The organism is Leeuwenhoekiella marinoflava DSM 3653 (genome assembly GCF_900129005.1).
In the GTDB taxonomy this organism is placed as follows: domain Bacteria; phylum Bacteroidota; class Bacteroidia; order Flavobacteriales; family Flavobacteriaceae; genus Leeuwenhoekiella; species Leeuwenhoekiella marinoflava.
Genome location: NZ_FQUN01000013.1, coordinates 115,344 through 164,648, shown reverse-complemented (window position 1 = coordinate 164,648; position 49,305 = coordinate 115,344). Strand labels below are relative to the sequence as shown.

The following is a 49,305-nucleotide window of genomic DNA, read 5'->3' as shown; positions in this document are numbered from 1 at the left end:
GGAATATTAACCTGATCTGCAGGAATGTCTACGTGATTGAATAAATGCTCGTGCATAAAGTAATGGTAACTCTGCACATCAGACTTATCCATTGGCCAGTATTCATCAAGATTAAAGGTGATCACGTTTTTAAAGCTCAATCCTTCTTGGTTGTGCATACGCACCAATTCTGCATATACATTGATAGGGGAAGAACCTGTAGCAAGACCCAGTACACACTTCTCGCCAGCAGCTTCTTTACTCCTGATTAAATCTGCGATCTCCTGAGCTACAATCGCTGAAGCTTCTGTAGACTTTTCAAAACTGATGTTGTGAATCTTCTCAAAACGGGTCTCCTCAAACTTACCTGCCGGCTCGTAAATGATTTGAGATTTTCCTCCTGAATTTATTTCCATATCAATAAAAACTTAGATTATTTTTTTGTTGTTATTTGGTAGGTTTCTCCAGCTTTTGTTTCAAAACGGGTTAGGTAATGAACTCCTTCTTTTTGGCTTTCAGCCGAAACACCTTTGACTCGAATAGGCAGGACTGTTCGTAAGATGAGATTTCCACCAGATTCTGAGCGTATGTTTGCAGTCTGAAGCTTGTAATCTTTCCATACCAAATCCACTTCAAAGTTTCCCCGGGCTTTTAAACCTGATACCGAACCGCTTTCCCAAGCTTCGGGAAGGGCTGGTAATAGGTGCAATTCGCCCAGGTGACTTTGCAAAAGCATTTCGGCTATGCCGGCAGTCGCCCCAAAATTTCCATCTATCTGAAACGGCGGGTGCGCATCAAACAAATTGGGATACGTACCGCCTTTATGTTCTTTAGAATACGGATCTACATAGTGCATCAATTCCCGAATCATCTTATAGGCGTGATCCCCTTCAAGTAAACGGGCTGCAAAATTGATCTTCCAGGCTTTGCTCCAGCCGGTACCTTCATCACCACGCAGTTCAAAAGTCTTTTCTGCGGCTTCTGCGAGCTTTGGAGTAGTAAGCGGAGAGATTGAAGTACCCGGATGTAGGCCAAATAAGTGCGAAACATGACGATGATGCGGATCTTCTTCTTCAAAGTCCAGATTCCATTCCTGCAATTGGCCTTTAACGCCTATTTGATACGGAATGAGACGGTCTCTAGCAGACATAAGTTTTTTTCTAAAGTCTGCGTCCTTACCTAAAACTTCTGAGGCTTTAATGGTATTGCTAAAGAGTTCGCGAATGATGGCGATGTCCATAGTTGCACCTTCGGTAACTGCATAGCCTTTGCCGTCTACCAGAAACAAATTTTCAGGAGAGGTAGAAGGAGCGGTCGTTAATTTTCCATCGTGTTCTACCAGCCAATCCAGGGTAAATACGGCAGCTTCTTTCATCACCGGGTATACCTTGGCGAGATAGTCTTTATCCTGAGTAAAGGCATAATGCTCCCACAAGTGCAGCGTAAGCCAGTTACCGCCCATATACCAGTTGGCCCAAAGTGGGTCGCCGTCACCGCGATCTCCTACTGGGTTTGCCGTTGCCCAGATGTCTGAGTTGTGATGCAGTACCCAGCCGGGAGCATCGTAAAACTCTTTAGCGACATGGCTTCCTGTAACCGAAGCATTCTGTATATAGGCTAAAAAGGGCTGGTGCATTTCACTCAGATTGGTGGTCTCAGCAGGCCAGTAATTCATTTCGGCATTGATGTTTGTGGTGTAATTTGAACTCCACGGTGGACGCATTTCTTTATTCCAAATGCCTTGCAGGTTGGCCGCGATTCCGCCGGGTCTGGAAGAAGACACGAGCAAGTACCTACCGTACTGAAAATATAAAGCTTCCAGCTGGGGATCGTTTGCACTTTCTGAATAGGCTTTTAAACGGCTGTCTATAGGCTGATTCAATTTATCCTCTGAAGTTTTGCCTAAATCGAGTGCGACTCGTTGCATATATGCAGAAAAATCTGCGATATGATCTGATTTTAACTGCTCAAAGGATTTGGCCGAAGCCGCCTGCATAGATTCGCTAGCCAATTTCGCTTCGTCAAGTCCGTCTTTGTCCGGACATTTATCAAAACCGTTGAAACTGGTCGCAGCGGTAAGTAAAATAACCACTTCCGAAGCATCAGCGATCGCGAGACTATTATCCTGAGTAGTCAGATTTCCGTCCGTTTTCAGCACTTTGATGCGGTATTGAAAACGCATTCCGTCGCATTCTTCGGGATCCTCATAAGTAATGGGTTTTACACCTTCAGGATTGTAGTAATTGGGATTTACGTTTGCCGGCGCCTTGCCGCTTACCACCAATTCCTGATTTTCAGTCACCGAAACTTCAGCGCGCAATTGGCTTTCTGAGGAAAGATTCAGGTTTAAGGCTTGAGCTGCATCTGCAGTTAGTTTCATCACCAAAACATTATCAGGCGCAGCGGTGAAAAATTCCCGGGTATAGTTCACGCCATCAGACTCAAATTTAGTAGTGGTGATCGCCTGTTCAATATTCAATGTACGTTTATAAGCCTGTACCGAATCGTTTTTAAGTTCCTGATGGAGGAGCAAATCGCCCATCGGCATATAGGACTGGGTGTAATAGCCCTGCATTTTTTTGGTCAAAAGTGTTGCTTGTTCATAGTCTTTGGCAAAAATAGCTTCGCGTAAGGGTTGCAAATACGAAGCCGCATCGGGGTTGATGCTTTGCGGTACGGGGCCGCCGCTGTATAGCGAACTTTCGTTAAGTTGAATCAATTCGTCAGTTACGCGTCCAAAAACCATCGCACCAATTTTACCATTACCCAGCGGCAGGGCCTCGACCCATTCACGTGCCGGGGCATCGTACCAGAGCTCGGGCAATTCAGCTTGAGCGGTTTCAGTATCTAAATTTTCTTCATTTTTACAGGAAATCAGTCCTAAAAGCAACAGAAGAAACAACGAAGAATTACGGAAGAACATTTTTTTCATCAATTGGTTTTTATAGCAAAGGGGCCATCCTTTTCAAATTAAAGTTCAGATTTTATAAGTTTCAATACATAACTGTATGTATAGCTGTCTTTAGTCAAACGATATTCGGGATGCGGATAGGCACCCCAGCTGGTATCACCGCCCAGACCACGTTGTGCCAAATCGATATGCAAGGTGGTTTCATCACGGTAGCGCAGGTTTGTAGGATGCTGATTCTTTTTGGTTTCACCGGGATCCAAGGCTTCGGTTTTTATGGGAAGCGCACTAAACGAGACCGGTTGTAACCCGCTAACAGCAATGCCGTTTCCACTGGTGTCTGTAAGTTTTAACCAGCGCGTATCGGTATGGTAACCGTACTCTTGCGGACGGATGTAAGGCATCTTTAGACTGTCTACCTGCGCCTTGTAAATTCCGATAAAGGCAGCTGAATTACGGTCTGCATAATTCTCTTCCGGCCCGCGGCCGTAATATTCTAAATTATCAAAACCAGCCGGTAGCTGCATACGCATCCCAAAACGGGGAAGCTCAGGCAGTTTTTTAGCCTTAAGATCAAGCTTAGCGGTAACACGAATGCTGCCGTCAGCTTGTATCAGATATGCAAGTGTGTAGGGTAGATCAATATCATTGAGTTGGTAGCTTACCTGAATGGGAAGACCTTCTTCGGTTTGTTTTTCAACAGTTACATCTTTAAGTGTCACATTGTGGTGTGCACTGCGCCAAATATTCAGTTCTTCGTGCATCCCGTTACCAAAATCATTGTCGGTTGGCGCACGCCAAAAATAGGGCTGTGGTAAAGCGTCTAGGGCTACTGTTCCATTGCTGTAGGACGTGAAACTTCCGGTTTTAAGGTTGAACGTTCCACTTGTTGAACCCGAATTGAATTTGAGCTGATCGCCTTCGGTTTTAACTTCGAGCTTTTCGTTGTTTTGTGAAGACGTAAAAACGGGTTTACTCAGAGCGAACTGAGCTTTTGCAATCTCGTGATCGGCGGGGACCAAATCTGTAGCGGTTTTAGTATAGGTGTAAATATTCAGTAAATATTCAGAATTTGTGTTCAGATTGGGCAATTTGATTTTTGCTTTTTCTGAAGTATGTGGAGCTGCAGTTATCGAAAAATCTTCGGTTTTAATCACTTTTCCGTCCTGAAGTAATTCCCAGCTAAATCGGTAGTCTTTCAGATTGGTAAAGTCAAATTCATTAGATGCCGAAAGCTTCTGACTTTCTTTATCAAAGTCAAACTGAATATTTTGGTACACTATTTTAACTTCTTCCAAGGCCGGGTGCGGTGTTCGGGTTGAAGAAACCAAGCCATTTGCACAAAAGTTTTCATCATTCTGAAAGTTGAGCCCACCCAGATCGCCACCATAAGCCCAGAAGGTTCCCATATCATCTTGGGTTTTGATGCCCTGATCTACCCAATCCCAGATAAAACCGCCCTGCATGTGATCGCTGCTTCTGATAATATCCCAGTATTCGGTAAAATTACCGGTGCTGTTGCCCATCGCGTGTGCATATTCGCACATAATGTAGGGCCGGTATTTATCGGTTGCGGCCGCGTACTCGCGCATATAATCGATTGTTGGATACATGGGGCAAACTACATCGGTGTTGCGCTCCTCATTGGCCTGCTCAAACTGAACCAGTCTCGTGGTATCGCGCTCTTTGACCCAATCGTAGGCCTGCGGAAAGAAAATTCCGTTACCACATTCGTTGCCCAGTGACCAGATGATTACTGAAGGGTGGTTTTTATCGCGCTCTACGAGTCGCTGAATACGGTCCATTTGTGACGGAAACCATTCCGGTTGATAGGCCGGGTGCCGGTCTTTATTTTTAAACGCGTGGACGTTGGCACCCATTCCGTGAGACTCTAGGTTGGCCTCATCTACCAGATACATCCCATATTGATCACAGAGTTTGTACCAAAGCGGATTCTGCGGATAATGACTTGTGCGCACGGCATTGATGTTGTTTTGCTTCATCAGCTTCAGATCTTTGAGCATCACCTCGCGTGAAGGCACGTGGCCTTTTACATCATCGTGAATATGTAAATTCACACCTTTTAGAAAAATAGGTTTACCATTCACAAGCAGTTGTGCATTTTTTAATTCAACAGAGCGAAAACCCACTTGCTCGCTGGTGATCATTGTGACCTTTCCCTTAGCGTCTTTTAGGGTAAATACAACATCATACAGATTAGGGTTTTCTGCATTCCAGGCCTGCACATTTTTAATTTTAGTGCTGAAAGTTAGTGGAGTAGTAGTGTTACTGAATTTATTTTCTTCTGAAAAAATAGCTTTTCTATCTTTTGAATAGATCAATTCAAGTTTGAGAGATCCTTCTTGAGTATTTTGTTCAAAATTTTTCAGATCTATTGAAGCTTCAAAGACACCGTCTTTATAGTTATTTTTTAAACCTGCTTTTAGAAAGAAATCCCAAATACTCGTTTTGGGTAATGCGTATAAAAACACGTCTTGTTCAAGCCCGCTTAAGCGCCAGAAATCCTGATCTTCCAAATAACTGCCGTCGTGCCATCTAAAGACTTGTATGGCCAGCTCATTGCTTCCTTTTACGAGAAAGGACGTGATATCAAATTCAGAAGGGGATTTGGCGACTTTAGTCATCCCGGCTTCTTTTCCATTTACAAAAACGCGCGCATAGCCCGATACCGAAGAAAGATTCAGTATCACTTCTTTATCATTCCAGGTTTCCGGGATTGTAAAGTTGCGGCGATACGTCCCCACCGGGTTATAGCTGTTGTCTACAAAAGGCGGATTCTTAGGAAATGGATAATCGATATTGGTATAAATAGGCGTACCAAAACCTTCTAACTCCCAGTTAGCAGGTACGGTAATATTTTCCCAGCCCGAATCATCAAAACCGGTTTTATAGAAATCGCGCGGCCGGTCTTGCGGTTTTTTGACAAAGTTGAACTTCCAGGTGCCATTGAGCGATTGATAGTAAGGGGAATTTCCAAATACATCTGCGCGGGCATCGGTTTCTGTTATATAAGCGATAAAATCGGTATGCGGTTCCAGTTTGTTGCGCTCATACACCAGCGGGTTCTCCCATTCGTTAACCTGTTGCGCAAGACTTGCAAAGCAGGTAAATAAGATTAAATAGAGGAATGCAGTAACTTTCATGAATTCAATGTTCAATACTTATATTTTGACGTAGATTTTCTTTTTGTCCATCCAGTAGCCCAGCGCCCAGCACAGGAGCATAAACACAATAGCGGTAATCAAGGCTCCAAAGGACCCCGGGAATATGCGTTGAAAAATGTCTTCACTTACCCATTCAAAAGCATCCTGATTTTCATTTACGGGAATCAGACGCAGGCTGATGTAAAAGAGTTCAGAAAAGAGATAAATCACCAGCGGATTTTTGCCAAAGACGTTGAAGAAGTTTGTTCCGAATTTGATGTTTTTCAGTTCTACCGCAAAGATGAGTGCTGCCAGCATAGACAGATTAAGGCCTATTGTTAACATCGCAAACGGACTCGTCCATAATTTTTTAGAAAGCGGAAAAATCAAAGCCCACCATTCGGCAAGGGCAAAAATCAGGAAGCCGGCCAGCATCAGCTTGGCAATGGTTTCGTAGGATTTACCTTTCCGTCTGATAAACACACCGGCGAGGTAACCGGCAAGTACGTTGACAATACTGGGCAGCGTGCTCAGAATGCCTTCAGGATCAAAGGGGATGGCATCTTTTTTATAGATGTGACCTTCGCCTAAAATCGCAAAGTCAAATTTTGCCGCTGCATTGGTCGCCATCTCGAGTTCGTGACCGGGTTCTCCAAAACCGTACAGAATTCCCCAATAGGCAAGTAAAATTCCGGAGCAGATAAATACAATGGTTTTGACCGAAAAATATCGTACCATCACCGCACCAAAAAAGTAGCATAGGGCAATACGTTGTAAAACGCCCATAACACGGGTTTCTGAGAATGGAGATAATTGCAGCTGCCCGTCATTAAATTCAAAAAAAGGAAACCAGTACATCAGGAATCCCAGCAGGAAGATGATGGCAGTGCGTTTAAGCACTTTCTTCCAAAAGTCTGCAGGTGTAGCTTCTTGAAAACGACGCATAGAGAAGCTCATAGCGTTACCTACCGCAAACAGAAAAGACGGAAAAACCAAATCTGCCAGCGTAAATCCAAACCACTGTACGTGCACCAGGTACGGATACATGGCTGCACCGGTGCCCGGAGTGTTTACCAGGATCATCAGGGCGATGGTAAGCCCTCTAAATACGTCAAGCGATAAAAAGCGTTCTGAAGTTTTTACAGTCATAGGCTGGTTTTAATAGTTATAGTCAATAGGCGGCATAATCTTAGTGATCGGATCAATTTTGCTTCGGTATTTAGCGTGAAGCTCTTTTGCGACTTCATAGGCATTGCCGCTGGGCTGAGTAGGGTAGGATTCTTCTTTGTTGACCCAGTTCCATTCCCATTGTTTGATTTTTTCGTCAAAAGCTTCCTGATTAAAATCACCCCAAGCGGCTTCAACATCGGTGATGAATTGTTGCCAGCGCGGTTTGTAAAAATCGTTAAGCACCCCGCTCCACTGGCGGCACGAGTATTCGTGCAGGGGGTTATCAGGACCGCCCCAAAGCGTGATGAGGTTGCGGGCATTTCGCTCGTAAAGGGCTTTTTCTTCAGGGGTGGTGCCCCAGCTTCTCGCATCGGCGATCCAGGGTCCCAGCAGGAAGTCTTTTCGCGTAGCGAGCAATCTATCCAGATCACTGATAAGCATTAGCAGCTCTTGGCTGTGCTTTTTAAAGGCTTCTTTATCATTGTTGCGGTAAGTGATAGCCATTTGCTGTTGCACGGGTAGCGCATAGTTGGCAAGTACCTGACGGGTAAGGTCTACGAGGTCGTATTCAAAACCATCTGAATTTTTAAAGGTGTTACTTGTACCAATAAATAAATCCCAGGCAGGCAATAGATCAAGTGGATCGTAATTCATTTTGGTACGTGCCCAGCGGCGGTAGCCTTCAAAAGTAGGCCGTGCTGCGATGATCGATTCGGCGCCATCGCGAATGGTGGTGCCGTTATAAGCGGTTTCTACTAAAACATCCCAGGCTTTTAGGATGCTGTCATTTACCGCACCATAACGGTTGCGGGTGTACTGCTTCAGCCAGGGCTTGAGTTCAATAGGGGTATCGCGCCAAGTATTATCGGTCATCAACTCGTAAAGTACCGGGTTTTGCTCTATGGCTTCCATTGTAAGGCCAATTCCTTTTAAATTTCCTGAAGTGCTGTCGTTTAACGCCAGCGCCGGTTGTTCGGCAACGGTCTCGATACGGCCAAACATACTGATGTTTCCGCCAAAATTGTGTAGCATATTCCAGATCCACTGTTTGCCGTAGAAGGCTTCGGTTTGTTTCCAGACGGGTTCGATTTCGGTAGCCAGATCGAGAATGATCATGCGATCGTCAGGCACTGTGCTGAGCAAGCCTTTGATTTGTGGTGTCTTCCAAAAGTCCTTATGACTGTAAAACAACCAACCCTGCATTACCCAGGTGGCTTCGGGATCTGCAGCTTTCATTCCTTCAAAAATCTTTTCGCTCAATTCACCTAAATATTTAGGGTCATCTGAAGGCGGCTCATTCTCGTTAAAGGTATCTGCAGTATAGAGGTGGTCTGTACCAAAAACTTCCTCCTGCTTTTCTAAAAAGCGTTTACCAATTTCTGCAAAAAGCGGATCTCCGGCATCAAGAATGTAGGTGTCGCCAAAATCATTACCCCAGTTGGTTTTTTTAAGATTTGCATCGGGGAAGAACTTTTTGAAGGACGCAGGCACGTGACCCGTAAATGCCGGAAGTACCGGTTTCATCCCCAATTCTCGTGAGCGCTTTAAGATTTTTTTCTGCAGGTCACGATGGCTTTCTTTCCAGCTTTGCGGAAGCGGGCCGCCCCAGCCGTCCAGGTTTCCCATCCAAAACCAGGAGAAATACGAAGGACCGCTGAAGAAATCGTTAAGATCTTCATCTGTAAAGCCATAGGATTTATAAACCTCGTCCCAAATGTATTCTTCCCCTGTGATGGCCAGGGGCATATTGATGCCGTGAAGTGCCATCCAGTCAATCTCCTTTTCCCAGCGCTTCCAGTCCCACCAGCTCATCGAGTAGTTGAAGGTGCAGTAGTTGAGGTAATAACGGTATTCGTAAGGTGATTCTTTACGTACCGGTTTCTCGGGCAGGGGCAGGGATTTGGGGAAATTAAGGTTTGTGCCATTCCAGGTAATTTGCCCGTGAGCATACTCCTTGATGTAATAGTACAGCGCCGAAGCGATAGCCACCCCATTATTCCCTCTCAAACTAATTTTACCATCCTGAGCTGCAATTTCAAAAGCCTGATCGCCGGCTCCGGGCAACGAATCGATGGTAAACTCATTTGCATATTCGGGAACAACCCGATTAAGCAGACCTTGGTAGGGAGTTTCTGCTGCAGGCTTAGCCTCTACTTCTTTTTGACAGGAGTTCAGGCCTAAAATAACGAGCAGGCAGCAGGCAAGCTGTATGGCTGATGCGTATTTGGTTTTGAGAATCATAACAGGTACTATTTATAAAAATGTAATCTAAAACTTTAGCGTGTCCGGTAAAAATTTAGCAGCCAAATTCTCGTAATAGGGACGCAATTCTTTTACGTTTGGCGGGGTTGGAGCCTTGGAATAGAGATCGTAGGGATTGAATTTTTCAACCCATTTAAACATCTCGTGATCATGAGGACTCATTAGGTGATCATAAGCCCGTTCGCGGTGTTGCGAATAAAACGAGTGATAACGTATCATATATAAAGCAGGCTCAGGAAGATAGTCTTTCATAATGTGATAGAGGTACTCATCGTGACCCCAAGACATATGCACATTTTCCAGTCCGCAATTGGGCTCGTACACGCCATATTTGGTGTTTAGACGCTCGTTGGAGTAATCTGGATTTTGTTTGAAAAACTCCGTATATACAATCTTGTCTGAATACGCACATCCAACCGGGAAGGTATCACCTACCACTGCCCATTGCGGTTCGCCAAAAAGACAAAGCACTTTGCCCAAATCGTGCAGAAAACCAGTAAGTACAAACCAATCTGGGTGCCCGTCTGCACGTATTGCTTCAGAAGTTTGCAGTAAGTGTTGCGTTTGATCCAGGTCAATATCCGGGTCAGAATCGTCAACGAGCGTATTTAAAAATTCTACAGCATCCCAAAGCGACATCTCGCGCCGGTTGAACTTGAGGTAATCGTTTTTCTTTTCAAGTACAAAATCATAGGTTTGGTTGATATGATTAATGCGGTAAAATTCTTTTACCGTGTCACGAGCAGGAGCTTCATAATTACGAAAGTCCTCTTTGGCTTTTGCAGCCGGCTCAGGATAGCGACGTACAACGTCATCTTCCCATTCGTCCAGACTTTGTAGCGGTTGTATGTTTTGGTTTGTATTTTTCATAAGTCATAGCGTTTTAAGACCCGAGGGAAACCATCAGGTAAAGTAATCCAATAATGAGTATAACAATGAGACAGGCCAGAAGGAAGCCGTTACGGTCTTTTTTATTCCAGGTATAAATTTCCCAATTGCTGTTTGGGAATAAGAGTGTTTCAGTAATGGGTTGATTTTTCAGCGAACTGTTATCGGTTGCGCGGGTGCGCATCTTTTGATAGAACAAGCGTAAATGTTCTTCAGAATCGGGTTTTGTGGTCAAAGCGATAAGAATCAGCACCAGAAACGGAAACAACAGGCGTATGCCCAGCCTTATGGTTTCGTTTAAAGCATACGGATTTTTAGAAAGATCCCATCCCAGACGGTCCAGCAGGTACAATTCGAGATACATATAACCGCGGCCGTAGGAGGTTCCGTCTTTAGCACTAGAAACACTTTTAGACCAAAAAATAGCCTGACGGGGCATAGCATAATCAACAGCATAGCGATCACCCAGACTAAGTTGTTTCGGTTTTTTGATCTGCTCTTTTTCGCTTTTCGGAAGCTCTTCCCATTTTGCGATATCGTGTTTGCGGTTTTCCAAATCAACCTCCTTCACTTCATAATTTCGCGTTACAATGCGGGAGTCGGTAAGTTTGGTAAGATTTTCATCAGTACGCATCGCTGGAAAAACCGTAGGCAAAATCATCGGAATCATGTAAAACAGCATAAAAGTGAGCAAAATCGAACTCCATGCTGCAATTCGGTTTGCACGTCGCCATTTTAAGCCCAGCCAGAAGGCTGCTACAAAGACTACAAAAAACTCCCAGATAAACTTTAAAATCTGTAAAATCGTATCAAACTGGGTGGTAATGATTGCCGCCCCAATAAGGAAAATAGCTCCCGAGATACGTGCTGCCCAGATGTAATGTTTGGCAGACCTATCTGGAAAGAAGTATTTGTAAAAATTGTTGACCACCAAACCGGATACGGTAATCATCAGGCAGTCTGCCGTAGACATTAAAGCCGCCATTAAACTGGCCAGCATCAGACCAACAAGACCCAATCCCAGAGGAGCCAGCAATTGTGTGGTGGCGTGACCCCAAACAAAATCGGAGTTCATGATTTTACCTCCATAAAGCAATATGGCGCAAAGCCCCACCATTCCCCATAAAATGGTCACAATACGTTTCATAAACGTACCGGTCACAAAGCCGGTACGCGCAGCATCCTCATTCTTTGCAGCACCTGCGGTTACCAGTTGATTCGGCTGTGCGACTACCGTCATTCCCGATACTAAAGCAGCCATAACTATAAAATACCAAGTAAAGTCTATGGTCGCAGGTGAACCAAAAATCTCAAAAGTACTTTCGGGTAGTTGCTCGTGCAGATGCGAAAGGGCCTGCATCATACCGCTGCCGCCAAATTGCTCGTTAATCGCTGACCAGGCGAAGGGTATAAGAATAATTGAAAGCAGAATGATAAAAATACCCTGAAGTAAATCGGTATAAAAAGCAGCTTCAAGTCCTCCTAATGCTGTGTAAAACAGAACGATAAAGCAGATGGTCCAGATAAGCATGTCTTCAGAAAAATAACTGAATAATGCCCGCGGATTTTCCTGTCTTAGTTCGGTTAATTCCTGTTTCTCGGCCTGCGAGAGGTAGGTAAAGTTTTCATTAGACAGTTCAAATAAGCGATCTGCTTTCTCTTTTTCGATCTTTTCAGTCGCAGTCAGTGCGGTTTCGGATTTTCCAGTCATTGCTAAAGCTGTTGTGGTAACCGCTTTATAACCTACCGAAAGTAAGCCCATCATCCCTATGGTTCCTACTAAGGCGTAGGTGACGGCCATTTTTCGCGAAGCGTAACGCTCCTCATAAAAATCGCCCATTGTAGTGATCTGCAGCCTTCGCAGCCAGGGCGCCGTAATCCAAAACAGAGGAGTGGCAAAAAGCATCAAAAGTGAACTCCAGATCCCGCTTGCGCCATTTTTAAATGTGGTGGTTGCGACACCTGCAGGTCCATCTGCAGAGGTGGCCTGGCCAAAACTGGCAAAGGTTGAAAATAGTTTTCCAAACTTTCTGCCACCTAAAAAGTAATCTTCTTCCTTCTTGATCTTTAGGCTAGATCGTATACCGATATATACAATGACGCCAAAGTATAGCGCCAATACTACAATATCCAGATATGATAAGCCTAAAACCATAATCAGTTTGCGATTTTTTCGAGTTGAGTGTTTCCTTTCTTAACGATGCTTTCGAGATGATCAAAAGCCGCAGCTCCATTAAAATTATCGAGAACCAAAGAGGTTATGTTTTCGGCATAAAGCGCGTTACCGTAATAGTCTGGTCTTTGAGTTCCCCAGTTTACGGTGGTATTTGAAATGTACACGTTTTGGGCATTTATCATATAAAAACCTGCGGTCTGCTCGCCAATAAAATCAGCATTTTTACAAGGTCTGCAGTCGTAATAACCTCCGGGATATTCGGTAGTTTTTGAAATCTCGAGGTCAATATCGTTAAAGCGGATATTATCCAGAAGACCTGGTGATGCTGCACCCAAGAAAATACCGTTTTCGCTCTTGCACCTAATGTTGGCAAAGGTGATGTTTGAAACCTTGCCAATACCGGCTTCAGCAGCTCCCGGCTTCAACCTCCAGCCTGCATCTTTATGATTGTGTGAGGCGCGTGGATAAGCGGTGATGTAAATAGGCTCAGCCATTCCCCACCATACGTCAGAAAACTGTTTGCATTCTACCATAATATTCGAGAAAATAATGTCTGAAACCGTGCCTTCATCGCGGTTTTGAATACCAATACCCCGGCAACTTCCCGTGATGATGCAGTTATTAAAAGTAACGTGGCTGATGGCGTCCATATTTTCGGAGCCAATTTTGATAGCGCACGAAGTACTAATCAGGGTACAGTTTGAAATGACGATATTCCTGCAAGGACCTAACTCTTCATATTCCCTCCGATTTTTTAAGCAAATGCAGTCGTCACCCGATTCGATATGGCAATTGCTGATGCGTACGTTTTGGCAATGATCAAGATCAATACCGTCGCTGTTCCGCACTTTAAGATCGTTATAGATCGAAATATTTGCGATAGAAACATCGTAGCAACCTATAAAATGTAGGGCCCAGTAGGCAGCATTACTTACCGTAATGCCATGTATCTTTACATTTTTACACGATACCAGTGTGAGTATGTGCGGTCTGGGATCTATAGTTTCAAAAGGTTTGAGCTCATACGAATCGTGCAGTTCATCACCCATGAAGAAGATGCCATTGCCGTCTAGTTTACCCCCGCCCGTAATAGCAATCTGGCTGAGATTTTCTCCACCTATCCAGATTGTGCCTTCACCCAGATTTTGTCTGAAAGCACTTTTTGTGTAAGTACTTTCGTCAGGGAAGGCTTTCAGTACAGCGCCTTGTTCTAAGTGTAATTCAATATTTGATTTAAGGTCAAAGGGGCCTGACAAAAAAGGGGTACCGGCAGGAATAATTACTTTTCCGCCACCCAGATCGGAGCAATGATCAATTGCTTTCTGAATGGAAACCGAATTATTCGTAAAATCATCATTTACGGCACCAAAATCGTGTATATTCGTAATGTTCATTAATTTTATATGTAGGACATATTTTAAATAGCAATATATTTAAAATATGTGTTAAAATTACTTTTTTGAATGTCTTAATTTTCAGTTGATTTACCAGAAATTTGCAATTAACCATCAATTCATTATGTCTTCCAAAATTAAACCCATCAAATCTGTTTCACTTGTTGAGCAGGTAGAACAGCGCATTCTCGAATTTTTAAAAGAGAACCGCTTTAAATCTGGAGACTCTTTACCGGGTGAAATTGAACTTGCAGAAAACCTGGGTGTTAGCCGAAACATCGTGCGCGAGTCGCTTAGCCGCCTGCGAATGCTGGGCGTTGTCGAGTCTAAAAAGCGTAAGGGGATGTTTATTGCAGAGCCTGATATTTTAAGCGGAATTGAGCGCATTATGGATCCTGACCTTCTTGGGGAAGAAGCCATGCAACACATATTTGAGTTGCGACTGGTGCTTGAAGTCGGTATGAGTGAATTGCTGTTCATTAGAAAAAAAGATTCTGATGTAAATAGTTTACAAGAAATAGTAGACCGGGAAGCTAATGATCCGCTTTGTAAAACGGAGCTTCAGACCCGTTTGGCTTATGAGATTGAGTTTCATTCCTATCTCTATAAAATGTCAGGTAACGGAACTTTAAACCGTTTTCAATCTATGCTTTTACCCGTTTTTCATTATATGATGCAACAGGAATCTAAGTCTGCCGCTGAACCTGTAAGGGGTACTGTCTCACATAATGATCTGGTAGAAACCTTGCGTAACGGGACTGCTTATGAGTTTAGAGAGCACATGCGCAATCATCTTACACCACATTTTAGTAAACTGAGCTGATTTTTTAAACTGAATTTAAAAAAATCCGTTAATCTTAAGGCCAGGTCGAGATTAACGGATTTTCGGGTTTTAATAATCGGGGTTTTGGCTAATTGTCTTACCGGAAGCATCAATCTCAGCCTGTGGTATAGGTCTTAGATGATGTTTTTCGGCTATTGCACTGTTAAGTGCTGCGTGTGGGTTGTATTCTAAAACGCGCGATAACAGAGTACCGGTACGTTTCAGATCCATCCAGCGGTTTATTTCTCCTATGAGTTCGCGGGCACGTTCATCCAATATGAGCGCAAGATCTACATCTCCTGCAGTAAGCGGCGTAGTGATCCCGGCACGTGAGCGCACGGCGTTAAGGTAATTAGCTGCTGCGCCTGCATTGTTGTTCTGCAAAGCGGCTTCTGCTGCAATTAGATAAGCTTCAGCCCCGCGCATCATTATCATATCACGATCACCTAAAGCACGCTCATTGGCGTATACAAACGGAGCACCCGGGTCTTCAAACTTCTTAAACATAGGCCAGTGCACATTGGTAACCCCGTCGTTAACCAAGTACTGGTCAGGATTAATTACTGCATAAGGCTTGCTGTCTATACGTTCCTGGCTCCATGCTGTTTTAGGAAAATAAATAGCAGTGTCTCCCACTTCAAGTCCTTCTTCAGCCACATCAGCATACATAACATATCGTAATGTTTCTTCATTACGGGTGTCTTCGTCCTCAAACATATTGAAGAAGTATGGAGTAGGCATTCTGCCGATACCATTTTGATACAGTGTTCCACGAGCTAGTCCGGGATAGTTGAAGTATTCAAATTTGTAAAGTAAATGTTTGGTGTTACCCCAGCCGACACTTGAACTCTCGCTTCCAAAAAGGAATGAAAAAATCACCTCGTCATTGCGCTGGTTTTCCATATCAACCACATCTGCAAACGTAGGTTCAAGCGGGTGATTTGCAATTACAGTTTCTGCTAAAGAAATTGCACCGGTGTAATCATCAGATGCCGCAAAAGACTTGTAACCACGGGTTAGCAATACTTTAGACAGTAAGTGGCGTGCGGCATCTTTAGATACGCGGCCAAATTCTTCCGGATTTTCATCAACGGCATTTATGGCATCGTTGAGGTCGCTTACGATTAGCTCATAAACTTCATGCTCTTCGGCACGGGTAAAATCAGATTGTGCTGTGGTTATAGGTTCGGTAACAACCGGAACACCTCCAAAGTTTTCAACGAGATTGAAGTACGACCAGGCTCTAAAAAATTTGGCTTCGCCTACTCCTCTGGTTTTTAAGTTTTCTTCTACATCATCAATTAAATCAGCGTTTGCAAGCAGCGTATTTGCAGCAGCGATCTGCTTATATTGATTAGCCCAATACACTTGCATCACATAGTTTGATGCGTTCATATCCACATAATCGTTTATTGCATCAACACCGGTAAGAGGGGAGGCTCGGGTTACTATATCAGTACCTAGATCTTCCAGTACATAAAGCATATCTGGTGCATAACGGGTGGTGTTGTCACGTGTTATTTCGTAGATATAATTAACGAGTTGTAGAAAGCTTTCTTCGTTTTCTCTTGAAGAAGGAATACTTATAGCCTGTCTGTTTGTTTCCTCAAGAAAATCATCGCAACTCGTTACCAGCGTACTGGTAAGCAGTAGTGCGAGAGCTGAGGTATAAATTGATTTTTTCATAATACTAGTTAATTTTTTTAGAAAGTAAAGTTTATACCGGCCATATACGTACGTGCCATAAATGAGGCGCCATAGGTATTTCTACCGGCGTTTTCAGGATCCCAACCATCATAGTCACTAAATGTAAACGGGTTCTGAACTGTAGTGTAGAGGCGTAGTTTTTTAATACCCAATTTTTGAATGGTCTCTTGAGGAAGGGAATAACCCAGGGTCATAAAACCAACTTTTACGAAAGACACATCCATATTTTTGATAGCTCCCTGATACGGTCCACCGTTACCAGGCTGAAACCAGTTATTGGTAGGGTTATCAGGTGTCCAGTAGTTGGTGTCATATCCATTCCACAAGCGGGCGGGTTCACCATCGTATGAGAATGCTCGGGCATTGTGAAAATTACTGGAGATCGTTACGCCTTGACTCGTATATACAAAGAATGAGAAATCAAAGTTTTTATAATTCATCGTGCTGGTAAAGCCACCGGTCCATTTAGGGAGGGGATTTCCTAAAACTACCCGATCACCTTGTTCAGTAATTTGTCCGTCACCATTGACGTCAACTACACGTACCTGCCCGGGTTTCTGACCGTAAGATGCAGCTTCTGCAGCCTCATCCAGTTGCCAGATTCCGTCATTCTTAAAGCCATAAAGTGATCCAGTTGGTTCTCCTACACGGTGAATAAAAGTTCCACCCTGTGCTCCAAAAATGATTTCATCACTATTACCATATAGATTTACGATCTCATTACGATTGCTGGCAAAATTGAGGTTGGTACTCCAGGTAAAATCTTCATTGTCTATAATTTTGGCATTAAGGCCTACTTCGATACCGCGGTTACGGGATTCTCCAATGTTGTCAAAGGTTCCTCCAAAACCGGTTACTGTGGGCAATGGTCTAAAGAAGATGATGTCTTTAATATTACGGTTGTAAACATCTACACTACCAGTTAGCCTGTTGTTTAGAAAACCAAAATCAACACCCAGGTTTACTTCTGAAGTGCGTTCCCAACTCAATTCCTGATTCGCAAGACCGTTAACATAAAGTGTGGGGACACTGGCATCGCCAATATTGGTATAACTGGACTCTAGTAACGAAAGGGTTCCCAGCGGGTTTAATCCTCCACCTATACCGTTGTTACCAGTTTGCCCGTAGCTTAAACGTAACTTAAGATCTGAAAATACCTTTTGGTTACGCATGAAATCTTCGCGTATCACGCGATAAGCAAATGATGCTGAGGGAAAAAATGCCCATTTGTTATCATCAGATAATACTGATGCACCATCGTATCTACCGGTAAGGGTAAGAATATAACGGTCCATTAAATTATAATTTAAACGAGCGGTATAAGATTCTAAAGTCTGTCTGCTAAACCCGCTTCCATATGAGTTCACATTTGAACCGGCTCCCAGGTTATAAAATAAGAAATTGTCTGATGTGAAGTTTCTTACTTGAATCCCATAAGATTCATTGTCCTGTAAAAATCTTGAATATACAAGTGTCGCTGACAAGCTGTTATCATTATCGATATCTAAGCTATAATCAACAATGTTATCCCAGGTGTACGAGTAGTCCAGAAAGTTGTTTACCTCTGCACGCGTATTACTCTGGTTACCAATTGCACTTTTGGTGTACAAACCGCGGTATTCGCCCACACGAGTGTATTTTACATTAGGAGCAAATTTTGTGGTAATGCTTAAGCCTTCAACCGGTTTTACACTAAGTGAAATATTACCTATAAAATTGATGTATTTATTCTCTAATTTCCAGTTTTGGGTATCAAAAATAGGATTGCTAAGCTGGGTTTCCTTTTGAGTTGGTAAGAAAAGTAAATCCCCGTTGTCATCATAGGGTCTTCCTATAGGCTTTAAACGGTATGCACTTCTAAAAGCTTCTAAACTACCTTCGTTTGTTTTAGCTAAGGTGATGTAGTTATCATAGCCAAAAGTTAACCAATCTGTAAGATCACTTTGAATATTTCCTTTTAAAGTATAGCGATTGAAATCCTCACCGTAAACTGTTCCCTGATCTTGTGTGTAGCCCAATCCGGCAGCATAAACTGTGTTTTCATTCCCTCCACTTATGTCTAGTGTATGGTTTTGTTGAAATCCGTTACGCGTAATGAGGTCTACCCAATCTGTACTTACACCGTTTGCAATGTTTTGAAGTTCTTCTTCACTAAGATAATCTTCAATATTAACAGCTGCTGCAGAGTACTGGCCATAGTTGCCATCATTATTAGAAGCAAACTGGTTGCCTACTACTACATCTCTAAGGAAGGGAACATAGCTCTTACCATTAAAAACAGGTGGCAGGTTATAGATTTCTTTAAAACCTACATAGTTGTTGTAACGCACAGTCATTTTTCCTTCTTTTCCTTTTTTCGTCTGAATGATTACTACCCCATTTGTACCTCGTGAACCATAAATCGCAGCAGATGCTGCATCTTTAAGCACGTCCATACGCTCGATGTCAGCGGGGTTAAGGAAAGAGATATCATCAACAAAAATTCCATCTACTACAAATAAGGGGTTTTGACCCGGGCTGTATCCGCCATTTCCGGAACCTGTATTGATAGTATTAGCACCTCTTACACGAATATTAAAGCCTCCTCCGCCGGGTTTGTTATCTGTACGTTGTACAGTAACACCAGCTACCTGGCCCTGTATAGAAGAAACCGCGTCTACCTTATTGGTTTTTTCAAGCGTTTCTGAGCTAACGGTAGATACTGATCCGGTTAGATTAGAGCGCTTTACTTTACCGTAGCCAATAATCGCAACCTCTTCAAGCGATTGTACATCGGTTTCCATATTAACGGTTAGCGAAGTTTGATCGCCTACAGGTACTTCCTGCTTCATATAACCTACATAACTGAACACCAAAACGGCGCCCGGTTCAACCTGTAATTGAAATGAACCGTCTAAATCTGTAATGGTACCGGTGCTGGTACCTTTAATGCTAACGCTCACTCCGGGTAAAGTCTCTCCAGAATCTGTGTCATAAACCACTCCCGAAATCGTTTTCTGCTCATAGATGTAAAATACTTCTACAAGGTTTGGAGCAGCCATAACCTTGGTTGTGCCCAGCAATGCCAGCGCCAGTAACGTGACCTGTTTAAGCATCCTGAGTTGTAAAAATGTTCTCATAAATGTTGTTTTAGATGTTATTGATCTTTGTTTAAATGTTGTTATGTACTACATATCAATATTATAAAAAAAATTAACTGTAAAGTGATATAGTTAAAAATTTAACATTTAATTTTTTCACTATATGCTCATTATTGTATTAAAAAAGTGAATATTAACTAATATGGATGGTTTTTTTATTTTTTATTCTGAGTTTTATAGAAGAGTTGCTTTTAAAAACTATTTCCCATTTCCTAACTAATATAGGGTTGTACTCCTTTTCTATAAAAGAAAGAATGTAACAAAGCGCTCAAAAACGAATGAGTATAGAGGGTTAGGAAGAATTACTTTCAATCGTAAAACTTACTACAAAATGATTGAGTTGAGTTGTTTAGAACGGTATTACTAAAACTAGTGTAAAGCTTTTACCGATCCGGATTTTAAATCAATTAAAAAGTGATCTGAAGGTTCTCCATTTCTAAATTTTTTCAATATTTTAAAAAACAGACTGAGTTGCATTTCTAATTTAGAAGCAGGTACGTTTAATTGTTTTAGCAAAAAGGTATCTGTCAGATAGGAATACGCCTGAAGTCTCTTCCTGCCAATTTCTTTAAAGGCCAATTGGTCTCCTCCCCGAATTTTGTAAAAATCACAAATTAGATCCATCCCATTAAAATTTTTAAACTGGTTTAGGTTCAGATTTATTTTTTTGAGGCTTTTATTCACTTTTTCCAGTTCCGTTTGTCTAAAATCTAAATCAGCCTGCAGGCGATGCAAATATTCTTCGGTATCAGCTGCGGCATTATTTGCTAAAAGCACGAGTGTTGTTCCTGATAATTCAGGTAGGTATTTTCGCAATGTTTCCGGAAAATCATTTGGTATAAAACGCAACCGAACGAGTTCTTTTAGGTGAAAGGCTGTAAAATCCTTATAATTTTTAGTTTCGAGAATAGTTGAATCCCAAAGCGCCTGTTCCGAAGATTTTTGCATACGATTCCATTCAGTTTTGTAAAGTGAGAATAGTTGATTATAGTGCTTTACTTGATTGAGAACGACAGTTTCTACTTCTATTGATGACTCCTGTATTGTTAATATTTTGTATCCCGGTAAGTATGCCGCCAGAGAAGGGGCTTGAATATTTATTAAGGTATTATCTTCAGCTGTAGTTCGAATTCCGGTATCATTAATGTGCATATGGCCCGCAACATGAATTTTGAGTCCGGCATTAGCAAATAGCTGTGCAACTTTTTCGTTAGGGACTCTGTTTAATTGAAATTTTTCTTCACCCATTAAAGCCTCAATTTCAGCAGAAGCATCATCATTAAAATCAATCATTGGGAAATGACTGAAAGCAATTAGTGTTTTTCCTCTCTTATTAGCCTCTTCTACTATTTTTTTTACCCATTCAACTAAGTGTGGTTTGTGTATTAAAACATTATTATAGCCTATACTTGAACCGGTATAACTACCGTTTTTTTGAGGTACAAAAGTATCTCCATCTACTGCTAATAACCACACATTTTTTGAAACTTCAACAACATAACTCATGTCATACATTTGTTGTTTTGGTGTGATTTTATATACGCGTTTCTCTAAAGAAGATGCTTTTAGAGCCTTTTTGTAGCTGTAGTTTTCTGAAGTATAATCAGAAAAAGGTGTTGCCCAATATGCATACTTGGGTTGTGCTGTAAAACCAAAGTTACTTAAGTTTTTAGTAATTCCTGAGTATCCCAATTTTGCCAAATCAGAACTAACAACAACAGGTAGTTCATTTGATTTAGATTTATAGATATATGGAGTACTAAATATAGGCTGAGTTTTTCCTTCCTTACCTAAAAAGTCTGATTTTCCGGATTCTTGTTTAAAAGGTGATGCAGGATCATGATTACCTGTGGTTATAAAAAACTGGAGATCATATTTTTTAGAGTATTTATTTAAAATATTTTGCAAGCCTCTTATATGTAGTGGTTGACCGTCATCAGAATAGTCTCCTGGTAGTGCTACTATATGAATATCTCTTGAGACTATGTCTTCTAAAGCGCTAATAAAAGCAAAATAATTTTCATTAAAAATACGGGTAGAATGTAGTTGAGCTTCCATAGATCTCATCAACACAGTTTTATCTGTAGAAGGAATTAGAATGCCTTTGTATTCAGAATCACTGAGCTCACCAAATAAGTCCTGTAAATGTACGTCAGCTAGAAAGGCAATTTTTGTTTTGCTTTTTTGAGCATTAGTATGGTAGGTTGTTAACTGAAATAAAATTAGTAAGGACAGTAAAATTTTCATAAAATATGAGTGTGACACAAAGTTTCTGCGATAATAATTAATTTACCTATAGAAACTCATCAGGTTATGGTTAAAATATCATCTGTTTATTTTATCCAATAGTTTTATTTGAGAATGTTCTGAGAGGTTTTGGGAAATAACCTAAAAAAATCAAGCCTTATAAAAATTATGTTTACGAGGCTTTTTAAGAGGGAAAGGAACTATCTGAATTCTTATTTTCATAGCGTTTTCAGAGCTTGAAAACGTCAACGATTTTTATATGCACCGATTTTGTCTTTTAAAAAACTAAGTTCATTTGTTTTATACTTGTTTAATACCCACTTTCTGTAATGCTTGCTATCACTAACCTGTCAAATATTTTGTATCTAAAAAACCTTCTATTTAAATTATAAACGAACTCATTAAGGTATAAGTATAGATATTTTTTCTTGATTTTATGTTAGGTTCAGGCGAAGTTCCGTTTTGTATTACTAATGGTAATGTGTGCCCATTTAAGTGTTTCTTTGGTAGTTGTCTCATTTGATTTTCAGTTCTATATAGTCTGGGATATCTAGATAGGAAGTACTTTTGCCTTAAAATACTTGCATTGTCTATCTATTTAACTGCTATGGATGTCTTCCAAAACGGTGTTTTCGACCATTAGCATAACATTGGATGTTGTCTTGCTGCCACGACCGACTTTTCTAAGTTTATGAACCATCGTTCAGACCGGCTCATAAGGCTTAAGACCAATTTGTTGCTGGATCTTCTTACTGGAAAATCCCTTTTTAGTAGAGGCTAAAAGAAAAATGATTTTGTACCAGATCATAAACAAGAACTTGGAACTCTCCAAAATAGTACCACTACGAAAAAAATCCTTGTCTCACAAGGCTTACACTGATAACTCTATTTATTTTCAAGCCAATAATGCTGGGTAGATCTGCATCGATTGCATAGTAAACCCTCTTTGTCTTACTGCTCTTTAAAATGTAAGCGACAGCTCTTTTCGTCAATAATAGTTAACCCCAAATGAAAATATCCATTTAAGCTAATTCATTTATCTAAATACAGGAAATCTTCCACTATATAGGAGTATTTATGGATATACAATTATATTTTAAACGTAATACCGTCTTCTACGTTTCGGTCATATTTTTCTTTATCAAACTGGTAGAGGTAGGAACCTTTTCTAGAAGAGGTCATATCTTTTTCTTCAAGTTTTACAAGAATATCCAGAGCATTTATTTTATTAATAAAATTACGCTTGTCTAATTCTTCGTCTAAAATAGACTCATAAAGTTTTTGTAATTGACGCATAGTAAACTTTTCAGGAAGTAACTCAAAACCTATAGGTTTTGAAATAGCTCTACGACGTAATCTTAAGATGGCCTTTTGAACCATCTGGTTGTGGTCAAATATTAGTGAAGGCGCTTCATCTATGCTAAACCATTTTGCAGAATACTGTTCTATAAGTTTCTCGTCGTGATCTTCAATATTAATCAAAGCATAGTAAGCAACCGATAGTGTACGTTCTGCAGGATCTCTATCTATTTTACTGAAATTGTAAAGCTGCTCCATGTAAATCTTATCAAAACCCGTAAGATGATAAAGAATACGATTTGCAGCGTCGTCTAAAGTTTCAGTCATTTTTAAAAACCCACCTATAAGAGACCATTTGCCCTTTTCAGGTTCAAAATCTCGCTTAATTAAAAGAATTTTGAGGTCTTCTTGATCAAATCCAAAAATGATACAATCTACCGCAAGAAGCACTTTGTCTTCGGCATTGTAATTATTAAGCATAATAGTATAATTAGTAAAGAGCTAAAATATAGAATATAGCTAAGGAACTCACCAAAAATAAAATAAATGTTATTGATACAGTCATTAATATCGGTATCGAATTGCGAATTATTGATAAATGAGCTATAAAAATTAAAATTTTCTTAAAATATATTTTTTTAATTCTGAAATGTTTGCATACATTTGGAAATGTAAAATACACACTTATAATTAATGTTTAAATAATTACAACATGAAGCAAAACAAACTATTCGATTGTATTTGCGTTCTTGAAAATGTCTTTAAAAAAGGACTGTTTCTTCTCGCATTTATGTTAGTACCTTTTTTGAGTTCAGAGGCTCAAGAAATTAAAACCATTACCGGAACCGTTGTTTCATCAGATGGTAATATGCCCATTCCTGGTGTAAACGTTCTTGTAAAAGGAACAAATACTGGAGCTGTTACTGATTTTGATGGAAACTTTTCAATTGAAGCTAACGCAAACGATATATTAATCTTTACCTACTTAGGTTTTCAAGAGCAAGAGGTTGTTGTGGGTCCACAAAACATTTTGTCTGTTACTTTAGAAGAGGCAACAGCGGCTTTAGATGAGATCGTCGTTGTAGGTTATGGAACCCAGAAAAAATCTGACTTAACAGGATCTATTGCTATAATAGACGCTAGCGAGGCTCAGAAAGTCTCAAATAGTGATGTTTCTCAGCTGCTTCAAGGCCGTTCAGCTGGTGTGACTGTTACTTCGGGAGGTCAACCAGGAGCTGCGCCTAATGTTAGAATTAGAGGGGTAGCTACTTTTGGAGATAACCAACCTCTGTATATAGTAGATGGGGTGCCAGTAGGTACATCAATTCGTGATTTCAATCCAAATGATATACAGAGTATACAAGTATTAAAAGATGCCTCTGCAGGTGCTATTTATGGTTCTCGAGCGGCAAATGGGGTGGTGATCATCACAACCAAAAAGGGTAAGAAAAGCAGTCCTCTTAAAATTGAATATAGCGGTTATTATGGTATAGATGAGGTTGCTCAAAATATCCCTGTTTTAGGTAGAGAAGATTATCAAATGATTGTAAATGAGAAGCGCACAAATGCAGGTCTTCCATTAATTCTAGGTAACGATCCCAATTCAGATTTATTTGTAGATAATATTAATACAGATTGGCAAGACGTAGGTTTAAAAAGTGGAACTCGTCAGAATCATAATTTTAATTTTTCTGGAGGTGGCGAAAATATAACATACAATGCATCTGTAGATTACTTTAAGAATGAAGGCGTGTTTGTGGGTAATGGTCCGTCTTATGAGCGCTATTCTGGTAGAATAAATACAGTAATGGAAAAAGGAATTTTTAAAATTTCTCCATCTATATATTACTCACATTCATTTGAAAATTCGCTTACATTTAGAGGAGATATCTTGTCAGGAGGAAGACCACCTTTAATAAATGACTTGATAATATCCATACCTACTTTAGGAGTTTTTGATGAGAATAATGAAGGAGGATACGCAGGAACCAGTTCTCAAATTCATCAAGCTATAGTTCTGAACGTTCCAGGTATTAATAGTTTGTTTACAAATACAGTAGAAGTAGATAGAACTTTTGCGATAATTAATCCAGAAGTAAAGCTTATTGATACAGATAATCATAAGCTTACCTATAAGCTAAATATGAGTTATGATAAAACTGTTGCTCGTGATTTTTCTTTTGTTCCAGAATTTGAAATGGGATATTTTTTCAATTCAGGGAGGTCATTATTAGATGATAATTCGCGTCAATATACAGTGAGTCTTATAGAAAATACTTTAAACTATAATGGTACATTTGGTAAACACACATTTGATGTTCTTCTAGGTCAGACATATCAAAAAAACTCAGCTATTATTCGTACTGCTCATTCAGAAAATCTTCCGAAACCTTATTATCCTATATTGGCAAATGGTAATAATCAGACTGTAGGAGGTAATGAAGTTTACAGTTCCCTAGCATCATTATTCGGAAGGTTAAACTACAATTTTGATGATCGTTATTTAATTACTGCGACTGTACGTAGAGATGGTTCTTCTCGTTTTGCTCCTGCAAATAAGTATGGGACATTTCCTTCTTTAGCGCTGGGTTGGAGAGTTTCCAATGAAGATTTCTTTGATAGAGCTAAAGATGTTGTTAGTAATTTTAAACTTAGAGCAAGTTACGGTCAGTTAGGTAATCAGAACATTGGTGATTATTTGTATCAGCCAACAATTAACCGTAATATTCCATATAATTTTGGAGGAAATAAAGTGACTGGTGGTCTTCAAACCAGTATTGTTTCTGAAGATATAAAGTGGGAGACCACAACATCTTTGAACATAGGAGCTGATTTAAGTTTTTTTAAGGGAGCATTAGATTTTACTGCAGAATATTATAATAAGGAAACAACAGATGTCCTTGTAGGAGTGCCTATCCCGGCTTCTGTAGGCTCTATAAATACAGCTCCTGTAGTTAATGCAGGTAGTCTTAGAAATTCTGGTTTTGATTTTGAAGTGACATATCATTCAGACCCTACGCGAGCTTTTACTTTTGATGTTTCAGCAAATGCAAGTACAGTTAAAAACAAGGTGTTGGCTCTAGGTGGAAACAATGAGCCTATATACGGAGTGGGTTCTAAAACTCAAGTAGGTAGTGAGATAGGACAACATTTTGGTTATGTTTATGAAGGTATTTTTCAATCTCAAGATGAGATAGCAGACCACGCATTTCAAAGTGCTCTTACAGCTCCTGGAGATGTGAAATTTCAAGATTTAAATGGAGATGGAGTAATAGGTCAGGAAGATCGTAAATTTTTAGGTAGTGCTATACCTAGTTTGACTTACGGTCTAAACTTTACTGCACAATATAAAAACTTTGATTTTACAGTTTTTGCTTCTGGAGCGGCAGGATATTATATCAATAGTAGCTTGTATAGAAGCTTAATGTGGTCTACAGATTATATAAATTCTCATGAAGATATATTAAACAGGTGGACACCAACAAATACTGATACAAATATCCCTAGGGTAGTAGCAAATGATCCTAATGGAAATGCTAGAGACTCTAACAGACCGGGTTGGTTACAAAAGGGAGATTATTTAAGAATCAATACGGTTTCTATAGGATATACTATTCCTGTTCAGAATTTCTCTGATTTCTTTGATTCGACACGTATTTATGGTACGGTTCAAAACCTGCATACTTTTCAAGCTTACAAAGGTTTTAATCCTGATTTTGCTTCAGGAGTATTTGAACCAGGCTTTGATAATGGTACTTATCCAAGACCAAGAACTTTCTTATTAGGAGTTGAATTATCATTTTAAAAATTAAAACACATGAAATTTAAATATTTATATATAGGAATTATTCTTCTGGGATTATCTAGTTGTGATGATGAACTTAATCTTGAAAACCCAAATAGTCAAACTACAGATGCTTTTTGGTTAACACCAGAACAAGCTATAGAAGGTGTGAATGCTACTTATAATAGTTTGTTGATAGATGGCTATTATATGCGTATGACTCCAGCATTAACAGATGGTCGCGGAGATGATTTTACAGGGGATAGTCCTTGGTTAGATTTAATTCAGGTTGCAAATTTTACGATTTTACCAACTTCAGGTCCAGTAAATTGGATGTGGACTGCATATTATCAACAAATATTTAGAGCAAATCAGGTTTTAACCCGTGTCCCAGATATCGATATGGATGAAGGATTAAGACAACGTAGCTTAGGGCAAGCGCACTTTCTGAGAGGATTGGCTTATTTTAACTTGGTGACAAACTTTCAAACAGCTCCATTAGTAACAACTGTGCCAGAAAATGAAGAGGAATATTATCCGGCTTCAGCAAGTGAAGAGGAGTTATGGGCTCAAGTGATTTCAGACTTTAAGATGGCTCAAAGTATGTTGCCTATCACATTTGCTAATGTTTCTGGTTTAGACCAAGGTCAAATAGGAAGAGCAACAAAAGGAGCTGCTACAGGTTTCTTAGGTAAATCATATTTATATACAGAGCAGTGGGGACTTGCTGCTACTGAATTTGAAAAACTGATTTTAGGACCAGAACTAAATATTTATAGTCTTACAGATAATTATCAAGATAATTTTGGGCCATTTACAGAGAATAATTCAGAGTCTTTATTTGAAGTTCAATTTGCAACTCCAGATCAGGTAGGTGGTACAGTTAAAAATTATGGAGGTGAGCCTACATCTGCTTGGATGCAGGTTTCTTCTATAGGACATACATATGCTATGGATGGATATGGATATTCTGATTTTTTACCAACACGGTGGATTTATAATGAATATAAAGAAGAAGAAACTGTTGATGGAGGTATAGATCCTAGACTATTAGTTTCTTTAGCCTCATTGGAACCAGAAGCAAACTCAACGACCGTTTATGATAGCATCCCTTGGCCGCATGCTGAAGATGCAATTTACCCTAGAAAGTACACCCATGATGGTTTCGGATTTGCAACGGAAAGTCAAGGTAGTGTTGAGTTGTCAGATATTAATTACCGTTTAATGCGTTACGCAGACGTACTTTTAATGTATGCTGAAGCTTTAAATGAAACGGGACGTACACAAGATTCATATGATTATATTCAAGAAGTACGTGATCGTGCTAACTTGCCTGATCTTGCAGTAACTAAGCCCGGGATGTCTCAACAAGAAATGCGTGATCAAATCGCTCATGAACGTGCATTAGAATTAGCAATTGAAGGTATACGTATACACGATATCATAAGATGGGGTTGGTTGTATGATTCAGCAAAACTTTCTGAATTACAATCTCATGATGTAGATTTTAACTCGTGGACTGCCGGTAAAGAATATTTACCTATTCCTCAGACAGAATTAGACGTCAATCCAAACTTATTGCCAAATTCAGCAAATTAAATGTTTAAATCAAAAAATATAAGTACACGGATTTTTAATAAAGAATTAGATTCTTTAACAAATCATATTTGTACTTATATTCTTTATAACTAACTATTTTTAAAATAAGAGAATTGGGGAGCTTTTTAAAATGTTCCCCAATCTCATTTTCAATAATAATCTAAACACCAAATAATTTACAGATGACAAACAAACTACAAATTATAGGTGCATTCATAGTGGCATTTTGCTGTGTCTCCATATTGAATGCTCAAGATGCAACAATCAAGGTTAAACCTTCTGAAGATGCCCCCACAATTAGCCGCCATATTTATGGTCATTTTGCAGAACATTTAGGCCGTTCAATTTATGACGGATTCTATGTAGGTGAAGACAGCGATATTCCTAATACAGACGGAGTTCGTAATGATTTGATCGAAGCTTTAAAAGCGCTTAAGATTCCTAATCTTCGCTGGCCGGGAGGCTGCTTTGCAGATACCTATCATTGGAAAGATGGTATAGGTCCACAAGAAGACAGACCTACTATTGTTAATACTTGGTGGGGTGGTGTTACTGAAGATAACAGTTTTGGGACACACAACTTTTTGAACTTATGTGAGGCTTTAGGTACAGAGCCTTACTTGGCAGGAAATGTAGGTAGTGGTACTGTTAAAGAATTGTCTGACTGGGTTCAATATGTGAATCACGACGGTACAAGTCCTATGGCTGATTTGCGTAAAGAGAATGGGCGTGAAAAATCTTGGGGAGTAACCTATTGGGGTGTGGGTAATGAAATGTGGGGCTGCGGTGGAAATATGACGCCCGAATTTTACGCTAATCTATACCGCCAATATGCAACATTTATGGGATCTTGGAACAATGAAGCAGGTTTATACCGAATTGCTTCAGGAGCTAATAGCGCAGATTATAACTGGACAGAAGTGTTGATGAAAAACATTCCAAAAAGCTTGTTAGATGGTGTGGCTTTACACCACTATTCGGTAATTGATTGGAATAAGAAAGGGCCTGATGTTAATTTTACTGAGGATCATTATTTTACTACTATGAAGTCATCGTTGTTTATGGATGAGTTGATCACTAAACACGTTGCAATTATGGATAAATACGACAAGAATAAAGAAGTAGATCTTGTTGTTGACGAGTGGGGCGGATGGTATGAAGTACAAGAAGGTACCAATCCCGGATTTTTGTACCAGCAAAACACCATGCGTGATGCCATGATCGCTGGTACGACATTGAACATTTTTCACAATCACAGTGATCGTGTTAAAATGGCAAACCTTGCCCAGACTGTAAACGTTTTGCAAGCAGTAGCGCTTACAAAAGGGAAACAAATGATTTTGACTCCTACCTATCACATTCTTAAAATGTACACCGTGCATCAGGACGCACAGTTGATACCAATAGAATTAGATACTCCAGATTATGAGTACAACGGTGATAAGTTACCTGCAATATCAGCTTCGGCTTCTAAAGATGCAGAAGGTAATATTCATATTTCTTTAGTGAACATTGATGCACATAAAGAAAACACAGTAAGTATCGATTTGAATGAATTGAAACTGAAAGACTTTAAAGCGACCATTTTAGCTTCAGACAAGTTACAAGACCACAATTCTTTTGATGAGCCAGAAGCCATTCAGCCTTCAATCTTCAAGGATTTCAAATTTAAAAAAGGAACCCTAGAGATTACTTTACCAGCATTTTCAGTTGTGGTATTAGAAGGCAACTAAAACCTTAGCTGCTATGAAAAATGAAAAACTAAATATACTTTTTAGAGCATTTGCTGTTTTTGTAATGCTAACTCTGGCAGCTTGTTCTTCAGATTCACCTACAGAAGAGACCAGAGAGGAAACAGAAACTCCAGAAACTCCAGAAACACCTGAAGAGCCTGAAATTCCGGTAGCTTCTAAGTTCTATACAGTAGATAATATTAATGATACCTACGCAGATGTTGCAGGTATCGCTAATGTTGCAAACTGGGGGCCTTATAATGTGCATGACCCGTCGGTTATAAAAGTAGGAGCGACCTATTATTGCTACAATACCGATGTTTCTTTTGGTTCAGAGGTACGTCCCGGTATTCAAATGCGTAAGTCTGAAGATCTTATAAATTGGGAATGGATAGGCTGGGCTTTTGATGGTCTTCCGGCAAAGGGAGCAGCTTTTATAAAGAACAAAGGAGCACAACCTTTTCAGTCACTTTGGGCTCCTTATGTGATGCAAGTGGATAATGAATTTCGCTTATACTATTCGCTATCTTCTCCTACGGGAAGATTGAGTGTTATGGGTTTAGCGACTTCAGATAGTCCCGAAGGTCCATGGATAGAGAAGGATCTGGTAGTTACATCAGAGCCCGGTGGTCCTTTGCAAACTAATGCTATAGACCCTTCAGTTGTGGTGACACCTGCTGGTGAGCATTGGTTTTATTACGGTTCTGCTTATGACGGTATTTATCAGTTGAAGTTAGATCCTTCCACAGGGCTTGCTGCAAACTCTGGAGATAAAGGAACCCGAGTAGCGCAAAGAGCGTTTACAAATGGTATAGTAAACGGAAATATTGAAGGTCCAGAAGTTATTTATAACGAGCAGCAAGGAAAGTATTATATGTTTATTGCTTATGATTGGTTACAAACTAAATACAATGTACGCGTAGGTCGTAGCGATAATCCTAACGGACCGTATTACGATTATAACGGACTTGACATTAATACCGAAGTTGATAATGGGCCAATGATTCTAGCGCCATATCGCTTTGATGGGCATTCTGGCTGGCAAGGAGTTTCACATCCCGGCATTTTTAAAGATGATAGTGGGCAATATTTTATGGCGCATCAAGGGAGACCGGGTGAGAATAGTTTTTATATGGTTCTACATATAAGAAAAATTCATTGGACGCAAGATGGTTGGCCTATTGTTTCTCCGGAACGTTATGCTGCTGTTGACAAGACCGAAATTACTTCCGCTGATTTAGTCGGAAATTATGAGCAAATTATTTTGGGATATTCCGTGACACCGGGATATGCTGATGAACAAAGGTTTCCAGATTTTCAAAATTCAATAGATTTAGAATTGAAGACAGACGGAAGCATAAATGATAATGCAAACGATGTATGGTTCTATGATTCCCCTTGGCTCACGCTTAATTTTGGTGATGGAGCATTTATAGATAAGCTTCACGTAGAACGTGGTAGAGACTGGGAGAATAAAATAGAATCAACAATTCTTTTTTCAGGATTAAATAATGAAGGAACTGCTATCTGGGGCAAAAAAATAAATTAAGATGAAAAAACATTTTTATACAATTATAGCTACAGCTATACTTATGGCGAGTTGCAAAACAAATGCACAACAAGTTGAAGTAGATGTAGAACGTGGTCAAACGCTTTTTGAAAATCTTGAAGCCTCTTATAATAACCCAATTGTAAAAGACAAATATACTGCAGATCCTGCAGCGCTTGTACACGACGGTCGCGTTTATATTTATGCCGGTCACGATCAGGCTCCAGATAATGAGGAGCGTTATATTATGAATGAGTGGTTGCTCTATTCATCTGATGACATGGTAAACTGGAAAGAACATCCAGTACCCTTAAAACCTACTGATTTTGACTGGGCAATTCATTCTGCCTGGGCTGCAGAGGTAGTAGAAAAAGATGGAAAATTCTATTGGTTTGTAACGGTTGAGCATAACGAAGCAAAGCCCGGTAAGGCTATTGGAGTTGCAGTAGCAGAGAGTCCTGAAGGTCCTTGGAAAGACGCTATAGGTAAAGCGCTTATCACAAACGATATGACCACACAGACTAAGATTAGCTGGGATGATATTGACCCTACTGTTTTTATAGATGATGATGGAACACCTTATTTATACTGGGGAAATCAGGTTTGTAAGTACGTGAAGTTAAAAGATAATATGATTGAGATGGATGGTCCTATTCAGACTGTTGACCTTCCTAAATTTACGGAAGCGCCTTATATTCACAAGCGTGGCGATTGGTATTATTTATCATACGCCTATGATTTTCCGGAGAAAACGGCTTATGCTATGTCAAAGTCGATAACTGGTCCTTGGGAATACAAAGGCTTGCTGAATGAAGTTGCAGGAAACTCTAATACTAACCATCAATCTATTATAGAATTTGAAGATAAATGGTATTTCGTGTATCATAACGGAAGCATACCAACACACGGGAGCAGCTTTCACCGTTCGGTTTGTGTAGACCGTTTGTATTATAATGAAGATGGAACCATCAAACGAATTGTGATGACTTCAGAAGGAATTCAACCTGAGAAATAAATAGTTATGAAATATATATTCATTTTTATATTATGCTTGCTTACGGGGACTCTTGCAGCACAAGATATTATGGTTCACGATCCGGTGGCTATTAAGCAGGGAGATACCTATTATCTTTTTTGTACCGGTAGAGGAATTTCGGTATTCAGTTCACCGGACTTAAAAAACTGGGAGCGAAAGCCACAGGTTTTTACAGAAGAACCGGTTTGGGCAGATGATGTAGCAGCAGATTTCAATAATCATATTTGGGCTCCGGATATAACTTTTCATGACGGAAAATACTACCTGTATTATTCAGTTTCCGCATTTGCAAAAAATACTTCGGCAATTGGTTTAACTGTAAATACAACTCTAGATGCTGATGATCCTAATTATAAATGGGAAGATCAGGGAATCGTGATTCAGTCTGTTCCTAACCGCGATTTATGGAATGCAATCGATCCTAATTTAGTTTTTGACGATAACAATGCACCCTATTTATCATTCGGTTCTTTTTGGGGAGGTTTGAAAATGGTTAAACTTTCAGAAGATTTAAAAACTATTGCAGAGCCGCAAGAATGGCACACTATCGCAAGAAGAGAACGTTCTTTTGATTTGGCAGATTCTAATCCGGGAGATGCTGCTTTAGAAGCTCCTTTTATCTTTAAAAAGAACGGGTGGTATTATCAGTTTTTATCTTGGGATCTATGTTGTCGTGGAGAAAACAGCACTTATAAAGTTGTTGTGGGACGTTCTAAAAATGCTGTTGGTCCTTATGTAGATAAAGATGGTGTTGCTTTGAACAATGGTGGTGGAACCTTGATTATTGAAGGAAATGAAAATTGGTATGGTGCGGGACATAATAGTACATATACTTTTGATGATAAGGATTATATCATTTTTCACGCATATGATGCTAATCAAAATGGAGCTCCAAAACTTAAGATTTCTGAGTTGACATGGGATGAAGAGGGCTGGCCAAGTTTAAAAAATAACATACTAGAATAATATGAGAAATTTAATTGTTTTTTTGTTTGCTTTCAGTTCTTGTGCTGTAGCTCAAGAGCAGGTGAATTTATTTCCTTTGAATGAGGTTTCGGTGAATTCCGGAGTTTTCAAGGAAGCTGCTTTAACCGATTTTAAATATATATCGCAGCTAGAACCAGATCGTCTATTGTCTCCTTTTTTACGAGAGGCTGGTTTAGAGCCTAAAGCAGAATCTTATACCAATTGGGAAAATACAGGGCTTGATGGGCATACTGCGGGGCATTATCTTTCCGCGTTATCGATGTATTATGCTTCAACCGGTGATTTAAAGGCAAAAGAACTTTTAGATTATACTTTATCTGAACTTGATAAAGTTCAAAAAGCAAATGGAAATGGTTACATAGGAGGTGTACCGGGAAGCGATGCGCTGTGGGCTGAAATTAAAGCCGGAACAATACATGCCGGAAGCTTCAGTTTAAACGATAAATGGGTGCCGTTGTACAACATTCATAAGACTTTTGCCGGACTCAAAGATGCTTGGGTTCACGCTGAAATTCCACTAGCAAAGGAAATGCTGATTGAGTTAACCGACTGGTTTCTGGATATCACGTCCGGGTTGAGTCAGGAGCAAATTCAGGATATGTTGCGCTCAGAACACGGCGGACTGAACGAGACTTTTGCAGATGTTTACGCGATTACCGGTGACAAGAAATACTTAAAATTAGCTGAAGACTTTTCGCAGCTTAGCGTATTAGAACCTTTAGCTGCAAATCAGGATATTTTGACCGGAATGCATGCCAATACGCAAATACCAAAATTTATAGGTTTTGAACGCATCAGTCAGTTGGAAGAAGCAAAAGACTATAAAAAGGCTGCTGTTAACTTTTTTGAGAATGTGACCACAAAGCGCTCAATAAGCATTGGCGGTAATAGCGTTCGGGAGCATTTTAATCCCATAGCTGATTTTTCTGCTGTATTGAATAGTGAGCAAGGTCCTGAGAGTTGTAATACTTACAATATGCTCAAATTGAGTAAAATGCTTTTTGAAGATTCTGCGAATGAAGCTTATGTTGATTTTTACGAGCGTGGACTTTTCAACCACATTTTGTCTTCTCAAAATCCTGATGGTGGCTTTGTATATTTTACACCAATCAGACCCGGTCATTACCGTGTTTATTCGCAGCCGGAGACCAGTTTTTGGTGTTGCGTAGGCTCTGGGATGGAAAACCATACGAAGTACAACGAACTTATTTATGCGAAAAAAGATGATAAACTTTATGTGAATCTCTTTATTCCTTCAGAAGTGAACTGGGAAACGCAAAATGCAACTTTGACTCAGGACACCAATTTTCCGGAAGAAGCTGCAACCGAACTGATCTGGAACAGTAAAAAGAAAACAAAGGCAACTTTGATGTTGCGTTACCCGCAATGGGTCAAAGCTGGTACGTTGAAACTTTACGTTAACGGAAAGCTTCAGCAAATTGCAGCAACTCCCGGTTCTTATATTCCGCTTTCGCGAAAATGGAAAAACGGAGATCGCGTAAAGCTGGAAGTGCCTATGCATTTAAGTCTGGAAGAAATTCCGGATGAATCGGGTTATATTTCTATCAAATACGGTCCTATAGTTCTGGCAGCAGTTACAGGCGATGAAGATCAGGATGGTCTTTTTGCAGACGACAGTCGTGGAGGACATATTGCAGACGGTCCGTTTTTACCGCTTAATGAAGCGCCTATGTTTGTTTCAGAAGAGGGAGAATCAGTTTTAGATAAGATAAAGTCTGTTCCCGGGAAAGCATTAGAATTTACTGCTTCAGAGTTATTTTATCCTTCAGAATATAAAGATTTGGTACTTCAGCCTTTTTACAAAATTCACGAGAAGCGTTACTCTATTTATTTCGAAAAAGAAACCCCTGAAGGTTTAGCCGAAATGCAACGCGAATTGAAAGAGAAACAAGAAGCAGAAGCGTATTTACGTTCAATAACTTTAGATTTTGTTGCTCCCGGTGAGCAACAACCTGAATCGGATCACGGTATCCAATCTGAAAAATCAAACAGCGGTCTGAATCAAAACAGACATTGGCGCGATGCAACGGGTTGGTTTAGTTATGATCTCAAAAATAAAGAAGCAAAAGCTCAAGCTTTGCGGGTGACCTATTTTGGTAAAGACGCCAATCGTAATTTTAAGATTTTAGTAAATGGGGAAGTCATCGCAAACCCTAAATTAATGGGAGCTGAAGGCGCTAAGTTCTTTGAAGTAGATTATCAATTACCGAAGAAATTGGTTGTAGATAACGAGATATTAACAGTACGTTTTGAGGCTGAAGAAGGTTCTTCAACTGCCGGTGTTTATGGCGTTCGCTTGATTAATACAACTAAGACAAAAAAATAAGAGACAACAAACACACTTACATAATGATATCACAAACACTAAAAAAGACAGGCTTAATGGCAGTCTTGGCTTCCGCGTTATTCGGAAGTCCTACTGCGTTTAGCCAGCAAGAGCTAATGGTAGATATGAGCAAGACCATCGCGCCCATTCAGCCCACGATGTATGGTATTTTCTTTGAAGATATTAACTTTGCTGCAGACGGTGGTTTGTATGCTGAACTGATCAAAAACCGCTCTTTTGAATTTACAATCCCTATGATGGGTTGGTCGCAACCTAATAGTGATCGACATTCCTATAATAATGAATCTGGCTTTGCGATGCCGGTTAAATATTTTGAAGGGGAAGGTAATTTAAACTTCATTCGTGTTCAGGTTAAAAATGCAGGAGGTTATGAGTTGCATAATGAAGGTTTCCGTGGGATGGGAATCAAAGAAGGGAATACGTACCGTTTTACCTTTGATGCTAAACAGATGGAAGGTGCTATTTCCGCAGTAAATGCATTTTTATTAGACGAAGAAGGCAATACCATCGCTGAGGTTTCGGTGCCGGTTTCTGGTTCAGAATGGAAAAACTATACGGTTGAAATTGTTCCGAATAAAACCGTGATGAAAGGTTCTTTAAAATTGACTTTTGATGGAACAGGAGAATTAGGTTTGGATATGGTTTCTCTTTTCCCAACCGATACCTGGAATGGTCGTGAAAATGGTTTACGTAAAGATTTAGTACAACTTTTAAACGATTTAGATCCCGGATTTTTAAGGTTTCCTGGTGGTTGTATTGTTGAAGGTCGTACACTGGCACGACGCTATCAATGGAAAAAAACAGTAGGTCCTGTAGAAGAGCGCCCGAGTTTGGTAAACCGTTGGAATACGGAGTTTGATCATCGCTTAACTCCTGATTATTATCAATCTTTTGGTTTAGGGTTCTTTGAGTATTTTCAATTATCTGAAGATATGGGAGCAGAGCCATTGCCTATTTTAAGTTGTGGTATTGCGTGTCAGTTCAATACAGGAGAATTAGTGCCTATGGATGAATTGGAGCCGTATGTACAGGATGCGTTAGATCTTATCGAGTTTGCAAATGGAAGCACAGATACACCTTGGGGTAAAGTGCGTGCAGATATGGGACATCCGGAGCCTTTTAATATGAAATATATTGGAGTGGGTAACGAGCAGTGGGGACCAGAATATATAGAGCGCTACAAAGTATTTAATCAAGCGATTTCTGAAAAGTATCCTGATATCATTATTGTTTCGGGTAGTGGACCATTCCCTGACGGAGATTATTTTGAATACGGTATGAAAGAATTGAAAGAAATAGGCGCAGAGATTATAGATGAGCATTATTACAGAAGTCCGGAGTGGTTTAAGGAAAATGCTACACGTTACGATAGTTATGACCGTAACGGACCTAAGATTTTTGCAGGTGAATATGCAGCGCAGAGTGTAGCAATCGCGAGTCCTGATAACAAAAATAATTGGGATACGGCTTTAGCCGAAGCTGCTTTTATGACCGGTTTAGAGCGTAATGCAGAGGTGGTTCAGCTTACTTCTTATGCCCCCTTGATGGCACATGCCGAAGGATGGCAGTGGACGCCAGATATGATATGGTTTAACAATCTGGAGTCATATGGAACACCTAACTATTATGTTCAGAAACTATATTCAACTAATAAAGGAACCGACTTGATCTCGGTAACTCAAGATGGAAAAAATTTAGTAGGTCAGGACGAACTTTATGCTTCAGCAACTTTAGATTCTAAAGCCGGTGAAGTAATTGTAAAAGTGGTGAATACTTCAAGCGATGCTCAGGAGGTATCTTTAAATTTTAAAGGAAAAAAACTAAAAGGAAAAGGGAAGGTCTTGGTCTTAAAAGAAGAGAATTTATCGCAAGAAAATTCTTTTGAATCACAAAAAGAAATAAGTCCGGTTACTGAAGAAATCAAGGTAAAAGGTACTACAGCAATGTATGAAGCTTCTCCGTATTCATTAAATGTCATAAGAATACCGATTAAATAAATTATCTAAAATTTCACTAAAAATATTAAGTGTCGTTTGTACATTTTTTAAAATAGATTATAGTAGCTTTGTTAGATAGTAAGATTTTAGTTTATGAAAGAATATGTAATAGGGCTGGATTACGGTTCAGATTCTGTAAGAGCAGTTCTCATTGATGCTTCAAACGGCCAAGAAATAGAGGCAGAAGTAAGTTATTACAGACGCTGGAAAGAACGTCTGTTTTGTGATGCTTCAGAAAATCGTTTTCGTCAACATCCTTTAGATCATTTAGAAGGATTAGAGAATACCATAAAAGCTGTTGTTTCTAGAAGTGGCGTTCCTGCTGCATCTGTAAAAGGAATTTGCATAGATACAACAGGTTCTTCACCAATTCCGGTAAATGCAGCCGGAATTCCACTTTCACTTACTGAAGGTTTTGAAGAAAACCCAAATGCAATGATGGTGCTCTGGAAAGATCATACCGCCATTGCAGAAGCTAATGAAATCAATGAACTGTCTCGCAACTGGGGTGGAGAAGATTTTACCAAATATGAAGGTGGAATTTATTCTTCAGAATGGTTTTGGGCAAAAATCTTACACGTTGTTCGTGAAGATCAAAAAGTAAAGGAAGCTGCACATTCTTGGATGGAGCATTGCGACTGGATGACTTATGCGTTGCTTGAAGGAATTTCTTTAGAAAACTTCAAACGCAGTCGTTGTGCTGCCGGCCATAAAGCGATGTGGCATGAAAGCTGGGACGGACTACCACCAGAAGAATTCCTTGGAAAATTAGATCCGTATTTAGCTAAACTTAGAGACAACTTATATACAGAAACCTATACATCAGACGAAATAGCAGGAAATTTGAGTGCTGCCTGGGCTGAGAAGCTAGGGCTTACCACAGATACCGTTATCGCTGTTGGAACATTTGATGCACACGCTGGAGCAGTAGGAGCAAAGGTTGAAGAACATACCTTAGTTCGCGTAATGGGAACTTCTACGTGTGATATCAGCGTGTCTTCACCAGAAGTTACTACAGATAGAACCGTGCGGGGTATTTGTGGTCAGGTTGATGGTTCGGTTATTCCAGGGTTAGTAGGTCTTGAAGCTGGTCAATCTGCTTTCGGAGATTTATTGGCTTGGTTTAAAGATGTATTGAGTTGGCCAATTGATAACTTAGTGCTTACTTCAGATATTCTTTCCAAAGAACAAAAAGAAAAACTTAAAGCAGAAATCGAATCAGATTTCATTAGAAAATTATCTGATGCTGCTGAAGCGATTCCACATAACGAAGCCATCCCGGTAGCACTAGATTGGATTAACGGTAGAAGAACGCCGGATGCTAATCAAGAATTAGAAGCTGCGGTAACAAACCTCAATATGGGTACTCGTGCACCACATATTTTTAAGGCTTTGGTCAATGCGATTTGCTTCGGCTCTAAAAAGATCTTAGACCGTTTTGAAGATGAAGGTATCGAAATTAAATCTGTAGTAGGTATCGGCGGTGTTGCACGTAAATCTAAATTTATTATGCAATCACTGGCTAATACGCTCAACGTTCCTATTAAAGTTGCAGCTTCAGATCAAGCACCAGCTCTTGGTGCAGCTGTTTATGCAGCTGTAGCAGCAGGAATTTATCCTGACGTAATTGAGGCGAGTAAGACTTTAGGAAGTGATTATGAAGCAGAATATCATCCACAACCAGAGCATCTTGAAGAGTTTGCCGGTTTGATGGAGCGCTATGAAGTTTTAAGTCAATTTGTAGAAAAAAATATTAGTAAATCCAAAAAGAACATAGAAGCGCATGTATAAATCTTTAAAGGAAGAATGTTACGAAGCGAATATGGAGCTAGACGCTTTAGGTCTGGTTATTTATACCTTCGGAAATGTGAGTGCAGTAGATCGTAAAAACGGAGTATTTGCTATCAAGCCTAGTGGTGTTCCTTACGAAAGTTTAAAACCTGAAGATATTGTTATTGTAGATTATGATAACAATATTGTTGAGGGAGATAAGCGTCCTTCTTCAGATACGAAAACCCACGCTTATTTGTATAAGCATTGGGAAGGAGTAGGAGGAATCGCGCATACGCACGCTACGTATTCTGTTGCTTGGGCTCAGGCACAGATGGATATTCCTGTCTTTGGTACGACTCACGCAGATCATTTAACTGCAGATATCCCGTGTGCACCGCCTATGCATGACGATCTAATCACCGGAAACTACGAGCACAATACAGGAATTCAGATTTTAGACTGTTTTAAAGACAAAGGCTTAGATTATAAAGAAGTAAATATGGTACTTTTGGGTAATCACGGTCCGTTTGCCTGGGGAGAAACAGCTGCTAAAGCGGTTTATAACAGTAAGGTTTTAGAAGAAGTAGCCCGCATGGCACAATTAACGCTTCAGATAAATCCTAATGCTCCGAGGCTCAAAGACTCGCTTATCAAAAAACATTACGAGCGTAAGCACGGTAAGGATGCTTACTACGGTCAGGGCTGTTAATTTTTAAACTAATCAATTACATTATCATATTATGGGATTAATCACTTTTGCCGCATTTACACTCCTAGTTGCGGTTATTTCGTATTTCGCGTCTCGTACTACAGACGAAACAACTTCTGACGGGTATTTCTTAGGAGGACGAAGTCTAACCGGACCTGTTATTGCAGGTTCATTATTGTTAACCAACCTTTCTACCGAACAAATTATAGGGACTAACGGGGTAGGTTTTAGCGAAGGGATTTTAATAGCAGCTTATGAGATTATTGCTGCTGTTGCAATGGTTTTTACGGCATTTGTGTTATTACCTAAATATTTAAAAGGAGGAATTTCTACAATTCCTCAATTTCTAGAAAAACGTTACGGAAAACTTACGAAAACGATTGTGTCGATCCTGTTTTTGATGGCGTATGCGATATCGATGTTGCCTACAGTACTTTATTCAGGAGCATTAGCGATTAATACGATGTTTGATATTCCAGAACGTATGGGGATGGAGCCTGAATCTGCGCTCTGGGTAACCGTTTGGGGAATTGGGATTATCGGGTCTATCTATGCAATCTTTGGCGGACTTAAAGCTGTTGCTGTTTCAGATTCTATAAATGCAGTAGGACTTATTATAGGAGGTTTATTGATTCCTATATTCGGTTTAATGGCTGTAGGTGATGGTAGCGTTATTGAAGGAATGAACGTGCTTACCACAAATCTTCCTGAGAAGTTTGAAATTCTAGGAGGGCCTGACTCTTCAGTGCCGTGGACAACGTTATTTACCGGGATGCTAATTGTTAATTTTTATTATTGGGGTACCAATCAAGCTATTATTCAACGAGCATTAGGAGCAAAAAACCTTGCTGAAGGGCAAAAAGGATTGTGTCTTGCAGCAGTTGTAAAAATATTAGGACCTATCATTGTAGTGCTTCCGGGGATTATTGCTTTTCAATATTTTAACGGTGATCTTGCCAATGCAGATGAGGCGTATCCAATGCTTGTAAAAGCAGTACTGCCTACAGCATTTGTTGGCTTCTTTGCAGCAGTTTTATTTGGTGCGATCTTGAGTTCGTTCAACTCTGCTTTAAATAGTTCGGTTACATTATTTGGTTTAGACTTATACAAGCAGTATTTCAATAATGATGCTTCCGAAAAGCAAGTAGTGCGTGCCGGTAAGACCTTTGGAATCTTTTTAGCCGTATTTTCGATGGCAATCGCTCCTTTACTTTACGGGGTAGAAGGTGGTATCTTCAACTATCTGCAAGAACTTAACGGATCATTTAGTGTACCGATTCTAGCAATAATTCTAGTGGGCTATTTCTCAAAACGAGTTTCAGGAAAAGCTGCAAATATTGCAATCGTGTTTGCTGTTGTAACCTATTTGGTAACCCTTTATATTATCAAACCTATAATTGCAGGTAACGCCGTTGCAGCAGCAGAACTTGGAGGCATAACAGATGCTTCAGAACTTGCACAGATTGCAAAAGAAGCTTTCCCAAGTTTCTTACACATTATGGGAATTATCTTTGGCTTAGTTCTAATAATTTTATTCAGCGTTAGTAAATTCTTCCCACGTGAGACAGATTATATGGAAGAATACACCCGTCAGGTTGATATCACACCTTGGAAATATCTTAAACCAGCAGGAGTATTTATTTGCATCGCTGTAATTGCGATTTACACCTTTTTCTCTTAAAAACTATAAAACATCTAATAAACATAATTGATTATAAAAATTCTATGAATTATAATATTGACCAGTACGAAGTTTGGTTTGTTACAGGAACCCAACATTTATATGGCGAAGAAACGCTTAATCAAGTTGCTGCACATTCGCAGGAAATAGCAAAAGGAATTAACGATTCTACAGCTATCCCGGTTAAGATCGTTTATAAAGATCTAGTAAAAACCCCAAATGAGATTACAGACTTATGTCTGGAAGCTAATACCAATAAGAATTGCATCGGATTAATTTTATGGATGCATACATTTTCACCGGCGAAAATGTGGATTAAAGGATTGAATTTACTTCAAAAACCTATCTGCCATTTGCACACACAATTTAATGCAGAAATCCCTTGGAGCGAGATTGATATGGATTTTATGAATTTAAATCAATCTGCCCACGGTGATCGTGAATTTGGTTTTATGATGTCGCGTATGCGTAAAAAACGCAAAGTGGTTGTAGGTCATTGGGGAGACAAACGCGTACAAACAAAACTAGGCGTATTTACGCGTGTAGCTTTAGGGTGGAACGAATTTCAAAATCTTAAAGTAGCTCGTATAGGGGATAACATGCGTGAGGTAGCAGTTACCGAAGGAGATAAAGTGGAAGCTCAAATGCGTTTTGGTTTTACCGTAAATGGTTTTGACTCTTCTGATATTGTGGCAAAAATAAATGAGATCAAACAAGAAGATCTTGATGCCTTATTAAAGACTTATGATGAGGAATATGAACTGGATGATTCAGTAAAAGAAGGCGGTGCAAAACGTCAATCTTTAGTGGATGCTGCTAAGATAGAAATGGGACTTAGAGCCTTTTTAGAAGAAGGTGGTTTTGGTGCATTTACAGATACTTTTGAAAATCTTGGAGAACTGAAACAATTACCGGGTATTGCAACACAACGCCTGATGGCAGATGGTTACGGTTTTGGAGGAGAAGGTGACTGGAAAACAGCAGCTTTAACCCGTGCGATGAAAGTTATGGCAATAGGTCTTGATGGTGGGACTTCTTTTATGGAGGATTATACGTATCATTTTACGCCACAAGGTTCTTATGTTTTAGGTTCTCACATGCTAGAAATTTGTCCTTCTATTGCGGATGCTAAACCTAAATGTGAAGTACATCCGTTAGGAATCGGTGGTAAAGAAGATCCTGCTCGTTTGGTATTTAATTCACCAGAAGGCCCGGCGATTAATGCATCTTTAGTAGATATGGGTAACCGTTTTCGTCTAATTGTTAACGAAGTGGAAGCTGTGAAGCCAGAAGCAGATTTACCGCATTTACCGGTAGCCCGTGTACTTTGGGATTGTAAGCCAGATCTTGATATTGCAGCGACCAGTTGGATTCTTGCTGGTGGCGCGCACCATACAGTTTACAGTCAGGCGGTAACTACTGAGTTTATGGAAGATTTTGCCGATATCGCAGGTATTGAACTTTTAGTTATAGATGATCAAACACGAGTGCGTACTTTTAAAGACACGATAAATGCTAATGAGGCATATTATCAGATCTTTCAACACCGTATGTAAGTTTTAAATACATTAATTATGAAATTAAATAGAAATCTTTTAGTCGTTCCTGTTGTTCTGGGTATGGCGCTTTCTATGGTGAATTGTAAAAATGAACCGAAGAAAGAAGAATCAGCTGTTGTGGCAGAAATGCCAGAAGCTACCATTACCAAATCTGATTTTGGGATGACACCAGATAGTGTTGCTGTTGAAAAGTACAAGCTGGTAAACGCCAATGGGATGGAGGTTGATATCATCACCTATGGTGGAATCATTACAAACCTGAAAGCACCTAGCAAAGACAGCACGTTTCAAGATGTAGTTCTGGGCTACGATACTTTAGAAGAGTATACTACTACCGGTAATCCTACTTTTTTTGGAGCCTTGATTGGTCGGTATGGAAACCGTATCGCAAAAGGTCAATTTTCTATTGATGGGGAAAACTATCAATTACCAACCAATGACGGGCCTAACAGTCTTCACGGTGGTAAAGGTTTTGATAAAGTGGTTTGGATCGCTGAAGAAATCGAAGATGGTGATAACGTTGGTTTAAAACTGAAATATCTAAGTCCAGATGGAGATCAGGGATATCCTGGTAATTTAGAAACCGTTGTGACGTATACGCTACTTTCTGATAACACCTTGAAAGTAGATTATGAAGCAACAACTGACAAGGAGACTGTTGTAAATCTTACACAGCATTCGTATTTTAACCTTTCAGGTGATTTTGATAACACGGTTTTAGATACTGAAGTAATGCTGAACGCAGATCAATACCTTCCCGTAGATGCGACGTTAATCCCTACTGGAGAGTTGAGAGCTGTTGAAGGTACTCCGTTTGATTTCCGTGAAGCGAAAGCTATAGGCGCAGAGATTGATGCAGAGAACGATCAGTTGGCTAAAGGTAAAGGTTATGACCATTGCTGGGTTTTAAATGAGGAAGATGGAGCTATGCACCTTGCAGCAACTGCTTACGATCCAAAAAGCGGAAGATTTCTAGAAGTGATGACTACAGAGCCTGCGGTTCAGTTCTACACCGGAAACTTTTTAGATGGTACATTACCTCAAAAAGGAGGCGAGGGTACCTATGCTATGAGAAGTGGTTTTTGCTTAGAAACACAGCATTACCCTGATTCTCCTAATCAAGCAGATTTTCCTTCTACGCTATTGAAGCCGGGAGAAATCTATTCAACAACTACAAGTTTTACGTTTTCAGTTAAGTAATAACAAAGAACTTTTCTATAAAAAGAACGCCCAATGCAATTTGCATTGGGCGTTCTTTTTTGTTTTAGCTTCGTTGCTTGATATTCTGCTTACTAAGCTCAATTAGTTGAGCAATTCGCTGTTGCCAGATATCTTCTCGTTTGGCTTTGATTTAACCAATATAAGTAGCTTTTACTCGATAATCGAGATTTAAACCTGCCTCTGGCAGGTGCTCCGAGGTTAGCCTCGAAGTCAAAAGCTGTTTCCTTTTAATGCCTTGTGGGCCTGCCTCTGTCGGATACAGACAGGCTTGCCCTAAGATAGTTTGCTAATCTAATTCTTCAGATTCAATATAGAAATTACGATCTATTTGGAATTCAGAAATAGATACATCAAACGATTGGGTTTTCCAGTTTGCGGAAGGGTAAATCCATAATTTCTCTTTGTTTACTAAAACCTGAACCGGCATGTCAAAATCTTCAACGATATCCACATAGCGGAATTTTAATGTGTCTTTGTCAATTGAATACTCCAATTCCGGAATCATCGTAGTACGCAGGTATTGATCCCAAAATTCAGTCAGATCAATTCCACTTTCTTTACTGATGTAATCCTCGATTTGAGCGGTCGTAACCGTTTTATGGTAAAACTGCTCATTCAATCCGCGTAGAATTTCACGCCATTTATCATCGTCTTCAATCAATTGTCGAAGGGTATGTAGTACGTTTGCTCCTTTATAATACATATCGCCGCTTCCTTCGTTATCTACGCCGTAAGTGCCTATAATGGGGCGATCATTACGGATAGAACCACGAGTTCCAATAACATAATCTGCAGCAGCTTCTTTTCCGAAGTAATAATCAACATATAAGTTTTCAGAATAGGCTGTGAAGCCTTCGTGCACCCACATATCCGCTACATCTTTATTGGTGATGTTATTTGCAAACCACTCATGCCCACTCTCGTGAATGATTATAAAATCGAATTTTAAACCCCAACCGGTACCCGATAAGTCTCGACCTAAATAACCGTTAGCATATCTGTTACCGTACGTCACATTGCTTTGATGTTCCATACCTAAATAAGGGACTTCAACCAATTTATATCCATCTTCATAAAACGGGTAGGGCCCAAACCAGTGCTCAAAGGCTTCAAGCATTAGCGGTACTTGTTTGAACTGCTCTTTTGCTTTCTCAAGATTTTCTTTCAACACATAAAAATTGAGCTTTAAGTCTCCTTTTTCACCTTTGTAAGTGTCTGAAAAATGTGCATAATCTGCTATGTCTGCACTAATACCATAACTATTGATGGAATTTTTAACTGCCCAGTGATAGGTAGCTGTTTTCTCAGTTTTAGAAGAGTCAATAAGACGACCGTTTCCTACCGCCATAAGCCCTTTAGGTACGGAAATCTTAAGGTCTAAGCTGTCTGCCTCATCATATGGAATATCTTTATTAGGCCACCATATTGAGGAACCAATTCCTTGATTAGCATTAGCAGCAAATGGCATTCCGTTAGAATCTTCTTGCCACGTCCAGCCGCCATCCCAAGGTAAGCGAGCACCAACTACAGGTTTTCCTTCAAACTTTAATAGTATATTGTTTAACGCTTCTTTCTTTTGTTTTGCTTTAAGTGAAATAAAATAAGCAGCACCATCTTTTTTAATCTCTAATTTTTTTCCGTTTTGAACTGCGCTAAGCAACTTCATCGGTTCCTGTAAATCTATCTGAAGCGTTTGATACGGTTCTAAAACTTTATAAGTAACCGTATTTTTACCCGAAATAAATTCTTTTTCAGGATCAATAGCTACGTCAAGGTCGTAATGCGTAAGATCCCACCAAGCGCGCTGCGGAGTGATACTTCCTTTTAGAGAATCTTGATGTGTGAATGTTGTTTTTTGAGCAACTGCTGACATCGTTAGTAGGACTAATGCCAGAGAAAATAATTTATGCATTGTTTATATTTAGGATATTGAATTCAAAAGTTATTCCAAAAAATATTATCGCATGATTGCGTTAGGAAATACGACAAGACTTTCGTGACCATTAGCACCTACTGCTGAAACACCAAAGAATGAATTATCAATTACAATTCCATCTAAAGTGATTTCTGAAACATCACCCACATAACGGCTGTGATCCCAAGTAGGAGAAGTGGTGTCTCTCCAGTAAATCTTATAACCAAATGCTCCGCTTACTTTAGTCCATTGCAGCTTAGCATCTGCTTCTACAATACCGCCAATCTTCACAGTTTCTGGGGCAGGAGGCGCCCAGGCTAAACTTGCTAAGTTTATTGCATTCACCGCTGTAAGTTTTGCTGCATACGGGAAGTTAACATGTTCTACAACATCACCATATTCAATACCATCTTCAGTACGAATGTCCTGATGTTGTTGTGTATAGTTTTCGTGAGCTTCCATAATACGAATTCCAGCGAAGCCTAAATCATTAAAAGGTCTGTGATGACCACCACGGCCAAAACGATCCAGACGATAGATCATCATCGGGTTCATTTCGGGCATATAATCGGTAACATTTTTATGAATATAACGCGCCAATTGTCTTGAATTGCCATCAACTTCACCACCGTAAAAACGACGCGCTTTGCGTTGATTTTCGGTTTCATTAGCCGCTACAGGCTCTGAGAAAATTCTAAAATCCCGGTTGCTGATTACTCCGTCAACACCTTCAATATTACCTATCATATCGTTATTTAAAATCCCGATGATATCCCAACCTTGCTTAACTGCGTATTCCGCCAATCCTTTACCTCCGAAGAGTCCTTGTTCCTCGCCAGATAAGCCCACATAAATAATACTATTCTCAAATTTATATTTAGAAAGTACGCGGGCAGCTTCCATTGTTCCTGCCATACCGCTTGCATTATCATTTGCTCCTGGAGCATCTGTTGTAAAATCTGTAGCGTCGCTTGCTCGTGAATCTATATCACCACTCATAATGATATAACGATTAGGATATTTGGTTCCTTTTTGAATAGCAACAACATTTACCACGTATGTTTCTTTAGGAATTCGACTGCCCATATCTGGTGTAACTAAATCTTTCTGATAAAACACATCAAGACAACCTCCGCAGTTCTGAGAAGTTTTTTCAAATCCGGCTTTAATGAACCTTCTTGCAGCTCCTATGCCGCGTGTGTCACTTAAAGTGTCGCTAAAGGTGTTGCGTGTACCGAAACCGGCAAGAGCGCGTACATCTTTTTCTATGCGATCAGCCGAGACTGCATCAACAATCCCGTAGATGCGCAAATCTGTTTCTGAAGGAACATTGTTTTGAGCCAGTAGGGCTGTAAAACAAGAAAGAAAAATAAGAGTAAAAGTATATTTCATATCAAGTGTTAGGATTAAAAAAAGCGAACAGAACTTTAAAATAAATCTGCTCGCTATAAAAGTAAATCATCTTGGGGCAAGCCTACAAGACATTAAAAGAAAATAGATCTTAAATTCGAGGCAAGCCTTGGAGCACCTGCCTACCCGGTAGTCAGGTTTAAATCTCGATTATCGAGTAAATGATCTAAAGTATAGTCTTAATCAGGATGCGGCAAACTTTTTAAGCAAGTCGCGCACACGTTCGGTGTCATCTACGTAATATTTAGCGGCTGTTTTCTGCAACCCAACTTTAATTGTAAATGCATCATCTGGTAAATCTTGAAACATGAATTCATCGGTCCAGTCGTCACCTATAGCAAACTTAAAGCTGTAGTCTTTACCAAAAATATGCTTGGTTACCGCTTTACCTTTATGAATAGTACTGTCTTTAATCTCCAGTACTTTGTTTCCGTCTAAAACACCCAACTCATTATTTGCTGAAAGTTCTTTAAGAACGTTAGAAAGTTCGCTCGCTCGTTTTTCACCCAAATCAGGATCAGCATTGCGATAATGCCAAGCCAGAGAATAGTTTTTCTCTTCTATAAAAGTACCGGCGGTGCGGTCTACAAACTTTTCAAGAATAGGACGCACCGTATCCATCCAGTCGTTCTTGAGATTTTCGGTAACGGCCCATTCACCGCCTACAGGTCTTTTCCAGACGCCGTGCTCAGCGATAAGCGTGATAGGTACATCCTGCCACCAAGTTCCTAAAGTATGGCGATCACGACCACTTATGATTACCACTTCAGTATTTTCTTGATTGTGTATGGTTCTAACCAATTCTAATAAGTCATCGTCAGGACTGG

General features: G+C 39.9%; 29 protein-coding genes and 1 pseudogene (1 of these 30 cut by a window edge). 14 read left to right on the top strand and 16 right to left on the bottom strand.

The window, feature by feature from the left end:
- The 8 genes from BUB91_RS13160 to BUB91_RS13125 all read right to left on the bottom strand — a co-directional run.
- A partial coding sequence (locus BUB91_RS13160) for a 6-phosphogluconolactonase (protein ID WP_175551009.1) occupies nt 1-395 on the bottom strand: 395 nt, incomplete at its 3' end.
- A 17-nt stretch (nt 396-412) separates the two neighbouring features.
- A complete protein-coding gene (locus BUB91_RS13155) occupies nt 413-2,911 on the bottom strand; it encodes a glycoside hydrolase family 95 protein (RefSeq protein ID WP_241652612.1) in 2,499 nt (832 codons plus the stop codon).
- A gap of 38 nt (nt 2,912-2,949) precedes the next feature.
- A complete protein-coding gene (locus tag BUB91_RS13150) occupies nt 2,950-6,051 on the bottom strand; it encodes a beta-galactosidase, LacZ type (protein ID WP_073099752.1) in 3,102 nt (1,033 codons plus the stop codon).
- A gap of 18 nt (nt 6,052-6,069) precedes the next feature.
- Nucleotides 6,070-7,200 (bottom strand): acyltransferase family protein, encoded by a 1,131-nt coding sequence (locus tag BUB91_RS13145; protein WP_073099751.1) that lies wholly within the window; start codon nt 7,198-7,200, stop codon nt 6,070-6,072.
- 9 nt (nt 7,201-7,209) lie between these two features.
- A complete protein-coding gene (locus tag BUB91_RS13140) occupies nt 7,210-9,462 on the bottom strand; it encodes an alpha-N-acetylglucosaminidase (RefSeq protein WP_073099750.1) in 2,253 nt (750 codons plus the stop codon).
- Between the two features lie 27 nt (nt 9,463-9,489).
- Nucleotides 9,490-10,353 carry an inositol oxygenase family protein gene (locus BUB91_RS13135; protein ID WP_073099749.1) on the bottom strand — a complete coding sequence of 288 codons (864 nt, stop codon included), beginning with the start codon at nt 10,351-10,353 and terminating at the stop codon, nt 9,490-9,492.
- Nucleotides 10,354-10,366: 13 nt separating this feature from the next.
- Complete coding sequence (locus BUB91_RS13130) at nt 10,367-12,526, bottom strand: sodium:solute symporter family transporter (protein ID WP_073099748.1); 2,160 nt, start codon at nt 12,524-12,526, stop codon at nt 10,367-10,369.
- Nucleotides 12,527-12,528: 2 nt separating this feature from the next.
- Complete coding sequence (locus BUB91_RS13125) at nt 12,529-13,941, bottom strand: glycoside hydrolase family 28 protein (protein WP_073099747.1); 1,413 nt, start codon at nt 13,939-13,941, stop codon at nt 12,529-12,531.
- A gap of 124 nt (nt 13,942-14,065) precedes the next feature.
- On the opposite strand from BUB91_RS13125, the gene BUB91_RS13120 reads away from it, so the two are divergent.
- The gene (locus tag BUB91_RS13120; RefSeq protein WP_073099757.1) at nt 14,066-14,764 is read left to right on the top strand and encodes a FadR/GntR family transcriptional regulator; all 699 of its coding nucleotides are present in this window, start codon (nt 14,066-14,068) and stop codon (nt 14,762-14,764) included.
- 69 nt (nt 14,765-14,833) lie between these two features.
- On the opposite strand, the gene BUB91_RS13115 is transcribed toward BUB91_RS13120, so the two are convergent.
- The 5 genes and pseudogenes from BUB91_RS13115 to BUB91_RS13095 form a co-directional block, all read right to left on the bottom strand.
- Complete coding sequence (locus BUB91_RS13115) at nt 14,834-16,450, bottom strand: RagB/SusD family nutrient uptake outer membrane protein (protein ID WP_073099746.1); 1,617 nt, start codon at nt 16,448-16,450, stop codon at nt 14,834-14,836.
- Between the two features lie 17 nt (nt 16,451-16,467).
- Entirely contained in the window at nt 16,468-19,590 is a 3,123-nt protein-coding gene (locus BUB91_RS13110) for a SusC/RagA family TonB-linked outer membrane protein (protein WP_241652611.1), read from the bottom strand.
- Between the two features lie 390 nt (nt 19,591-19,980).
- Nucleotides 19,981-21,858 carry a metallophosphoesterase gene (locus BUB91_RS13105; protein WP_073099745.1) on the bottom strand — a complete coding sequence of 626 codons (1,878 nt, stop codon included), beginning with the start codon at nt 21,856-21,858 and terminating at the stop codon, nt 19,981-19,983.
- A gap of 310 nt (nt 21,859-22,168) precedes the next feature.
- Nucleotides 22,169-22,890: pseudogene (locus BUB91_RS21645) on the bottom strand (transposase).
- Nucleotides 22,891-22,947: 57 nt separating this feature from the next.
- A complete protein-coding gene (locus BUB91_RS13095) occupies nt 22,948-23,637 on the bottom strand; it encodes an NUDIX hydrolase (protein ID WP_073099744.1) in 690 nt (229 codons plus the stop codon).
- 232 nt (nt 23,638-23,869) lie between these two features.
- On the opposite strand from BUB91_RS13095, the gene BUB91_RS13090 reads away from it, so the two are divergent.
- The 13 genes from BUB91_RS13090 to BUB91_RS13030 all read left to right on the top strand — a co-directional run bounded on the left by BUB91_RS13090 (nt 23,870) and on the right by BUB91_RS13030 (nt 45,132).
- A complete protein-coding gene (locus tag BUB91_RS13090) occupies nt 23,870-26,962 on the top strand; it encodes a SusC/RagA family TonB-linked outer membrane protein (RefSeq protein ID WP_083557947.1) in 3,093 nt (1,030 codons plus the stop codon).
- 12 nt (nt 26,963-26,974) lie between these two features.
- Nucleotides 26,975-28,540 carry a RagB/SusD family nutrient uptake outer membrane protein gene (locus BUB91_RS13085; protein ID WP_073099742.1) on the top strand — a complete coding sequence of 522 codons (1,566 nt, stop codon included), beginning with the start codon at nt 26,975-26,977 and terminating at the stop codon, nt 28,538-28,540.
- A 182-nt stretch (nt 28,541-28,722) separates the two neighbouring features.
- Nucleotides 28,723-30,273 (top strand): alpha-N-arabinofuranosidase, encoded by a 1,551-nt coding sequence (locus BUB91_RS13080; protein ID WP_073099741.1) that lies wholly within the window; start codon nt 28,723-28,725, stop codon nt 30,271-30,273.
- Between the two features lie 13 nt (nt 30,274-30,286).
- On the top strand, nt 30,287-31,822 hold the full coding sequence (locus BUB91_RS13075; RefSeq protein WP_073099740.1) for an arabinan endo-1,5-alpha-L-arabinosidase: 1,536 nt from the start codon (nt 30,287-30,289) through the stop codon (nt 31,820-31,822).
- A 1-nt stretch (nt 31,823) separates the two neighbouring features.
- Nucleotides 31,824-32,837: a glycoside hydrolase family 43 protein gene (locus BUB91_RS13070; protein ID WP_073099739.1), complete on the top strand. Its 1,014-nt coding sequence runs from the start codon at nt 31,824-31,826 to the stop codon at nt 32,835-32,837.
- 6 nt (nt 32,838-32,843) lie between these two features.
- Nucleotides 32,844-33,824 carry an arabinan endo-1,5-alpha-L-arabinosidase gene (locus BUB91_RS13065; protein ID WP_073099738.1) on the top strand — a complete coding sequence of 327 codons (981 nt, stop codon included), beginning with the start codon at nt 32,844-32,846 and terminating at the stop codon, nt 33,822-33,824.
- Nucleotide 33,825: 1 nt separating this feature from the next.
- Nucleotides 33,826-36,192, top strand: coding sequence for a glycoside hydrolase family 127 protein (locus BUB91_RS13060; protein ID WP_073099737.1), 2,367 nt, complete (start codon nt 33,826-33,828; stop codon nt 36,190-36,192).
- A gap of 23 nt (nt 36,193-36,215) precedes the next feature.
- Nucleotides 36,216-38,210 (top strand): alpha-L-arabinofuranosidase C-terminal domain-containing protein, encoded by a 1,995-nt coding sequence (locus BUB91_RS13055; RefSeq protein WP_073099736.1) that lies wholly within the window; start codon nt 36,216-36,218, stop codon nt 38,208-38,210.
- A 93-nt stretch (nt 38,211-38,303) separates the two neighbouring features.
- Nucleotides 38,304-40,001 carry a ribulokinase gene (locus tag BUB91_RS13050; protein ID WP_073099735.1) on the top strand — a complete coding sequence of 566 codons (1,698 nt, stop codon included), beginning with the start codon at nt 38,304-38,306 and terminating at the stop codon, nt 39,999-40,001.
- Nucleotides 39,994-40,692 carry an L-ribulose-5-phosphate 4-epimerase gene (locus BUB91_RS13045; protein ID WP_073099734.1) on the top strand — a complete coding sequence of 233 codons (699 nt, stop codon included), beginning with the start codon at nt 39,994-39,996 and terminating at the stop codon, nt 40,690-40,692. Before BUB91_RS13050 ends, BUB91_RS13045 begins: the two co-directional genes overlap by 8 nt.
- Nucleotides 40,693-40,723: 31 nt before the next feature.
- Entirely contained in the window at nt 40,724-42,373 is a 1,650-nt protein-coding gene (locus BUB91_RS13040; protein ID WP_073099733.1) for a solute:sodium symporter family transporter, read from the top strand.
- 44 nt (nt 42,374-42,417) lie between these two features.
- Nucleotides 42,418-43,929 (top strand): L-arabinose isomerase, encoded by a 1,512-nt coding sequence (araA, locus tag BUB91_RS13035; protein WP_073099732.1) that lies wholly within the window; start codon nt 42,418-42,420, stop codon nt 43,927-43,929.
- Nucleotides 43,930-43,947: 18 nt separating this feature from the next.
- Complete coding sequence (locus tag BUB91_RS13030; protein ID WP_073099731.1) at nt 43,948-45,132, top strand: aldose epimerase family protein; 1,185 nt, start codon at nt 43,948-43,950, stop codon at nt 45,130-45,132.
- Nucleotides 45,133-45,439: 307 nt separating this feature from the next.
- Here the strand turns inward: BUB91_RS13030 and BUB91_RS13025 are convergent, their stop codons facing one another.
- From BUB91_RS13025 to BUB91_RS13015, 3 genes are all read right to left on the bottom strand, one after another.
- Nucleotides 45,440-47,065 carry a M1 family metallopeptidase gene (locus BUB91_RS13025; RefSeq protein WP_073099730.1) on the bottom strand — a complete coding sequence of 542 codons (1,626 nt, stop codon included), beginning with the start codon at nt 47,063-47,065 and terminating at the stop codon, nt 45,440-45,442.
- A gap of 45 nt (nt 47,066-47,110) precedes the next feature.
- On the bottom strand, nt 47,111-48,460 hold the full coding sequence (locus BUB91_RS13020; protein ID WP_073099729.1) for a M28 family peptidase: 1,350 nt from the start codon (nt 48,458-48,460) through the stop codon (nt 47,111-47,113).
- 201 nt (nt 48,461-48,661) lie between these two features.
- On the bottom strand, nt 48,662-49,305 hold the 3' portion of the coding sequence (locus BUB91_RS13015) for a bifunctional alpha,alpha-trehalose-phosphate synthase (UDP-forming)/trehalose-phosphatase (RefSeq protein ID WP_073099728.1). 1,561 nt of this gene lie beyond the right edge of the window; only the last 644 of its 2,205 coding nucleotides appear in the window; the start codon falls outside the window, past its right edge; it ends in the stop codon at nt 48,662-48,664.

Bases quoted from the DNA above. Each gene is read 5' to 3' on its own strand.
- BUB91_RS13155 (WP_241652612.1), bottom strand. From the start codon at position 2,911: ATGAAAAAAATGTTCTTCCGTAATTCTTCGTTGTTTCTTCTGTTGCTT.
- BUB91_RS13150 (WP_073099752.1), bottom strand. From the start codon at position 6,051: ATGAAAGTTACTGCATTCCTCTATTTAATCTTATTTACCTGCTTTGCA.
- BUB91_RS13145 (WP_073099751.1), bottom strand. From the start codon at position 7,200: ATGACTGTAAAAACTTCAGAACGCTTTTTATCGCTTGACGTATTTAGA.
- BUB91_RS13140 (WP_073099750.1), bottom strand. From the start codon at position 9,462: ATGATTCTCAAAACCAAATACGCATCAGCCATACAGCTTGCCTGCTGC.
- BUB91_RS13135 (WP_073099749.1), bottom strand. From the start codon at position 10,353: ATGAAAAATACAAACCAAAACATACAACCGCTACAAAGTCTGGACGAA.
- BUB91_RS13130 (WP_073099748.1), bottom strand. From the start codon at position 12,526: ATGGTTTTAGGCTTATCATATCTGGATATTGTAGTATTGGCGCTATAC.
- BUB91_RS13125 (WP_073099747.1), bottom strand. From the start codon at position 13,941: ATGAACATTACGAATATACACGATTTTGGTGCCGTAAATGATGATTTT.
- BUB91_RS13120 (WP_073099757.1), top strand. From the start codon at position 14,066: ATGTCTTCCAAAATTAAACCCATCAAATCTGTTTCACTTGTTGAGCAG.
- BUB91_RS13115 (WP_073099746.1), bottom strand. From the start codon at position 16,450: ATGAAAAAATCAATTTATACCTCAGCTCTCGCACTACTGCTTACCAGT.
- BUB91_RS13110 (WP_241652611.1), bottom strand. From the start codon at position 19,590: ATGAGAACATTTTTACAACTCAGGATGCTTAAACAGGTCACGTTACTG.
- BUB91_RS13105 (WP_073099745.1), bottom strand. From the start codon at position 21,858: ATGAAAATTTTACTGTCCTTACTAATTTTATTTCAGTTAACAACCTAC.
- BUB91_RS13095 (WP_073099744.1), bottom strand. From the start codon at position 23,637: ATGCTTAATAATTACAATGCCGAAGACAAAGTGCTTCTTGCGGTAGAT.
- BUB91_RS13090 (WP_083557947.1), top strand. From the start codon at position 23,870: ATGAAGCAAAACAAACTATTCGATTGTATTTGCGTTCTTGAAAATGTC.
- BUB91_RS13085 (WP_073099742.1), top strand. From the start codon at position 26,975: ATGAAATTTAAATATTTATATATAGGAATTATTCTTCTGGGATTATCT.
- BUB91_RS13080 (WP_073099741.1), top strand. From the start codon at position 28,723: ATGACAAACAAACTACAAATTATAGGTGCATTCATAGTGGCATTTTGC.
- BUB91_RS13075 (WP_073099740.1), top strand. From the start codon at position 30,287: ATGAAAAATGAAAAACTAAATATACTTTTTAGAGCATTTGCTGTTTTT.
- BUB91_RS13070 (WP_073099739.1), top strand. From the start codon at position 31,824: ATGAAAAAACATTTTTATACAATTATAGCTACAGCTATACTTATGGCG.
- BUB91_RS13065 (WP_073099738.1), top strand. From the start codon at position 32,844: ATGAAATATATATTCATTTTTATATTATGCTTGCTTACGGGGACTCTT.
- BUB91_RS13060 (WP_073099737.1), top strand. From the start codon at position 33,826: ATGAGAAATTTAATTGTTTTTTTGTTTGCTTTCAGTTCTTGTGCTGTA.
- BUB91_RS13055 (WP_073099736.1), top strand. From the start codon at position 36,216: ATGATATCACAAACACTAAAAAAGACAGGCTTAATGGCAGTCTTGGCT.
- BUB91_RS13050 (WP_073099735.1), top strand. From the start codon at position 38,304: ATGAAAGAATATGTAATAGGGCTGGATTACGGTTCAGATTCTGTAAGA.
- BUB91_RS13045 (WP_073099734.1), top strand. From the start codon at position 39,994: ATGTATAAATCTTTAAAGGAAGAATGTTACGAAGCGAATATGGAGCTA.
- BUB91_RS13040 (WP_073099733.1), top strand. From the start codon at position 40,724: ATGGGATTAATCACTTTTGCCGCATTTACACTCCTAGTTGCGGTTATT.
- araA (WP_073099732.1), top strand. From the start codon at position 42,418: ATGAATTATAATATTGACCAGTACGAAGTTTGGTTTGTTACAGGAACC.
- BUB91_RS13030 (WP_073099731.1), top strand. From the start codon at position 43,948: ATGAAATTAAATAGAAATCTTTTAGTCGTTCCTGTTGTTCTGGGTATG.
- BUB91_RS13025 (WP_073099730.1), bottom strand. From the start codon at position 47,065: ATGCATAAATTATTTTCTCTGGCATTAGTCCTACTAACGATGTCAGCA.
- BUB91_RS13020 (WP_073099729.1), bottom strand. From the start codon at position 48,460: ATGAAATATACTTTTACTCTTATTTTTCTTTCTTGTTTTACAGCCCTA.